The sequence below is a fragment of the Bacillus atrophaeus genome (assembly GCF_001584335.1).
In the GTDB taxonomy this organism is placed as follows: Bacteria; Bacillota; Bacilli; order Bacillales; family Bacillaceae; genus Bacillus; species Bacillus atrophaeus.
On record NZ_LSBB01000023.1, the window covers coordinates 173015 to 225789 of the forward strand.

84 protein-coding genes (3 of these 84 only partly in view) are annotated in these 52775 nt (G+C 41.5%); 10 read left to right on the forward strand and 74 right to left on the reverse strand.

Features of this window, described 5'->3' with window-relative positions; genetic code table 11:
• Position 1, reverse strand: partial view of a hypothetical protein gene (locus AXI57_RS20135; RefSeq protein ID WP_061671102.1) — a 1-nt sliver only. The gene continues 527 nt to the left of window position 1, outside the view; only 1 of the gene's 528 nt is visible here; its start codon straddles the left edge of the window (only 1 of its three bases is visible, at position 1); its stop codon lies beyond the left edge, outside the window.
• Positions 1-414 carry the 5' portion of a DUF6941 family protein gene (locus tag AXI57_RS20140; RefSeq protein WP_061671103.1) on the reverse strand. 3 nt of this gene lie to the left of the window's left edge, so the window shows 414 of its 417 coding nt (coding positions 1-414); the start codon lies at positions 412-414; its stop codon lies off the left edge, out of view. The genes AXI57_RS20135 and AXI57_RS20140 overlap by 4 nt, the downstream gene beginning before the upstream one ends.
• 201 nt (positions 415-615) lie before the next feature.
• The gene (locus AXI57_RS20145; protein ID WP_015382966.1) at positions 616-846 is read right to left on the reverse strand and encodes a helix-turn-helix domain-containing protein; all 231 of its coding nucleotides are present in this window, start codon (positions 844-846) and stop codon (positions 616-618) included.
• The gene (locus AXI57_RS20150; RefSeq protein WP_061671166.1) at positions 824-1033 is read right to left on the reverse strand and encodes a hypothetical protein; all 210 of its coding nucleotides are present in this window, start codon (positions 1031-1033) and stop codon (positions 824-826) included. Before AXI57_RS20150 ends, AXI57_RS20145 begins: the two co-directional genes overlap by 23 nt.
• Positions 1034-1099: 66 nt before the next feature.
• Positions 1100-1243 (reverse strand): hypothetical protein, encoded by a 144-nt coding sequence (locus tag AXI57_RS21830; RefSeq protein ID WP_169800258.1) that lies wholly within the window; start codon positions 1241-1243, stop codon positions 1100-1102.
• Positions 1244-1473: 230 nt separating this feature from the next.
• On the opposite strand from AXI57_RS21830, the gene AXI57_RS20155 reads away from it, so the two are divergent.
• Both AXI57_RS20155 and AXI57_RS20160 read left to right on the forward strand, forming a co-directional pair.
• Positions 1474-2343 carry a hypothetical protein gene (locus AXI57_RS20155; protein WP_061671104.1) on the forward strand — a complete coding sequence of 290 codons (870 nt, stop codon included), beginning with the start codon at positions 1474-1476 and terminating at the stop codon, positions 2341-2343.
• 15 nt (positions 2344-2358) lie between these two features.
• A complete protein-coding gene (locus AXI57_RS20160; protein WP_061671105.1) occupies positions 2359-2739 on the forward strand; it encodes a DUF3139 domain-containing protein in 381 nt (126 codons plus the stop codon).
• A gap of 31 nt (positions 2740-2770) precedes the next feature.
• On the opposite strand, the gene AXI57_RS20165 is transcribed toward AXI57_RS20160, so the two are convergent.
• From AXI57_RS20165 to AXI57_RS20410, 56 genes are all read right to left on the reverse strand, one after another.
• Positions 2771-3739: an N-acetylmuramoyl-L-alanine amidase gene (locus AXI57_RS20165; protein ID WP_061671106.1), complete on the reverse strand. Its 969-nt coding sequence runs from the start codon at positions 3737-3739 to the stop codon at positions 2771-2773.
• Positions 3740-3792: 53 nt separating this feature from the next.
• Positions 3793-4056: a phage holin gene (locus AXI57_RS20170; RefSeq protein ID WP_061671107.1), complete on the reverse strand. Its 264-nt coding sequence runs from the start codon at positions 4054-4056 to the stop codon at positions 3793-3795.
• A gap of 15 nt (positions 4057-4071) precedes the next feature.
• Positions 4072-4323, reverse strand: coding sequence for a hemolysin XhlA family protein (locus AXI57_RS20175; protein ID WP_371845857.1), 252 nt, complete (start codon positions 4321-4323; stop codon positions 4072-4074).
• Positions 4324-4412: 89 nt separating this feature from the next.
• Positions 4413-4634 carry a hypothetical protein gene (locus AXI57_RS20180; RefSeq protein ID WP_061671109.1) on the reverse strand — a complete coding sequence of 74 codons (222 nt, stop codon included), beginning with the start codon at positions 4632-4634 and terminating at the stop codon, positions 4413-4415.
• Positions 4635-4647: 13 nt separating this feature from the next.
• A complete protein-coding gene (locus AXI57_RS21535; protein ID WP_106048444.1) occupies positions 4648-4815 on the reverse strand; it encodes an XkdX family protein in 168 nt (55 codons plus the stop codon).
• A gap of 18 nt (positions 4816-4833) precedes the next feature.
• Positions 4834-4968: a hypothetical protein gene (locus AXI57_RS22340; protein ID WP_255265371.1), complete on the reverse strand. Its 135-nt coding sequence runs from the start codon at positions 4966-4968 to the stop codon at positions 4834-4836.
• The gene (locus AXI57_RS20185; protein WP_061671110.1) at positions 4958-5350 is read right to left on the reverse strand and encodes a hypothetical protein; all 393 of its coding nucleotides are present in this window, start codon (positions 5348-5350) and stop codon (positions 4958-4960) included. Before AXI57_RS20185 ends, AXI57_RS22340 begins: the two co-directional genes overlap by 11 nt.
• Before the next feature lie 16 nt (positions 5351-5366).
• A complete protein-coding gene (locus AXI57_RS20190; protein WP_061671111.1) occupies positions 5367-8669 on the reverse strand; it encodes a phage tail spike protein in 3303 nt (1100 codons plus the stop codon).
• Positions 8670-8681: 12 nt separating this feature from the next.
• Positions 8682-9443, reverse strand: coding sequence for a distal tail protein Dit (locus tag AXI57_RS20195; protein ID WP_061671112.1), 762 nt, complete (start codon positions 9441-9443; stop codon positions 8682-8684).
• Entirely contained in the window at positions 9440-14320 is a 4881-nt protein-coding gene (locus AXI57_RS20200) for a hypothetical protein (RefSeq protein WP_061671113.1), read from the reverse strand. Before AXI57_RS20200 ends, AXI57_RS20195 begins: the two co-directional genes overlap by 4 nt.
• 4 nt (positions 14321-14324) lie before the next feature.
• On the reverse strand, positions 14325-14636 hold the full coding sequence (locus AXI57_RS20205; RefSeq protein ID WP_061671167.1) for a hypothetical protein: 312 nt from the start codon (positions 14634-14636) through the stop codon (positions 14325-14327).
• Positions 14637-14683: 47 nt separating this feature from the next.
• A complete protein-coding gene (locus AXI57_RS20210; protein ID WP_061671114.1) occupies positions 14684-15196 on the reverse strand; it encodes a tail assembly chaperone in 513 nt (170 codons plus the stop codon).
• A 61-nt stretch (positions 15197-15257) separates the two neighbouring features.
• Positions 15258-15545 (reverse strand): fibronectin type III domain-containing protein, encoded by a 288-nt coding sequence (locus tag AXI57_RS21180; protein ID WP_223251927.1) that lies wholly within the window; start codon positions 15543-15545, stop codon positions 15258-15260.
• Complete coding sequence (locus tag AXI57_RS20215) at positions 15514-15846, reverse strand: fibronectin type III domain-containing protein (protein WP_061671115.1); 333 nt, start codon at positions 15844-15846, stop codon at positions 15514-15516. Before AXI57_RS20215 ends, AXI57_RS21180 begins: the two co-directional genes overlap by 32 nt.
• Complete coding sequence (locus AXI57_RS20220) at positions 15770-16285, reverse strand: phage major tail protein, TP901-1 family (RefSeq protein ID WP_061671116.1); 516 nt, start codon at positions 16283-16285, stop codon at positions 15770-15772. The genes AXI57_RS20215 and AXI57_RS20220 overlap by 77 nt, the downstream gene beginning before the upstream one ends.
• A gap of 13 nt (positions 16286-16298) precedes the next feature.
• Entirely contained in the window at positions 16299-16697 is a 399-nt protein-coding gene (locus AXI57_RS20225) for a DUF3168 domain-containing protein (protein WP_061671117.1), read from the reverse strand.
• 18 nt (positions 16698-16715) lie between these two features.
• Complete coding sequence (locus tag AXI57_RS20230; RefSeq protein WP_061671118.1) at positions 16716-17132, reverse strand: HK97-gp10 family putative phage morphogenesis protein; 417 nt, start codon at positions 17130-17132, stop codon at positions 16716-16718.
• A complete protein-coding gene (locus AXI57_RS20235; protein ID WP_061671119.1) occupies positions 17119-17463 on the reverse strand; it encodes a phage head closure protein in 345 nt (114 codons plus the stop codon). The genes AXI57_RS20230 and AXI57_RS20235 overlap by 14 nt, the downstream gene beginning before the upstream one ends.
• Complete coding sequence (locus tag AXI57_RS20240; RefSeq protein WP_061671168.1) at positions 17460-17759, reverse strand: phage head-tail connector protein; 300 nt, start codon at positions 17757-17759, stop codon at positions 17460-17462. Before AXI57_RS20240 ends, AXI57_RS20235 begins: the two co-directional genes overlap by 4 nt.
• Before the next feature lie 9 nt (positions 17760-17768).
• Positions 17769-18035, reverse strand: a complete 267-nt coding sequence (locus tag AXI57_RS20245) for a hypothetical protein (RefSeq protein WP_061671120.1) — start codon at positions 18033-18035, stop codon at positions 17769-17771.
• 1 nt (position 18036) lies between these two features.
• Positions 18037-18372, reverse strand: coding sequence for a hypothetical protein (locus AXI57_RS20250; protein WP_061671121.1), 336 nt, complete (start codon positions 18370-18372; stop codon positions 18037-18039).
• Between the two features lie 4 nt (positions 18373-18376).
• Complete coding sequence (locus AXI57_RS20255) at positions 18377-19297, reverse strand: phage major capsid protein (RefSeq protein WP_061671122.1); 921 nt, start codon at positions 19295-19297, stop codon at positions 18377-18379.
• 14 nt (positions 19298-19311) lie between these two features.
• Positions 19312-19893, reverse strand: coding sequence for a DUF4355 domain-containing protein (locus AXI57_RS20260; protein ID WP_061671123.1), 582 nt, complete (start codon positions 19891-19893; stop codon positions 19312-19314).
• Positions 19894-19986: 93 nt separating this feature from the next.
• Positions 19987-20286 carry a hypothetical protein gene (locus tag AXI57_RS20265; protein WP_061671124.1) on the reverse strand — a complete coding sequence of 100 codons (300 nt, stop codon included), beginning with the start codon at positions 20284-20286 and terminating at the stop codon, positions 19987-19989.
• Between the two features lie 52 nt (positions 20287-20338).
• Positions 20339-21268, reverse strand: a complete 930-nt coding sequence (locus AXI57_RS20270) for a phage minor head protein (RefSeq protein ID WP_061671125.1) — start codon at positions 21266-21268, stop codon at positions 20339-20341.
• Positions 21255-22658 carry a phage portal protein gene (locus AXI57_RS20275; protein ID WP_061671126.1) on the reverse strand — a complete coding sequence of 468 codons (1404 nt, stop codon included), beginning with the start codon at positions 22656-22658 and terminating at the stop codon, positions 21255-21257. Before AXI57_RS20275 ends, AXI57_RS20270 begins: the two co-directional genes overlap by 14 nt.
• A complete protein-coding gene (locus AXI57_RS20280; RefSeq protein ID WP_061671127.1) occupies positions 22655-23929 on the reverse strand; it encodes a PBSX family phage terminase large subunit in 1275 nt (424 codons plus the stop codon). The genes AXI57_RS20275 and AXI57_RS20280 overlap by 4 nt, the downstream gene beginning before the upstream one ends.
• Complete coding sequence (terS, locus tag AXI57_RS20285) at positions 23929-24678, reverse strand: phage terminase small subunit (RefSeq protein WP_061671128.1); 750 nt, start codon at positions 24676-24678, stop codon at positions 23929-23931. Before terS ends, AXI57_RS20280 begins: the two co-directional genes overlap by 1 nt.
• 170 nt (positions 24679-24848) lie before the next feature.
• Positions 24849-25040: a hypothetical protein gene (locus AXI57_RS20290; RefSeq protein ID WP_061671129.1), complete on the reverse strand. Its 192-nt coding sequence runs from the start codon at positions 25038-25040 to the stop codon at positions 24849-24851.
• A 135-nt stretch (positions 25041-25175) separates the two neighbouring features.
• Complete coding sequence (locus AXI57_RS20295) at positions 25176-25388, reverse strand: helix-turn-helix domain-containing protein (RefSeq protein ID WP_061671130.1); 213 nt, start codon at positions 25386-25388, stop codon at positions 25176-25178.
• Between the two features lie 252 nt (positions 25389-25640).
• Complete coding sequence (locus AXI57_RS21835; RefSeq protein ID WP_169800257.1) at positions 25641-25790, reverse strand: hypothetical protein; 150 nt, start codon at positions 25788-25790, stop codon at positions 25641-25643.
• Between the two features lie 138 nt (positions 25791-25928).
• Positions 25929-26141 carry a helix-turn-helix domain-containing protein gene (locus AXI57_RS20300; protein WP_061671131.1) on the reverse strand — a complete coding sequence of 71 codons (213 nt, stop codon included), beginning with the start codon at positions 26139-26141 and terminating at the stop codon, positions 25929-25931.
• A 297-nt stretch (positions 26142-26438) separates the two neighbouring features.
• Positions 26439-26576: a hypothetical protein gene (locus AXI57_RS21840; protein WP_169800256.1), complete on the reverse strand. Its 138-nt coding sequence runs from the start codon at positions 26574-26576 to the stop codon at positions 26439-26441.
• 104 nt (positions 26577-26680) lie between these two features.
• Entirely contained in the window at positions 26681-27196 is a 516-nt protein-coding gene (locus AXI57_RS20310; RefSeq protein ID WP_061671132.1) for a sigma-70 family RNA polymerase sigma factor, read from the reverse strand.
• A 19-nt stretch (positions 27197-27215) separates the two neighbouring features.
• On the reverse strand, positions 27216-27401 hold the full coding sequence (locus AXI57_RS20315; protein WP_061671133.1) for a hypothetical protein: 186 nt from the start codon (positions 27399-27401) through the stop codon (positions 27216-27218).
• A gap of 237 nt (positions 27402-27638) precedes the next feature.
• Complete coding sequence (locus AXI57_RS20320; protein ID WP_238380218.1) at positions 27639-28391, reverse strand: hypothetical protein; 753 nt, start codon at positions 28389-28391, stop codon at positions 27639-27641.
• 124 nt (positions 28392-28515) lie between these two features.
• Positions 28516-28995: a hypothetical protein gene (locus AXI57_RS20325; RefSeq protein WP_061671135.1), complete on the reverse strand. Its 480-nt coding sequence runs from the start codon at positions 28993-28995 to the stop codon at positions 28516-28518.
• A gap of 13 nt (positions 28996-29008) precedes the next feature.
• Entirely contained in the window at positions 29009-29146 is a 138-nt protein-coding gene (locus AXI57_RS21845) for a hypothetical protein (protein ID WP_169800255.1), read from the reverse strand.
• A 109-nt stretch (positions 29147-29255) separates the two neighbouring features.
• The gene (locus tag AXI57_RS20330; RefSeq protein ID WP_061671136.1) at positions 29256-29669 is read right to left on the reverse strand and encodes a hypothetical protein; all 414 of its coding nucleotides are present in this window, start codon (positions 29667-29669) and stop codon (positions 29256-29258) included.
• Between the two features lie 11 nt (positions 29670-29680).
• Positions 29681-29929, reverse strand: coding sequence for a hypothetical protein (locus AXI57_RS20335; protein WP_061671137.1), 249 nt, complete (start codon positions 29927-29929; stop codon positions 29681-29683).
• Positions 29926-30336 carry a YopX family protein gene (locus AXI57_RS20340; RefSeq protein ID WP_061671138.1) on the reverse strand — a complete coding sequence of 137 codons (411 nt, stop codon included), beginning with the start codon at positions 30334-30336 and terminating at the stop codon, positions 29926-29928. The genes AXI57_RS20335 and AXI57_RS20340 overlap by 4 nt, the downstream gene beginning before the upstream one ends.
• Positions 30333-30668, reverse strand: coding sequence for a hypothetical protein (locus tag AXI57_RS20345; protein ID WP_061671139.1), 336 nt, complete (start codon positions 30666-30668; stop codon positions 30333-30335). Before AXI57_RS20345 ends, AXI57_RS20340 begins: the two co-directional genes overlap by 4 nt.
• A 32-nt stretch (positions 30669-30700) precedes the next feature.
• Positions 30701-30904 carry an XtrA/YqaO family protein gene (locus AXI57_RS20350; RefSeq protein WP_061671140.1) on the reverse strand — a complete coding sequence of 68 codons (204 nt, stop codon included), beginning with the start codon at positions 30902-30904 and terminating at the stop codon, positions 30701-30703.
• An 80-nt stretch (positions 30905-30984) separates the two neighbouring features.
• Entirely contained in the window at positions 30985-31149 is a 165-nt protein-coding gene (locus tag AXI57_RS21850; protein ID WP_169800254.1) for a hypothetical protein, read from the reverse strand.
• A 32-nt stretch (positions 31150-31181) separates the two neighbouring features.
• Entirely contained in the window at positions 31182-31610 is a 429-nt protein-coding gene (locus AXI57_RS20355) for a RusA family crossover junction endodeoxyribonuclease (RefSeq protein ID WP_061671141.1), read from the reverse strand.
• A gap of 94 nt (positions 31611-31704) precedes the next feature.
• Entirely contained in the window at positions 31705-31848 is a 144-nt protein-coding gene (locus AXI57_RS21855) for a hypothetical protein (protein WP_169800253.1), read from the reverse strand.
• Positions 31841-32668 carry an ATP-binding protein gene (locus AXI57_RS20360; protein WP_238380219.1) on the reverse strand — a complete coding sequence of 276 codons (828 nt, stop codon included), beginning with the start codon at positions 32666-32668 and terminating at the stop codon, positions 31841-31843. Before AXI57_RS20360 ends, AXI57_RS21855 begins: the two co-directional genes overlap by 8 nt.
• Complete coding sequence (locus AXI57_RS20365; RefSeq protein WP_061671170.1) at positions 32553-33257, reverse strand: DnaD domain protein; 705 nt, start codon at positions 33255-33257, stop codon at positions 32553-32555. Before AXI57_RS20365 ends, AXI57_RS20360 begins: the two co-directional genes overlap by 116 nt.
• A gap of 197 nt (positions 33258-33454) precedes the next feature.
• Positions 33455-34252, reverse strand: a complete 798-nt coding sequence (locus AXI57_RS20375; RefSeq protein WP_303740898.1) for a PD-(D/E)XK nuclease-like domain-containing protein — start codon at positions 34250-34252, stop codon at positions 33455-33457.
• The gene (locus AXI57_RS20380) at positions 34212-35129 is read right to left on the reverse strand and encodes a hypothetical protein (RefSeq protein WP_061671144.1); all 918 of its coding nucleotides are present in this window, start codon (positions 35127-35129) and stop codon (positions 34212-34214) included. The genes AXI57_RS20375 and AXI57_RS20380 overlap by 41 nt, the downstream gene beginning before the upstream one ends.
• On the reverse strand, positions 35126-35314 hold the full coding sequence (locus AXI57_RS20385; protein ID WP_061671145.1) for a hypothetical protein: 189 nt from the start codon (positions 35312-35314) through the stop codon (positions 35126-35128). The genes AXI57_RS20380 and AXI57_RS20385 overlap by 4 nt, the downstream gene beginning before the upstream one ends.
• A gap of 100 nt (positions 35315-35414) precedes the next feature.
• Positions 35415-35612, reverse strand: a complete 198-nt coding sequence (locus tag AXI57_RS20390; protein ID WP_061671146.1) for a YqaI family protein — start codon at positions 35610-35612, stop codon at positions 35415-35417.
• Positions 35609-35866, reverse strand: coding sequence for a YqaH family protein (locus AXI57_RS20395; protein ID WP_061671147.1), 258 nt, complete (start codon positions 35864-35866; stop codon positions 35609-35611). The genes AXI57_RS20390 and AXI57_RS20395 overlap by 4 nt, the downstream gene beginning before the upstream one ends.
• A complete protein-coding gene (locus AXI57_RS20400) occupies positions 35863-36432 on the reverse strand; it encodes a helix-turn-helix domain-containing protein (protein WP_061671148.1) in 570 nt (189 codons plus the stop codon). Before AXI57_RS20400 ends, AXI57_RS20395 begins: the two co-directional genes overlap by 4 nt.
• 56 nt (positions 36433-36488) lie before the next feature.
• A complete protein-coding gene (locus AXI57_RS20405; RefSeq protein WP_061671149.1) occupies positions 36489-37214 on the reverse strand; it encodes a Rha family transcriptional regulator in 726 nt (241 codons plus the stop codon).
• On the reverse strand, positions 37211-37516 hold the full coding sequence (locus tag AXI57_RS20410; RefSeq protein ID WP_061671150.1) for a helix-turn-helix transcriptional regulator: 306 nt from the start codon (positions 37514-37516) through the stop codon (positions 37211-37213). Before AXI57_RS20410 ends, AXI57_RS20405 begins: the two co-directional genes overlap by 4 nt.
• Before the next feature lie 79 nt (positions 37517-37595).
• Between AXI57_RS20410 and AXI57_RS20415 the strand changes: the two genes are divergently transcribed.
• Entirely contained in the window at positions 37596-37982 is a 387-nt protein-coding gene (locus AXI57_RS20415) for a hypothetical protein (RefSeq protein WP_061671151.1), read from the forward strand.
• On the opposite strand, the gene AXI57_RS20420 is transcribed toward AXI57_RS20415, so the two are convergent.
• Positions 37972-38160, reverse strand: a complete 189-nt coding sequence (locus tag AXI57_RS20420) for a hypothetical protein (protein ID WP_061671152.1) — start codon at positions 38158-38160, stop codon at positions 37972-37974. The genes AXI57_RS20415 and AXI57_RS20420 overlap by 11 nt on opposite strands.
• A gap of 10 nt (positions 38161-38170) precedes the next feature.
• Positions 38171-38422, reverse strand: a complete 252-nt coding sequence (locus AXI57_RS20425) for a helix-turn-helix transcriptional regulator (RefSeq protein ID WP_202906620.1) — start codon at positions 38420-38422, stop codon at positions 38171-38173.
• A 172-nt stretch (positions 38423-38594) separates the two neighbouring features.
• Between AXI57_RS20425 and AXI57_RS20430 the strand changes: the two genes are divergently transcribed.
• The 4 genes from AXI57_RS20430 to AXI57_RS20445 all read left to right on the forward strand — a co-directional run bounded on the left by AXI57_RS20430 (position 38595) and on the right by AXI57_RS20445 (position 42013).
• Entirely contained in the window at positions 38595-38975 is a 381-nt protein-coding gene (locus tag AXI57_RS20430) for a helix-turn-helix domain-containing protein (RefSeq protein WP_061671153.1), read from the forward strand.
• 315 nt (positions 38976-39290) lie between these two features.
• Complete coding sequence (locus AXI57_RS20435; protein ID WP_238380220.1) at positions 39291-40211, forward strand: DUF4429 domain-containing protein; 921 nt, start codon at positions 39291-39293, stop codon at positions 40209-40211.
• Positions 40212-40282: 71 nt separating this feature from the next.
• Complete coding sequence (locus AXI57_RS20440; RefSeq protein WP_061671155.1) at positions 40283-40789, forward strand: ImmA/IrrE family metallo-endopeptidase; 507 nt, start codon at positions 40283-40285, stop codon at positions 40787-40789.
• Positions 40790-40816: 27 nt separating this feature from the next.
• Positions 40817-42013, forward strand: a complete 1197-nt coding sequence (locus tag AXI57_RS20445; RefSeq protein ID WP_010787714.1) for a tyrosine-type recombinase/integrase — start codon at positions 40817-40819, stop codon at positions 42011-42013.
• 74 nt (positions 42014-42087) lie between these two features.
• On the opposite strand, the gene groL is transcribed toward AXI57_RS20445, so the two are convergent.
• Complete coding sequence (gene groL, locus AXI57_RS20450) at positions 42088-43722, reverse strand: chaperonin GroEL (RefSeq protein WP_003328525.1); 1635 nt, start codon at positions 43720-43722, stop codon at positions 42088-42090.
• A 47-nt stretch (positions 43723-43769) separates the two neighbouring features.
• Positions 43770-44054, reverse strand: a complete 285-nt coding sequence (groES, locus tag AXI57_RS20455; RefSeq protein ID WP_003155970.1) for a co-chaperone GroES — start codon at positions 44052-44054, stop codon at positions 43770-43772.
• A 238-nt stretch (positions 44055-44292) separates the two neighbouring features.
• Here groES and AXI57_RS20460 point away from each other — a divergent pair, with 238 nt between their 5' ends.
• Both AXI57_RS20460 and AXI57_RS20465 read left to right on the forward strand, forming a co-directional pair.
• Positions 44293-45027 carry a CPBP family intramembrane glutamic endopeptidase gene (locus AXI57_RS20460; protein WP_061671156.1) on the forward strand — a complete coding sequence of 245 codons (735 nt, stop codon included), beginning with the start codon at positions 44293-44295 and terminating at the stop codon, positions 45025-45027.
• Positions 45024-45215, forward strand: coding sequence for a YdiK family protein (locus AXI57_RS20465; protein WP_003328528.1), 192 nt, complete (start codon positions 45024-45026; stop codon positions 45213-45215). The genes AXI57_RS20460 and AXI57_RS20465 overlap by 4 nt, the downstream gene beginning before the upstream one ends.
• 45 nt (positions 45216-45260) lie before the next feature.
• Here the strand turns inward: AXI57_RS20465 and tatC are convergent, their stop codons facing one another.
• The 4 genes from tatC to moaC are packed head-to-tail and all read right to left on the reverse strand — an operon-like array spanning position 45261 to position 47381.
• Positions 45261-46022: a twin-arginine translocase subunit TatC gene (gene tatC, locus AXI57_RS20470; RefSeq protein ID WP_087941821.1), complete on the reverse strand. Its 762-nt coding sequence runs from the start codon at positions 46020-46022 to the stop codon at positions 45261-45263.
• A 6-nt stretch (positions 46023-46028) separates the two neighbouring features.
• On the reverse strand, positions 46029-46202 hold the full coding sequence (gene tatAY, locus AXI57_RS20475) for a sec-independent protein translocase protein TatAY (protein ID WP_003328530.1): 174 nt from the start codon (positions 46200-46202) through the stop codon (positions 46029-46031).
• Between the two features lie 22 nt (positions 46203-46224).
• Positions 46225-46872 (reverse strand): redox-sensing transcriptional repressor Rex, encoded by a 648-nt coding sequence (locus tag AXI57_RS20480; protein WP_003328531.1) that lies wholly within the window; start codon positions 46870-46872, stop codon positions 46225-46227.
• A complete protein-coding gene (gene moaC / locus AXI57_RS20485) occupies positions 46869-47381 on the reverse strand; it encodes a cyclic pyranopterin monophosphate synthase MoaC (protein ID WP_061671157.1) in 513 nt (170 codons plus the stop codon). The genes AXI57_RS20480 and moaC overlap by 4 nt, the downstream gene beginning before the upstream one ends.
• A gap of 140 nt (positions 47382-47521) precedes the next feature.
• Between moaC and AXI57_RS20490 the strand changes: the two genes are divergently transcribed.
• Complete coding sequence (locus tag AXI57_RS20490) at positions 47522-49453, forward strand: ABC-F family ATP-binding cassette domain-containing protein (protein ID WP_061671158.1); 1932 nt, start codon at positions 47522-47524, stop codon at positions 49451-49453.
• A gap of 218 nt (positions 49454-49671) precedes the next feature.
• On the opposite strand, the gene tsaD is transcribed toward AXI57_RS20490, so the two are convergent.
• The 5 genes in view from tsaD to thiL are tightly spaced (at most 15 nt apart) and all read right to left on the reverse strand, a layout consistent with a single transcriptional unit that may run on beyond the window.
• Positions 49672-50712: a tRNA (adenosine(37)-N6)-threonylcarbamoyltransferase complex transferase subunit TsaD gene (gene tsaD, locus AXI57_RS20495; protein WP_061671159.1), complete on the reverse strand. Its 1041-nt coding sequence runs from the start codon at positions 50710-50712 to the stop codon at positions 49672-49674.
• Positions 50705-51160, reverse strand: coding sequence for a ribosomal protein S18-alanine N-acetyltransferase (rimI, locus tag AXI57_RS20500; RefSeq protein ID WP_003328535.1), 456 nt, complete (start codon positions 51158-51160; stop codon positions 50705-50707). The genes tsaD and rimI overlap by 8 nt, the downstream gene beginning before the upstream one ends.
• 9 nt (positions 51161-51169) lie before the next feature.
• Positions 51170-51859 carry a tRNA (adenosine(37)-N6)-threonylcarbamoyltransferase complex dimerization subunit type 1 TsaB gene (tsaB, locus tag AXI57_RS20505; RefSeq protein WP_061671160.1) on the reverse strand — a complete coding sequence of 230 codons (690 nt, stop codon included), beginning with the start codon at positions 51857-51859 and terminating at the stop codon, positions 51170-51172.
• Positions 51840-52316 (reverse strand): tRNA (adenosine(37)-N6)-threonylcarbamoyltransferase complex ATPase subunit type 1 TsaE, encoded by a 477-nt coding sequence (tsaE, locus tag AXI57_RS20510; RefSeq protein WP_010787707.1) that lies wholly within the window; start codon positions 52314-52316, stop codon positions 51840-51842. Before tsaE ends, tsaB begins: the two co-directional genes overlap by 20 nt.
• Before the next feature lie 15 nt (positions 52317-52331).
• A protein-coding gene (gene thiL / locus AXI57_RS20515; protein WP_010787706.1) for a thiamine-phosphate kinase crosses the window boundary here: on the reverse strand, positions 52332-52775 show its end. It continues 531 nt past the right edge of the window; 444 of the gene's 975 nt are visible here — the last part of the coding sequence; its start codon lies off the right edge, out of view; the stop codon is at positions 52332-52334.

Here is a 52775-nt window from a genome sequence, read left to right on the forward strand (position 1 = left end):
TAATGTTTCCTTTCCTTTCACATAAATCGGAAATTCCCCAAGGCTTGTTCCATCTGCAATAATTTCTGTCTTATAATAACCTTCATCTTTGAGTACAATATTTCTTAAGTCCATGTTAAAGACAACACCTTGTTCACTATCAGGCAAGTTTAAGGAATTTTCCCCAAGAAAGTCTTTAGTGATTTTGATCGTCTTTGTATCAACTAAAGGTGCATCTTGCGAATTTGGAGTTTTAAACAAAACCCTTAATTCCATATCCTCTTTTAAACCCTTTAATCCTGCAGCTATTGAGAAAGAAAACATACCTGGTATAAACGCAGGGATTAATGATAATAAAGGTTGTACTACTGTCAGTTTTCCATTTTGATCTGGTTCTGCTTTTTCACAGTATATAAAAGTCGATACTGATGGCATTGAATTCCCCTCCTAGCAAGCATCATATTATATGCTTACATGTACCATTATATTAGCCGGAAAGAAGGTTTTTGTAAACTCCTTTAACCTATAATATGGACACATTTAATGGGAAATAATCAATAAACGGGTCAAAGTATTTTTCACTAATAACTGCCAAACGTATGACAAACAAAAACCCTCCTCATCTCGAGAAGGGCTTCATTCATCATACGGCCGGTATTTCTTCCGGCCGGCTTCTAACTCTTTTTTTAGGGCTTGCACATGTCCCAGCAAAAACAAGGCAACTGTCCCAACCTTTTTAACCGGCTTGAGCTTTCCAGAAGTCACAAGGGTGCTCAAACGCTGCCGGGTGATTCCAAGCAGCTCCCCGGCTTCAGCTGCCGTCAAAACTTCTTCCTGGATAAACTTAATTTTTTCGCTTTCTTTCATGGCTTTTCTCTCTCCATATCATAATGAATCCTTTTAATAACGTGACGATCGCAGCCAAGTATAAAATGATGCCTGTGATCTTACCGAGAGTCCCGGCGTTTTCGAAATCAATAGCAACAATTCCCGCTATTATGATTAACAAAGTGGTCATATCTAATGTACTGTACTGTTTAAAATATTTTTTCATATGCTCGTGGACGTGATATAATGTGGTAAGAGCAAGGGGAGCAATCCCCTTGTCTCTCACTATGTCTCAGCGCTTCTTGCTTACCCGGCGGGAGCGCTTTTTTTTGTTCTTCTCTCGCTTTTCGCTCTCCTTTTGCCATATATCGTAGATATTTTTGACAATGGTCACGACTGCCGCGATGATAAGAACTATGTTTCTTACGTCGTCCACTTCAGCACCTCCTTTCTATACTTTAATTATACAACATCTATTTACAACAGTCAATAGATTAAGGAAATAAGTTCTTCTTCCTTAAAAGTTACTTTTCTTATTAATTTAGTTTGTTAAGGAAAATTTAAGGTAATTACCAGCAAAATTATGGTATTATTGCCTCTGTTGCTTTAGACCTTCTGATATAAGGGTCAAAAGTAATAGAAATAACAAGAATTGAGGTAAGAAGAATGAAAAAGCGCAGTATTATTCTATTTTTAATGCTCGTATCTATTTGCTCTGTTATAATACCAATGCACACTAGAGCAGAAGAACAAATTGATTATAATGCAATTTATAATCAAGCTATTAAAGAAGGAGTTATTAATCAACAGGATTTAAGTTATGATGACTGGTTAAAGGAGAATGTAGGATACAAGAAGATTTATGATGCAGGAATAAATGAAAATGTTTTAGATCCCACGCTTGGATACACAGAGTGGATTAAATTAAATCATTATGGTCAACCACCTGCAGATGACAATACTGAGTTTACAACCTATACATTAGGATCAACAAAAACAAAAGCTACAATGCTATCAACATCCACATCAAACATCAAAGTTACGCAACTATCTAGTTTTCGAATTAAACCGGGAGATATATTGATTACTAACTCTACTTCATCAAACGGTATTGTTGGACATTCAGCAATTGCTAATGGAGCAAATCATATTCTAGATATGCCAGGATACGGAAACAAAAGTGATAATAATAGACAACTTACCGTTTCACAATGGTTGTCTAAATATAACCATGGCTGGATTAAAGTATATAGACTAAAAAATAGTAGTATGGCAGCTAAAGTGGCAAGATATGCAGATAGAAACTATTATTCAAGTAATGGATCTTCTAAAAAAAATATTCATATAGCTTATAAAATAGATCGTCATTTATATCAAAAGTCGCCAAGCTACTGTTCAAAGCTAGTATATGATGCGTATTATTATGGCTCTGGCTCAGCTTCTGTTGTTAGGGCCAAACATGGATATGTTATGCCATATGATTTACCTGGGGTTTTCACTGCTAAGTACCGCCCTGCAATGGTACATCAATATTAAATAGGAGTATATAAAATGGTAAAAAAAATAGTACTTTCTCTTATTGCTTTAGTTATTATTGTTGTTGGAGCTTCTTTACTTGTTCATTTTAACAGCAGAAAAGTAGCTGAAGATAAAATTGATCAATATATTTCAGACTATGGAATTCCCAAAAAGGATATTAAATCTGAAGAATATCCTATGTTTAATTCTTTAAGTGCACCTAAAGGTTTTACTAAAACGGTTTATGTGAAGAATGAAAACAATAAAGACAACTATTACATTTTTCACTATGACCCCTCCAGCAAAAAAGTAAATTTCTCTGGTGTTGTTGAAGGATCTGAAGTATCAATTCATGATAAATTGATCAAGAAATTAAAATACCAACCATCTGATAAGGTTTTGAACCAAGATTAAAAGCCCTCTTTTGAGGGCTTTTTCTTTTTTACTACTTCAATAGTGCTTCCAATTTCGCTTTCGTTTTCGGTCCGTAAATACCGTCTGCAGAAAGCCCATGCATCATCTGGAACCGTTTTACTGCGTTTGCTGTTTTCGGACCATACACACCGTCAATGCCGTTATTCTTCGCCCCTTTGTCAGGATAGAAATAAAGAGCCGCCAACGCTTTCTGAATCTGTTTGACAGCCGCTCCTTTCATCAATGGGCTTTTCACTTTATAGATACCTGAGGGCAGCGTATATGATGACTTTTTACTGCTCGTTGATGAACCCGAAGATCCGCCGTTGCTTTTTAGGTTTAATTTCTGACCAACTTTGATCTTATTCGGGTCCTTTATGCCGTTCCAACTCTGCAGGTTTGCCACGCTTACCCCTTGAGCCTTTGCAATTCCGGAAAGAGTATCTCCTTTTTTGACTGTGTAAGTTGATCCTGACGAACTCCCTGAGGAACTAGAAGTCTTTCCGCCCAGCGCTTTCAATTCTTTTTCAATGGCAGCCTTAACCTCGTCCCATCGTCCTTCTGATAAAATACGGTGAGGGCAGTATTTGCCGTTCCAGTCTTGATGCTTCCGAACACGATCAATGCCCCAGCCTCGTTCTTTTAGTAACTGCGCCACAAACTTGATGGCTCTTTCCTCTGCCGCCTTGTATCGCGCGCCTCCTGACTTGCTGTAGCAGATTTCAACACCGATAGACTCACGGTTCCCGGTGCCGTTTGTGCCGTCTCCTGTGTGCCATGCATTGCGATCTGTGGGGATACCCTGCCTTACTTCTTTGTCATCAACAGCAAAATGAAAACTAGTTGAACTGGTGTTTCCGATCATGTAGCTAACCTCATTAGCAGCACATGCATCATTGTACGTGTTGTGGATGGTAATGTATTCAGCGTCCATATGATTAGGACATTTTAATTTATATTTTTCCTCTGATACAAGATTCTTTTTCACTGAGACTGTCATAGATATTCTCTCCTATTCTATTTTGAAATAAAAAAGGCTGCCCGATGGCAACCTCATTTGGTTAGATCATGATTTTTTAGCACGGCTTTTTGCTTATGTCCTTTTGCTGTCACATAGTTATTTTTGAACCACACTGCAATAGTCGTTCCGATTGTGAAAATAAGAGAGCCAGCAGTGTATAGCGCATCCGCAAGCTGATTGACCTGAACATCGGTAATATCCAAAGGTGATTTACCGAACATCAGCATTGTTTGGTTGATTAAAGCAATTAAAAGAAGCGCAGTCCGAACGACTGTGCCTTTGTCAAAGTTTTTCATATTGTGTTTTCCTCCTTATTTTTGCAAAAGATTATAAAAAATAGCGATTGTCCCACCGATAATCCCGGTGCAGATCGCTGTTATGATAGCGCCTGTAATAGTGCGCTTGATCCATGTTGTATTCTCCTCAATTTTATTGAGCTTGTCATTTAAAGAAGTGATCTGCTGATCTTGCCTATCTGAAGAGCGTTCTAATGAATAAACCCGCAATTCCAGTTTTTCTTGTTTTGATGCTATTTGGTGCAATTCTTTTTCTAATGGATTCATATCCGGTACCTCCGTCAATTGTGACATTAGTACGCCCCCCTTTTACCTATTTCATACGCATCGCCTCCTTTGAGGCAAAATTAAAACACCTATTCGGTTACAGGTGCTGGTTCACTATTATTTGTTTTTGGCGTTGTTGTCGCGTTTAATTGCTTTTCGAGTTCTTCGCGTTTCTTTTGAGCAAATGTGTATAAGGCTTTGTATTCGGCGCACTCATTATTCTTTTGATTCAACTCTTCTTGTAATGAGGCAGACTTATAAAGTTCAATCTGTAGCTGTTCCTGAAGTTGCTCCTTTGTCATTTCTTGCATTCAAAACACTCCTTTATTCTTGGTCAGGATAGGCATCGCCGCGCTCCATCACAGTAATTTGATCATATTCTGATTGAGTTATTCTTTTGTCTTTGACAGCTATTTTCATTTCCGCAGTCAAAACGGTTCCGTTCCTCCAGCAATCCTCATAAAATCCGTAAAGAGCACTTCGTTTTTCCAATGGGCTCCCCTCCGATTCCTACGATTGGTTTGCCATTAAAAGATTGCAGACGCGCTGAAGGTCCATAACCTGTTCTTTTAATTTTTGCTCTTCAGTTATTTCCTGCGCTCTATCTTTCGCTTCCTTGTTTAATTCAATCGGATCAAGCTTCAATTTTTGTTTCCTCCTCAGATTTAACATAGTTCGTAATGTGTCCAGCGCGATTGCCATCCTTATCGACAACGATATCGACAAGGGTTAGAATCAATCTTTTCTCCATGTTATACCCCGGATAATACCCGTCACCATCGACATACGTTTTAGTCAGTACGTAGCTCATTTCATCGGTCTCATTATCCAGGACCGCATACAATTGATAAGCCACTTTCACAGAGTCATCCGGTGTCAGATCAAAAGATACGGATTCCATGGGATATGTGTTCCCGCCTACTCTCTGAACAACCCCCTCTGTCATTTCAATTCCTGCGTTCGTTTGTGTGATTTTTATATTTTCTGTGTAATACACCCTAGCTTTAAATTCTCTTATTTCAACCATTTTCCAATTCCCACCCTTATGGAGACTCGTAAAATATTACTATCTGAACTTCGATTGACTTCCCAGCTACCCCGGAGGTCGTCCCGGTTCCACGTACACCTAAATCATAGGTTTCTGCGCCCCAGTTTTCTATCCCGACAGTAACCGCATTCGAATATGGACCGACTGCCGTTGCTGTTGCTGCAAAAACTTGTTCCGGGGATACGTTGTATTGATCATCGAAAAAATAAAGTCTCGTGTACTTTTGGTATGCTGTTGACCCACCACCTGGCGGAAGACCTATGGACGTTGTGAAACAGAAAGTCATAAGTCCATGCTGTAATCCTCCGTATTTATTTTGTAAAGCTTTAGACACGCCGCCGCCCATTATTTTATGCGCGACGCTTTTTGCGTTCCCTCCGACAACGTAAGAACTCATCGGCAGGGTTACGGGACCACCTTGGATTGTAAGGCCCTTCTTTGCTCTTATGCGCGCTCCACCCGTAACATCGACATCAAAGTTAGTAGTCCTGAATCTCGCTATTGTTGATGAACCTGAAAATATAGCGCTGTTGTGACATGTAGAAAAATACTTCATGTCTTCCACATCTAAACCGTTGTCACTGCTCGCTGTTATTTTCAACGCGTCCCCTGGAACGCTCGACAATCTGTCGATGCTCATGTCTATGATGGATTCAACGTGTATGGCATTACTCCCGTACAGCTCGATCCTAGGCGTGTCTATATCTACGTTGTCAGTTTCCGTCCCTCCTTTTACTGTTATTTTCCCGTCACCGATTTTAACTGTTCGATATATTTCTTCATCATCGCCGATAATATTTCCGCTTTGCTGTTCCAAAGAACCGGAGGTTAACGTCATTCTGTTATAATCTCCACCCGTCACTCGCTTGTATTGATACAGTTTATCGCCTTCGATATACGCTTCAAGGTTTCGGACGTTCTCGGAGATTGCTTCAAACCTACCACCGCGGATAAGAGACCCCACAATGTCAATGGCTTGTATCGTTCCTGACGTGATTTTGTCAGCAGACAAGTCTTTGATTTTCGCTGTGGTGATAGAGCCGTCAATGATGTGAACGTTGTCGATGATCGCCTCTTTAAGATGCGCTTTTGCGATAGCAGCGTTTTGAATTGCCGCGGTCCCTATAGCCGCCTCAGCCACTAAAGCAGATGTAATAGCCCCGTCAATAAGTTGCGTATCGTAAGGGCTGAGAGCAAATTCTTTTCTTACATCCCCCTCTCTTATTTGGATTTTTCTTATTGTGAATTCTGCCGCATCTGTAACGTTAACTGTGCTGTCACCCAGCCACAAACTCCCGTTACTAATCGTTACGTTAGGTGTAAATACAAGATCATAACGGACGAATTGGTCTGGTGGGTCCGTTAAGTTCGTTAGAGTGTTAGGAATCGCAAATACTTCTTTATTGCCTTCTCTTATCCGTGTGTAATTGAAACCCGGAGAGTTAGTTCGTTTTAATTCAAAAGACAAGGTGTACTTTTTCCCCTTCGTCAACTTCAAACCATTTCTTCCGGAAAAGGTAATGCCGTACACTGCATTAGTGTCGCTTCCTTTGACGACTCTGATTTCATTAAAATCTTTTGATGTGTCTAACGTTCTATTAGATGAGTTCAACCGCCATATTTCATCAAGATTTCTGAGAATAGAACCCGGCAGAATATTTTGCCCCGAAAGCGTCATTGATAACTTATCAGCGGTTATCGTCAAATCAGCAAGCCTTTCGGTCGTTACAGCTCCGTACATGATGTCATCTGTCAAAACCCGCTGAGTAGTCGCGGAAAACTGTTTTGTATATTCGCTTGCCGTGCCCTGTGTGTTGATTGAACGCAGGCGATAATACCAAACTTCATTAACTCCCGTAAAATGCTCGTATCCGCTTGTTTTGCCTCTGAAAATTCGATTCTCTATTGATGGAGTAAAGTCGTTCATCTGTGAAGCGTAAACCTCGTAAGCAGCAATATAACTGGATGGGTTGTAATCCCATGTGATCGCTACGTTTTGAAACATGGCTTTGACAACAACATTAGACGGGACCGGTGGCTTTTTATCCAGAAAACTGCCATCTGTAACAATAGGGTTACCGCCGCTGTCCCATGTACCACGGTTTTTATCAATAATAGATTTTATCTGATCCAGCCGAGTATCTTTTTGCAAGGTCGATAAGAATTGCCCGATTTCCACCACGCAAGTATTGTCAGGATCGGTTATATCGTATTCCATCGAAATAACCCGCTGTGACGTTTCTATCGGTATAGCAAAGTTCCGATCGATAGCAATCGTGGTGTCTCCCAACTCCACATGTTCATGCTCATATCCGGGCACGTTTTGAAGCAACTGGACCGACAACTCATAATTAACTTCTGTTTTTGATGCTGTTGTTATCAGATGATCATATGTGGCCTTTAAAAGCTCTTCCGGCTCTGTTATATCCTCGTTGTTGTATTCGCCTTCTCTGTGGATCAGAACGCCGTCTTTAAGCCGCCCTAACTGTTTTAATAAATCCGGATCACCAACCCACTCCTGACCTAGAGGCTTATCAACCGGATCGCCTTTTGATTTTTTCCATTCCACTTCAGAAAAGTCGATAAAACGTGAATAACCGCCCGTTTCCTCTCCGTCCTCATCGGTAGATGGTATGGATGCCCCGTATCCCCAAAGAGCTGTCACTGGGTAGCTAATGACCGTACGCCGGATGTTTTCGGTATCCTTATCTATTTCAAAACGCTTTCCGCCGTCTTTACCTCGCCGGGGAACAATTTTTATAATTCGCTTCGTAATTTTATTGCCATCGAACTCTATTGAATCCCGCAGTTCGCCGCCCCATATGTTTATCACTTCCGCGATGCAATCAAGGGCACTTTTTTTATAGAACGTGGTTGAATTTGTGCCAAGTTCTGCCGTTACCTCTGCCACCCATCTTGAACGGGCAAGGACATTGTCTAAAACAAATTGTGCAGTTTTATCCTTTGGTCGAAAGTCTTTAACGAAAGTTTCCGCCAGTTCCATCATGGCAGCTTCACAGGTTACAAGTGTATTGACCTCTGCGTCTTCGTCAGTATCATCAATTTCCTTTATGACGAAAAGCCTGAGAACGCCGTCCTTATCCTTGAATATCACTTGATTCTCTTCATATAGAAAGCGTGCATCCGGATGGGCCGCATCTGCAATAAAAGAAAAAGAAGAGCCTTTATTCAGCTCTTCTTTGTATTTTGCATCCCAAAAAGTACAGGTATCTTGTCCGTCGCTGGACAGCACTGTCAGCAATTCTTCATCGGGTGAGAGTATATACATGTCAGCCATAAACGGACCTCCTTACAAATAAGCTTCATCAAATTTGATACTGCTTTTGTGACTAAAATTCATTTTGATTGGTGTTCTTGGTGGTACTTTGAACCAATCAGACTGTATCTGTAGGGCTGTCATGATCAAATTATCGTTACAGGTGACTTTCCTTTTCGCTGAATCAATCACGAGAGTGTCGCCAGCAATGAATTTGTACAGAATCTTGATTTTCTTAGATACAGAGTTATCTGCATTTAAAAGAGACACTTCGTATGAAGTGCCTCCCTCGGTAAAAATACATTCGATTTTCGGTTCAATATCGGCATAACCTGGATTCGTGAAAGTATGAATGCCAGAATCAAACTCATATGATGATGCTGCACCATATTTTTTAGGGTCAGGACAAAGGAAAGTGAGTGTGGCAGGCTGAATGCCTCCCTGTTCTTCGCTTTCTGAAATATTTTCAAAGACAGCGTAATATGTTCTATCGGGCTCATCGTGGAAAATGAGTGGTTTTGGCTCATCAGTATGCAAAATAAAGGTCAACTCTTCTTGTTTCTTTTTCAATTCCTCTTCACTACCGAAAGCAAAAAGCACCTCTATGGTTATAACTCTCACGGGTATTCTGGTACCACGGAGGAAACCGCCGGGACGGTTTCCTATAGTAGCTGTATTCACTTCTCTTCCCATTACTCCCCGGCCGCCAGTTGATTTCACATAAAAGAAGGGTGAAATGTCAACTCCGTTGAATGTAATTTTCCATTGGTTAGGCAAAAGCTCCTGATAGTTCAATTGAATCTCACCCTCCTTTTGTTTGACCTTTTCTGTGCATCGGTCACTGGTTTTTCTACACCCTGGCCGACTTTCTTACTGTCCATCTCAATGACAATCATTCTGTCAGGCAATTCAAAGTTTTTTACGTCAGCGCTCAATTCCTTTCTGACAGTGCCAAGATCACCGCTTGAAATGGATGTGTCGTATGCAAAATTCATATCCTCTTGCTGGATGTTCATTGCATCACTTACAGCGTTCATTGCTTTCTGGACCGTACCGATGCCGTTTTGAATTCCTACAGCGATACCAGCAGGAACCATGATACCCACTTGATCCCGCATCAATCTTGATGGGGAATGAATTTTAAGCTTCTTTTTAATGGTTTTTTCAATCGTCGATGCAATTGAATTTGCCTCTTTCGCAAGCTCTCCTGACATGTTTCTCATTCCAGAAATGATTCCGGCCATCGTGTTTGAACCAATGGCTTTCCCGCTTTTCTTCAGAGATCCAAGCTGCTTCACATTGACCGTAAGCTCTCCAATTTTCCGGAGATAATCATTTTTCAAGAGATTCAATTCTTTATTTGCAGCCGAACGCAATTCATTTATTTTCTTGGTTGTTTCATTCTTAAGACCAGATAATTCTTGCGATGCCTGCGCGCTTGCAAGTTGATGTTTTTCTTGCCACAGCTTGACATAATTATCTAACTCAGGCGCAGACATCCGAGAAATTGCGTTAATCTGATCAGCAGAACCAACACCCATCTCTTTCAATTCATCAGTAAATGCCTTTGGCGCCCTGCTTGCAATACTTGCGATATCAGAGTTAAATGATTTGATTTTTTCCAGTTGCTTTTTCAGGTTCGCTGTAAGCTTTGAACCGCTTACCTTCTCACTTGAAACATTGTCAAATAGACCGATTGCGTTGTATATCGCATCTGTTCGGTCTTGTAATTCTTTCTTATAGGCATCGTTGGCCGCCTTGATATCAGACGTCAACTTGTCATTAACACTCTTGAATTTGGATAAATACGTGTTGTTTGCGGACAAAATGCCTTTGTTGAGCTTGTCGGCTGCCTTCTTCTCGGCTTCTTTCTGCTTCTTCACCTTATCAGCCATTGTTTTTTGCGTCTGGAATATTTCACGCTGGACTTTCAATTGCTGATCCGATGTCAATTTGTTCTTTTTGTTGATTTTTTGAAGCGTTTTGACGTACGTATTCCCACTGATTTTACCTGTATCGTACTTGGTTTCCGCACGTTTGATCTGATCAGACACTTTTTTGGTGTATGCAAGCTTGGCTTTTGCTTCCTTGCGTTGCTGCTCTTTCAAAAGTTTCTTTTGTTTATCAGAGGCACTTTTCGATGCTTGATATATTTCTCGTTGGATTTTCCGATTCTGATCACTTGTTAATTTGTTCTGTTTTTGGATCTTCTGCAAAGTCTTGATGTAAGTATCGGCACCCATTTTCTTGGTGTCATATTTCACTTCAGCATTCTTAATTTTATTGTTTACTTTTACTTCGGCCGCTTTTTGTGCTGCTTTTGCTGCCCTGGCCGCCGCCGCTTTAACTTTTGCCTGAGATTTATCAATACCCGCAGCCATACCAGTTCCGACATGATAACCAACCTGATCACGCATAACTCTGGAAGGAGAATGGATTCCAAGCATTTTTTTCATACCATTCGGTACTGCATTAGCCATAGATTTTACCTTGCTAGCTAATGCACCCGCCATGCTACCTATACCATTAATCAAGCCTTGTATAATGTTCCGGCCAATGGAAACCAGGTTTATTCCTTTGAAAAAGCTCATAACGCTATTCCAAATGCTCTTTATTTTGGTCTTAACGTTGTTCATGATGTTTGTGATAGCATTTTTCATAGCATTAAAGATTGTTTTAGCTGTTGAATTTAACGCTTTCCAGATGGAAGTTACTGCTGTTTTAATCCCATTCCACACGGTAGAGAAAATTCTCTTTAATCCATTAAGAAAATTAGTGAAGAATGTTTTTAATCCATTCCAAGTGGCTTTTCCTGATGTAACGATAGCCTTCCAAATGGTTGTCACAGCTGTCTTTATTCCATTCCAGATAGTTGAAAAGATTTTTTTCAATCCGTTAAGGAAATTGTTAAAGAACGTTTTCAGTCCGTTCCATATAGTTTTTCCGGCAGAAACGATGCCTTTCCATACGGCCGTGACAGATGTCTTAATACCGTTCCAAACAGTCGTAAATATCTTTTTTAGACCATTAAGGAAGTTGTTGAAAAATGTCTTTAACCCATTCCAAATGGACTTTCCTGCTGAGACAATTCCTTTCCAAACAGAAGTGGTCGCTGACTTTATAACATTCCATACTGTGGTAAAGACTTTCTTTACTCCATTCCACAAAGTTGTGAAGAACGTTTTTAAACCATTCCAGACTGTTTTACCTGTCTTGACGATTCCGTTCCATACTGTTGAAGCAAAGGTCTTTATCGCGTTCCATACTGTTGTGAAAATAGTTTTATAGAGATTGAACTCCCATTTGAAAAAGGCCAGCAAGCCGCCCCAAATGGTTTTAGCTCCTGATACAATCCCGTTCCAAACGGTAGAGAAGAAATTCGTTATTGCATTCCATGTCGTCGTGGCCGCCGTTTTGATGCCTTCCCATACTGATTTAAGCCACTGTGAAATAACGCCCCACACTTTAAGCGTATATTCCTTCACCTTGTCCCAGTTTGCTATGATCAAGACAACTAATGCGACAACAGCCGCCGTTATCCATCCGACAGGTCCCATCGCAATAACCCAAGCCGCTGCCATTCTCGCCGCCTGTGCAAGTGATTGAGCCGCTAGAATCACAAGCCGTTTACCGAATAGGATCATTTGTTTAATGCCGGCCGCCAAGAATGAAATAAAGCTGCTGATTTTCGCCGCAGTCCATGCCGCTGCCATTCGTGTGGCTTGAGCTACAGATTGAGCCGCCATGACGGCCATTTGCTTAATCCATAGCAACATTTGCTTTATTCCATTTTTAAGAGCTGTCACGAAAGCGCTTATTTTCATTGCAGTCCATGAAGCTGCCATTTTCACGGCGTTAGCTGTAGATGATGCGGCTGTCACAGCCATTTGTTTAGTAAATTGTGCAGCTGCAACGATCCCGGATTTCATCGAAGCAATCATACCCACTAACCTCACGCCAGCCGCTGTATCACGGAATGTTCTGATATATCTTGCTGCTGTCAGAAAGTCTTTAAAACCGTTTGTTACGGCGCTAACAGCAACCATGGCTGGAACGATGGCTCTTAAAGCTCCAATTAACGAAATGGCAACTGCTATGAAATGACCGATTGCGGGGTTTGCCTCCATAGTTGCATTCGTTAGTTTAAGAAAGCTGTTTACAGTTTGTAAGATTGATTGTCCTAGTGGCGCCATACCCACAAGCAAATTGATAATTGTCTTGGCTATCTGGCCTATTGTGCTCCAAACAGTAGGACCATTTGTTTTGATATAGTCGATAAATGATTGGAATTCCTTTGTTTTGGTGACGCTGCCGGCCCACTCATTGAAACGTTTTGTCATATCGACAAGGGATGTCATCATGTCTTGGGACATCGGAGCAAACCCAGTGAATAGCTTTGTCAATCCACCTGACAGATTCCTGATGATCTGCAACAATTTAGGTCCGTTTGTTTTCGTATATTCTATAAATGATTGAAATTTCTCAGATGAACCCAAATTGGCTGACCATTTCACCCATGAGGCTGTTGCTTTTTCCATTCCGGCTGCCATGTTGTTTCCAAGAGGACCAAAGGCGACAAATAAATTCATGACTGTTCGTAGGACGTTTCCGGCGATCTTTCCGAATGTTACGAATGCTTGGCCCGCATTTTTGTTCATGTAACCGATAAACCGTTTCATATCGGCATCTTTGAAGGCTGCATTCATGCTTTTTGCTAATTGAACGCCGCCATTGGCCACGTTCTTGAACATAGGCCGTAAACTATTCAGTACGCCTTTAAAAGTTGTAAGCGAACTCGTGAATGTTTTCAGAATTGGCTTTTGCACCGTTTTCGCGATGTCCTGCCAATTACTTTTGAAGTCTTCCAGTGTGTCCAGCGCTTTTTTCTCTTCTTTTCCGAGAGACTTTTGCAGATTATTGATCTGTTCCATGATTTTAGCGCGTTCTTTTGCGCTCGTTGCATTATCCAGCTTTTCCTGAAGCTTGGCCAGGTCTTCAGAGGCTTTAAATACATCGCCTATAGAAGTCATGGCAAGCGCTCCAAAAGCCATAGCACCTGTGCCAGCCGTCGCAAAAGCACTACCGAGGCCCATAACGCCGCCGGCTGCCACTCCGAGCATCGGTCCCAAGGCACCAATAGCCCCAGTAATGCTGGCAAGCACTGGCGAAGCTGCTGGCAATAAGGCTGTGAAAGCTCCTGCAAGCGAATGACCGATGACAGTTGAAACTGAGTTAGTGATCTTAGCAAGGCGATTCATAGAGTTTTCAAAGCGATCAATTCGGGCCTCAATATGAATCCATACTCGGTTAGGTAAGGAACTAGTTTCTGCTCGTGCAACGGCAACTGATCTTGTTAAATCTGATGTATCACCATTTATATTGGTCGTAACTCGGTTTCGCAACGAGGCTAATGCTGTCCTTGCTGTTGAAACAGCTCGCGTCAAGGGGTCTGAGTCTGCATCTAAATCAACACGGGTTCTTTCGTGCCGGTGAATAAATCTATCAATCTGCTGTTCCGCCTGCCTCACCCTTGATTGAAAACTAGCAATTTCGGCATCAACTTCAACAGTATGGTGATCGGTCATCCGACGCATCATGTCATTGACCCGATCCATATTTCTATTAAATCTGTTTGTTTGAGCTTCAACGATAGCTGTCAATCTTTCGATCATATCTTCACCCCTTTTCCTTGGTTTCTTGCTTACTGAAACGAGCACGTATAGCGTCATTAAACCGTTGAACGCCTTTCGCACGTTTGCCGAGCTCATTGACATCTGACTGGCGCCACTTATCGTTATCACCAGTGATATTACGTTCTAACTGGCGTCTTGCTTTCCGTGCATCAAACATTTTTGTTTCTTTCGGGCGCTTCTCATTCATAGCGTAACGGTGAAACATTGCGTTTTTAGCCATACGCTCCAATTCGTCGATCTCCCGAAGTTTGGCACCTTTGAGTAAAAGTTTGTACTCATTAGGAGTCCATGACATGATCAAATCCACATCGCAAACTCCAAGCCAATGAGCAGAATTTGTAATTACTTGGTCATAGTCAATTCCTTTTTCTCGTTGTACGCATCTTTCATCATCTTCAACATTTCCTTGTTGCTCTCGTCCTCTTCCAATCGCTTGGCTTCCATCTCCGGCGTCTCGTTCGGACTGGCTTTCTTCGGCTCCCCAATTTTCTCGAGCATCTTCCAGTGCTGACGGACCTTTCCTTTGAAAAAACCAGCAGAATCCAATGTGTTAAATGCTTCTTTCACCAAATTATCAACCGCTGTCCCAGTCTCATCGTCATTAATAATTTGAGCGATAGCATCCTCAATTTGTTCTACAGACGGTCTCCCTTTCTTCAAATAAGCAAGCGCACAATCCCAGAACGCTGATAGGTAAACGGCGTCATCGTTTAATAAGCTGATGTAAATTGATAACGTACCTCCTGATTTATCGCCGTTTTTATCTTCTTTCGCATATTTTTCGTTTGCTGTTCTGTCGAATGCAAAATCACAACGTGCAGTATAATCTTTTCCGTCAATAGTTAAGTAAGCCATTTATAAAAACCCCCGAATAATTTTTTGTATGTTAAAAAGAGCCCTAGCATCAGCTGGGCCCCTATGTTTCTTTGCTTGTCCGAATCGTATAGTTCGCCGACCTCTCCGACTCCCCTACAGCATTCACCGCCGACACATTGAAAATATAAGAAGTGTCCGGGGAAAGATTAGGATTTGACGTGTACGAATTCGTTGTGACAGTCGCTACCTTGGCATAAAACCGATAAATATTGTACGATGTCGCCCCTTTCACCGCGTCCCACTTAAAACCCACTTGGTTAGACGTGACGCTTGTCGTGGTTATATTACGGGGTGTATTAGGGCGTAACCGCTTGTGTTTGTGTGACAATCTCAGTCATTGAGGACTCGCCCGCATCGTTCACAGCAGAGACGTTGACCGTCAGTTTCGTGTCGGCCGCAATTCCTGTCAAGGTGTGGGATGTGCCTGAGACAGTTGCGTCCAGTTGCTTGCCCGCTCCCCTGTAGACCTTATAAGAAGTCGCCCCATCTACCGCATCCCATTTCACGGTCACGCTGTCAGTCATAGCCGTGAACGATAGATTTTGGGGCGCATTAGGGCGTAGTGCTTTTAGTGCCGAAATCTTCAAAGGCTTTAGCGCCGGCCGATGATTTGATTGTGGCCAACACATCATCAGGGATCGCTGGCAATTCTCCCTTAAAAGTTTTTCCTAATACCGGTAAAGTGACTGATACTTCAACAAAGCCATCCTGTGGAGAGCTCGACTCTAAACTTTCGATAATCGCATGCCCATAAACAGCAGGATGTTTGTCCTCTGCGTTTTTGTTGATATTCGCCTTCCAGACTTTAATTGCTTTTTCGTCGTCAAATGCTTGTTCAATTGCTTCTTGTCCTGGGTCGGTAACGGCAGCAAAATACGTCAGTTCAAAGCTTTCGTTTTTCGTACCGTATCCAACGATCCGGCCTGACTTTGTGGACTCGTCAAGTGTATCTTGTTCTTTCGTGTGTGATCCTTCCGTCTGAAAGGCAATAAATAGACCTTCTCCATCTTTTGCATCCATTGGCTGCACAAAGAAAATCTCATCTTTACCGTTTAATAAGTCTGCCATTTCTTTCATCCTCTCAATTGTTTATGATGTAACGCATTCTGAGAATGCCGTGTCTTGTGTATCCGTCTATATCGGTGATGACCTGCATTCCCCGCATGACAAAACGGCATAAAGAAAAGCCCTCTATTTCTAGGGGCTTGTTTGTTAATGCTTGAAGCATCAGAGAAAGAACCTGCTGCGCTTCTTTTTTTCCGTTGTAATCGCTCCAACAATGCAGAACGACATTAATTTCTTCACCGTTAGACGTTTTCGTTTCAAATGGGGCAACATCATCGTCCCCCATTGTCACGTATGGTTTTTGTTGATCCTTCGAGACTGCATCAAACACGCCTGTGACGCGTACGTTCAGCTCTTCATCAGTAGATAACCTTTCGAATATAGCAGCCTGCAACGGCCACAGGGCAGATCGCATAATGACAGCTCCTTTCTATCACATTTGACTGGCAAAATAACGCATTCCTTCATCAATTGCCGGATTCCAGAATGGCTGCGCCCTCATTCCTCGTGTCATAACCCACCGGTTAAGCTTGGTGTCGTAATAAACCCAAGGTGTCTGCCGGCCGCCTCCTTCTTCCGCATAGATACCGGTGCCGTATTCGACATAAATTGCATAATCAGCGCCAACAGAAATAACGGCCGTTAAGCCGCCGTTCTGATAGTCGATCTCGATTGAATTTTTCAGATTACCGCCATCTATCGTGGCAGTTGGCGCATTTAAAACCGCATGGCTATAAATCAACTCAGCCGTATCGGTGACAAGCTGTTTTGCACTTTCCATAACTCTGTCTCTGAACTCGTCTGTAGCTCTATTCATTTGCCTGACCCATCTGCCGCTAACTCGTGCCATCGCCGCTCAACATCCCCGTAACCTCGCATTTAAGATTCATAATTTCATGCATGCCGCCTTGGTCGATCGGTGCTGATTTGAGAGTAAGTATCTGATTTTCGTAGATGATTCTCATAGTTTTCTCGATATCAGTCCGATATGGGTAGTACACATTGCAATCAATGGGGTTCTGAAGCTGTTGAGCCTGATAATATTCTCGGGAAGTAACCCCGCCAACAAAAGCCTCTGTCGTGATGTAATCAGTAAATTTTTCAACGTAGCCCCCGCCACCGTCTGGCACCTTTTCCATTCGCTGAAACGTGATGACATGCGGGAATTCATCGTACATCATTTGACTCTCAGCCTTCGATATGGTGTGAGATTCTTTGTAATGTGCCGAGGAAACTCTGTATTGTACGAATAGGATACATCACCCATGCTTCTCCCCGAGAGTCCGGTTGGCGTCATGTTGTATTCTGCTGCCTTTGCAACAAAAAGCTTCACGCCAGCCGGTAGTGCCTGTGGATCAAATTTGTTGCTGCAAAAGTCACTGGCAAACTCAATTAAAATAGGGACTATCTCCGACAAATATGCATCATGCTTATTTGTGGTAATCCCTGACATGCGCTTTACTTGTTGGATGTCCACTCCAATCACCTACTCTTCGCCCAAGACAATTTTGATCAGTTCGTCTTTAGGCGCTTTTGGGTCAAATTCGTATTCGTTCTCTTTCAGGAAAGCAACGATTTCATCTTTGTTTACTTTTTGCAGTTGAGCCTCGGTCATATCAAGAAGGTTGGCCTGTTGCTCTTTCACCTCAGCTTGTTTGGATTCATCCACTCTCTTAAATCCTAAAGCAGAATAAACCACGTCAAACGCCTTTTCAGTAGATTCAATTGTTTTAGAGCCGTTAGATATTTTCATATCACGCGCCGCCTCCTTCCAATGCCTTTAGACGATTTTCAATATCAGTGAGTTTGGCTGTTACATCATCACCAAGCTTGGCTAACGTAACAGCCTTTGCAGCGATATTTGCGTTTTGCACACTGCCGGACCCGATGTTTCGACTTTGAACAGAACCGTCACCGATATTGATGTTCTTTACTTCCCCATCGCCGATCATCTCTGATTTAATGCTTTTATCGGCGGGCGATGAACCGGGCAAGCCGGTCACCTTTGCGCCTGGTTTGATTTCTAATTCGCCGCCAACCACAAATTTATCGCCGTTATTAGTCTTATAGTTTTTAGATGTGTATCCCATAAGCTTACGCCCCTGCCGTCTCTGGTGTTAGGGCTGCAAATGCATCATCAGTCAGAGTCATGAAACCGACTTGCTGAGTCACACGAAGAGCAACCATGTCACGCTCATACAAGTTGATTGGGTTTCCGTCTGCATCAACAATTGTTGTCAATGTTGCATCCTCAGAGATTTTGTATTCCATGCCTTGAGGGATGCCGTAACGTGTGTAATTCCAGTCAGCTGCAAGCAATGTCGCTTTTTCGTAATCCCATGACTTAGAATCAACATAACCGATCGGAAGTCCAAGAGCCTGCTGTGTTGCACCACCTGTTGCATCGTTGAAGATCGGAAGCCCGTTACCGTCCTTAGTACCACGAAGTTTTTGACGGAATCGGCGTGTTGTTGTAAAGCCGTTTACATCCTTATCAGCATCCTCAACTAGCGCCATTACTCCATTAAGCTCGTCATATAAATTGCCAAGTGAGTTTAAAACAACAGAGTTACCAGATGCCTTGATTCTCTCGAATACAGAAACACCCTGACCAAATGGTGAATCGACACCGAATAACGCAGCCTGATCGAATTTAATAGCAAAGGCTTCAGCAATAGCCGGACGCATTTGTGTGAAGAAATCAGTTACAGAGTAGCGCAAGAATTCTTTAGAAACAGGGATGATAACACCCAATTTCTTAGAAACCATTTTTGCAGTTAACCATTGAGCCTTAGACGTTTGGATTCTCTCGCCTTCTCCAACCCAATAAGCGCCTGGTCCAGAAGCTAAATACGTGAATTCTTTCACCGGTTTATTCATTTCTTCATATTTTGCTAGTTGTGTAACCGCCGATTGCGTCATGAACTCCTTTAATACTAATGTCCCTTGTTCAGTTGGAACCTTTCCGTTAACTGAATCTTGCATTAATACATTGTTTGGATCGAATGTTGGCATATTAATAGCCCTCCTTATTTTCTAATGCTTGCTTCAGCAGCAAGTGAACTGATGTCTAAATTTTGATTGGTTGGCGTGCTGCTACCAGAATCAATATCACGGCCATTTTCTTTGAACTTTCCGTCAATCGCTGCTTGAAGTGCAGCAGTGTACTTTTCTTCAAATACGCCCAGGTTCTTCATGGTGGAATCTTCATCTTCACCGATAAAGAACTCAACCACATCGGCAGGCAATTGCTTTTCAGAAGCATAAGAAACAGCTTTGTTTAAAAGCTTTTCACGTTGTGCTGCTGTCTTTTGATCTTCCAGTTCTTTCTCCAGCTTCCTGATGCGCTTTTGTTCCTCTGTTTCCTCCGGATAAAGCTCTTTTACCTTTGCATCAACCAGAGCATCGAGGTTGTTCGCCTTCCACGTATCAAGGCCTTTTGTAAAATGAGAATCCAACCGGGGCTGAATAAGTCGTTTCCCTTCGTCTGTTTCAAGGAACCCTTCCACCTTATCTGCTGATACGGCCGAAAGTTCTCCTACAAATGCTTTCACTTCTTCGTTCTCTTTATTTTCTTCGAGAAATTTTTTCACATCTTCTAATGTTGGCATTACGTTTCTTCCTCCTTTGCCCTCTACAGTGCGCGCCTGTTATGAGTGCATGAAAAATAAGCCTTTTTACGTCGTGCTCAGGACGGAAGTAATTTATTTCGCATAGTTTTCTACATAATTTTCTAAGTACGCTTTGACTTTTTTATAATCCGGAAAGTACTCTGTATCAAAAATGGCATAGACAGCTCCATACGTATTAAAATAAACAGCATAGCTATCTAATGTTCCTTCATAGCCCATTTTTTTAAAGGTTTCTATTAATTCAATACTTGCTTTGTTAAAATAAATGCTTCCTAAATACGTGTTTTCATCCAGGATAATCCTTTTTTTCTTCAATAAATCCAATGCATGTTTAAATGCTTTTTCAGGAATACAGCTGATATCATACTCCATGTCCACACTCTCCAATTAAATTAAATTTAATAAGAGAATAACATAGTATCCTTCAATTGTTATTTGTTTCCTTAGAAATCTTTTCATACCACTCTTCATAGGTTTGGTAAGAGATAATTTCGCCAGCTCCATTGCCACGCTTACGTGCCCTTCTCGTATCCGGCAAAATGCCATTCACTTTGAAAGCGATCGTACAACGGCAGTTAATATCATCTTTAGCGTTGTTCATATGCCCCGGTGCTGGACCGATGCCGCCATATATTGATTTAAAAAGCCCGTTTCGTTCAACAGTCTTGCCATCAAGCTTCCTGTGACCGGATCGAGTTTTAAGATCAAGAGTCGCATTCCACATCTTTTCGAGATTGCTCTTTTTAGAAGCCTTCTCAGCGCTTTGCAACCTCGCTGATACTTGTACCCTATGAGTCTCGGTTCTCGCCACGTCACGGGCTTTTCTGCGGGCAAATTCAGTCGTTCTTTCAATACGCCGGGCAATCTTGGAGTAATCTTCACCCGCCTGAATACCCTGAGCAACGGAAATTTGAATTTGCCGGACATAATCATCCCGGTGTCGCTTGTATAAGGCCGTGAGAGTCAGTTCAGCTATCGGGTTTAAAATAGCCTGCTTGATTACTTCGACTGTCGGTATGCTGAATCCTAAACTAACCGCAGCCTCCATCTCGTACAAGTAGGCAGAACGCATATAATTCTCTAGGAATTGTTTGGCCGCCATTGCTACAACGATTGTGAGGATTGTTTTGAAAGCCTTGCTGGATTCCTCGGTCATACGCTCCATTTCTTTTTTGAAACGGTTGTATTTACTCACATCAGCCATGGATAACTGACCGTCTCTGCTGTATTTCGCGTACATGGCAGCTATTTGTTGATTAATCTCTTTCAAACGTTGAGCAAAGACGACATCAATCTTTTTGCAATCATCTGCGATCATGTCGTCCAGGTACTTATCTATCTCATTCTGGTTCATCTTCATCACCGCCTGAATCTGTACTAATGTCAGTTAACGGTGGCATACTGTTTCTATACTCCTCTTCCTCTTCTTGCATCTTCTGCAACTCATACTGAACATCATCAACAAACGACAGGAGAGAAAGGCGGGTTTCTTCGCTGATGTTTCCTTTAAGCTGCGTTGTTGTTTGTGCCTCTTCCAGTACATTGGCGGGAAGGTTCCGTTTAAAGCCAAACCAGACTTTCAGATACTCGCTTGCGTCTGCTTTTTTTCTCGTTCCCCACGCTGAAAAAATCAGTTTGTACTGATAACGGAGGGCAGCAGTCATTTTCCGTTCCATTGTGATACATTTATTTTCAAGTGCCATCAGTTTATATTTCATTGCAACGCCTGTGACGTTCCCGCCAAATGATTCATCAGAGAAATTGACCGATTTTGCAAAACGGAGAATGTTTTCTTCCAACCGGTCCAAGTGATTCTCAATAATGGCATCGTTTATATCCTTTGTCAGATAGCTAACGTCATCTTTTTCGTCATATAATTCAAGAATCCCAGTTTCTTTAAGCTGCTCAAGCGTATCCTCATCAGCTCCAAGCCCTTTGAGTATTAAATAAGCAAGCCTGTATTGCTCAATCTCATTTGAAGCGTCTGATAATGTACGATCGTAAGCATCAATAAGAGACAATACCTTTTCGGCATCGCCTTTTAATTCTTTATTGTTCGCTAACCCGAATAAAGGGCAGCCGTCGAACATGTGTAGTTTTTTCTCATCAAGCGTAAAAGCTGAACTATCTTTTGTGCTGAAATAGTACACATATTTTTGATCATAAAATTCCGCTTTCTGTTGACCGTTATAAACAGAGAAGTATCTCAATGCATACTCTGGCTCATGAATGTTCCCATCACTGATAAAAACCGCTTCCCACGGATCAATATTTTTAATCCGTTCTACGCCTGTTCGATCAACATAGGCAAGGCGCGCTCCATAACCGCAAATGGTCGCCATTTTTCCCCATTCACTATCTTCATCAGCCGTGTTATTCAAAGTGTTAAAATCATCAATCAATTGTTTAACAGGCGATGTCGTTCCCGTTTCTCTTTTGTCATCAAATTCATATATGATCGGATGCCCGAAGAGATAACCAACTTTTGTATCAACGATTTCTGAATCAAACGAGTTGTTCAGTTTATTATTGACCTTGTGATCAATTCTTTTCACTCGGCCCGTCTCAAAGTCTTCATATTCAATTGCTTTCCTGTTAAGAATCGGAACGCCCTGAACCTCAGCCTTATAACGGTCATAAAGTTGTTTCATTCTTATATGATCCGGTTTATGCTCTTCGATAATTTGGGAGATTAATTCCCCTGATACGCCATTTTGTCTGATCTGACCCAAGAATTTTATCAACCTCTAAACCTCCTTGTTACCCCATGCCCTTTAAGGCTTGATACCTCGTAATCATCTAAGCCGTACCAAATAGCCGAGAATGTATGTGGGTCAATGTTGAATTCGTCTTCGATGATGTTTCCGTCTTTGTCCACTGCGAACGTGAGGTCCTTCAGTTCCCTAACGACATCGGGACATTGATCGGAGCAAATAATTTTTTTGAAACGTTTTGCTTTCTTGGTGTATTGCAAACGCGAGCCTTGAAACTTCTTTGCAGCTTTCATGAGAAAGCCCTGTTGCCTGAAGAATCGAATCGTTTTAGGCTCGGCGCTGTCTGCCTTGATCAAAACTCGCTTAAGTTCTTTCAAGTCCTCTGCCGTTTTGTCGTCGGTCGTATCGTTTTTGTAATACTGCCAGTAGATGTACAGGATCCTCTCCTTATGGTCGATCGCCATACGAACCAAGGCGTTATATGAATCCACGAAACCAAAGTCCATACCATTCTTTAAAACTGGCTTGTCGATTGTCCTGATCAATTTCATGACTTCTTCATGCTCCATCACTTCAAATTGCGGCAGTACAAGCTTTCCGTTAACGCCAAAACGACCTTTCCGGGCAACGCGGTAAAGGTCTGGATCATGAGTTTTCAAGTCTTCTAGCTGTTCAATATAGCTTTCGGGCAAAAATAAATTATCATCAGCAGTCGAGTGATGATAATAGGTTTTGTTTCTTATGATCGTTTTCTCTTTGTATAGTTCTTCGTCATCCAAGACAAAAAACTGATTAGTGTCATCTTTAAAAAAGTGTTTATACGACCAATTCCCCTTACTGACAGGGTTTGTCGAGAGGATCATATGAAGTTGCAAAGTCGGGTGACGTAAACGTCCCAACAGCTCTTTAAAACCGTCGTATTTCACTTCTGAACACTCTTCAATCCATACAATAGATATGTTATTGATTGATTTCAGCTTCGCTGGCTTGTCCATGCCTTTAAAGATGATCTTACTGCCGTTAGGGAATCTTATTTGCATAGGCGAGCTAACGCATCGGATTTTATGATCCAAACCTAAGTCAGTAATGATCTCTTCAAATAATGAAAATGTCGAATCCCTGTGCGTGTCGTAAACTTCCCGGACGACTAAGGCTGTCCGTTTTTCTTGTATCAGTTTTAAAACGAGTTTAAGAGCAACATGATAGCTTTTCGATGATCCATAACCACCGACAAGGAAATAAAACTTTTGCGACCAATCAAAAAGAAAGTTTCTAAAACGGGGATTCACTTCTTTTTCCATCAGCGTCCCCCCTTATCCTTGATGATAATTTCGAATGATGCATCATCTTCATTATTGGTTAGCCGTTCTACTTCCGCCTTTGTCTTGTTGATATTTAAGCGCATCTGCTCCAATTTAAGCCGTCTTTCATCTTCTGAATGGGCTAAATCATCAAATTGCTTGATCAAGCTCCTGAGCTCTCCCATTGCCCGAGATTGAGCATTAAGTAAAGTAGCGTGACGATCCCACGCGAATTGTATTTCAAGTTCTTCTTCTGCAATGGTTTTTTCATATGTTAGATTGCCATCTTCGTCCTCATCTTGATGATAAACGTATTTCGCTTTTTTAAGCTCTTTAGCAAGATCATCTTTATCCTGCACAAACATGATGCGCTGCGCTCGGATAATGGCTGCATATTGAATTTGTATCTGATCCCATATCATATCAGCAGGCGAACGCTCCTGAATCTCTTCCATAATGGACAGCGTTTCTTCTGGCAGATATTTCGAGAAAAAGCCATGTGTTGATGCATTCTGATTTCTTGCCGGGGCAGCGCCGCCTTTGTTTCCTAATGCATTCTTGTTACCTGGCTGCCCGCCTTTTTTTGTGTGCACACTTTTTTCTATGGGTGCACCCTTTTTTCTTTCCCAGCCATGCCGTTGTTTCCATGACTTAATGGTGTTAACAGACACCCCGTACTTTTCGGCAAGCTCCTTGTATTTCATACCTTTGACGTAATCTTTCTGCGCCTGAATATGCTTTTCTGCCATTTACATTCACCGCCGCCCCCTTCTAATTCGTGTTTGTTTTGGAGAAGATATTCACTCTAAACTGACCCCGCACTCAAGCCGTTAGCCGCCAATAGTCTATCCTGAGATTTACCGGAATCAGTTTACAGAGAATATAAAAACGCCACTCCAAAAGAGTGACGACTTCTAAATTAATCTATTAATTCGTAAGATGAAATATGAGATACATTAATTACATTGCCTTCCGAAATGGTCATAAAAGTATATCTTGAGCCGTTTGATACTTTTAAATGTGCTGTTAGCGCCGAGTGAAATGCTTCTGCATCTTCAAATTTATCGGTAACATATTCCTTACCGCTATCCATTACTACTTTAATTTTCATTTTCTCACCTCCCACCATATTATCGGTCAAGGAGTAGGACAAAGGAACTATTTGCAAAATTTGTCGAACGAAAGCGCCCTTCATAAATAGGTGGCAACTGTAAGACGAAAAAACATCATTTTATTATAGATGCAATTAACGTTTCTTTTTATAAGCCGTAATATCTTTTCTTAAGAAGAGACGATCTCTATTCGTTGTTTTGATTGGCTTCAGCGTTCCATGATCAACTAGCTGTTTAAGATTTTGACGACTGCATCCGATGATTTCAATCGCTTCCGAGGTGGTTATGACTTCATTATCAAGGAACTCTCTCAATTCTTCGACATCACTAAATACAAACTTATCCATCCTTTGAATTCCTCCATTTCATAACTACGTTTATAATCGTCAGCGTGAGCCAGATAAATGCCAGTACTATTGATATTATGTCCAGTACAGTCAGGTTGTTATAGTCCATACGAGCGAATTGTAAGCAGAACAAGACGAAAAATAACAGTGTTGTTGAGTCTAATATTTTTTTCATTATCCCCGAGCATGGAATTTTTCAATGGTTTTGTTTAATGTTATAATACAAGAAGGGGAAATGATTCCCCTCATGAGTTAATTGCGACGTTTCTTCTTGCCGGGAGAACGTCGTTTTTTGTTTTTTTCACCCTTTAGGTCTTTGATGTTCTTGATCAGTGTCGTAATCCCAACGAGAATTCCGACTAACCAAGCTGTATCCCTAAGGATGAATTCAACGATTTCCATGCTCGTTAACACCTCCTTTCGATACTTTAATTATAACACTTATATTTACCACCGTCAATATAAGTTTATGGAAAATATTGAATTTTTTCCAATGAATATTGTTCACCACATGAAAAAAGCACCCTATTTTTCGGATGCTCATTTCCGTCTATTCTTTTGAAAATCCAAAATATCCTCTTTCAGAAAAAGCCTGTCACGAGGCATTTCTTTCATTGGCTCCAATTCCCCGTTCTTTACTAACTGGTTCAGATACTGACGAGTAAACCCCAATATTTCTAGCGCTTCGCTTGTATTGAGTATCTCTTCTTTTAAGAACTTCTTTATTGCATCACGCTCTTTAGGCTTGTACACTTTTGAATCATCCTTTTCTCTCACGATATTTCAAGTAAAGGGAAAATGCTTTTTCAATGATTGAAACAATAAACAAAATGATTAGACTGATGTCGAGAGCTGTTTTCAACGGTCCCGCTGCTACATCCTGACGGAAAAACAGCATATAGGCTAGGGCGAGAAGAACAACAATATCGGTAGTGGACTGTACACTTTTCATTTTTTGAAAGTGGCTGGCTTTCAAGTATTTTTCTTTATTCGCTGGATTTGTTATACTTAGAGCAAGGGAGAAGCGCTACCTTCTCCCTCGGCTCAAAATCATCTGCGCTTTCTTGGTCGACGGCGTTTTTTGATTTTGGGCTTTTTTGTTTTGATCTTTTCTCTTATGATGAGGATTTTTTCAACAGCCGTGAGAGCTGTAAGGATAATCCCCAGTACCAATGCGATTTCAGCCACTTTCTTTCCCTCCTTTCTATATTTTAATTATACTTCATAACTTTACTTAAGTCAAGTAATTTAATGGGCTTTTTTCATTATTTTTCTAGTAAAAAAGAGCCTATTCATGCTAAACAGAATAGGCTGTGTTCTGCTCTATTTTTCATTTTCAATCGGGAACGCTCAATGTTTTTCTGCACTGTTCCTTTCTTAATGTTCAGCATCTGGGCGATCTCTTCAAAAGACATGTTTTGCACCGTATGCATGAGGAAAATGTCCTTCTCTCTTTCAGTAAGGACAGCAAGGGCATCTGCAACTCTTTCTTTATCCCAGTCGCTTACCTCTCCTTCTGGCTCCTGATTGATCGCATATTCTTCTGGCATAGCATCAATGATATGAGGATCAGCCAAAATTGTTCTTTGATAGACGTCCCTTCTGTCAGCTCCCCGGCGGGCGCCCGGTTGTCTTCCATTCTGCAGCCATTCGAGAGTGAATTCAATATCACTGATCATACTGCCAATGATCTTCTTCTCGTTCTTTTGTTCAGCTGTCATTTCAATTTCTGACGGTTCCGAGAATGCCCGGTACATCTTTCTCGCTTCTTTTAACGCTCTTTTATATTCAATGATTAAATCCTGCATTGTTTGTCATTCCTTTATTTCAAAGTGAATACGTATCTTTCCAGTTGTTATTTTTTTGTTCAGCAATATATTGGTGCCTAGATACCTCTGAAACTTTTAAGCTGAAGGTTTTAACCAAGAAGTTTTTCAACTCATTAAAGAGCTCTTCTCTCCCGCAAAAGATATTTACAAGCTTTCCGTTTTTATAACCAAAACCGTATTTCATCCTGAAACTCCCCTTCTTACTTTCTGCGTTTATAAGCGCCGCCTTTGCCGCGTCTTAGTGTTTACATGTTAGTGTTCATCAATTGTTTCAAAACCGTTCTGAACGTTCCTGTGCGTCTTTATTAAACTTTTTCTTTCCCCGCTTCATGCCGTCCTTTCAAATAAAAAACGGACACCAACCAAAGCGCAGATTTTCCTCTGTGCAATGATCAGTGTCCGCAGGCTTTCCGTCTTGGACTTAATTATCTTCTATTATTAGTGTGATCGGTTCATTATATATATCTTCTATTTTTTTAAACATAGTTTTTTCACACCTTTTGGGATCGCTGTTATCCCCTAATAAAACGATTTCCTTGTTTATTGGATGTAATATAAACCATTCCTCGTTATTTTTATCTTTTATATATACCGCTTTTTTAGTTGACCCATTAATGAATTTTATAACAGGAATCGAAATGAAAGGGATAGCTGCACAAATTAAAAATAAAATTAATAACGCAAATATTTGCCATCGTGAATTCTCATACTCAGAAAATACTATCAACAAAGCAGAATTGATATAAAAGGTGAATGAAGCGATCAAGTACAGCAAAAAAACTAATAACTTAATAATCTTATTAGACCTTGCTTTAAATAAAACATTTTCTGTGTTTTGAATTTCGTTTGCTATTAATGAGAACATTATTATTAATGCTATAAATATAAGAGAAACATCATTTCTTACTTCATTATAAGTCCAACCAAAACTGTCATTAAAAGATATAGATAAACAAAAGAATAAGATTCCAAAATATAATCCGTAAGCAAAGTATTTACAAACAACTACGAAAAACAACCGTTCCTTTGAAAATAATTTCTGCTCAACAACATTCGAAGAAAAAAGAGTAATGGGGTGTAAAATCTTAATCAGATACAAAGCGAGACCTACTAGCGAAATAACGTAGCTAGGCACTTCAAAATAACTTAACAATTCACTTGAATTTTTTTCCATTTCAATCTTCCCACTTCCATACTTCAATATTTTCCTAATCATCCTATTTTATCAATAAATAATCTCCTCCTCAACGCCCATGTTGCAGCCACAATGCGGACAGCAGGCATCTGGGCGGATTTTTTTAATAAAAATCAACCGCTCCGTTTTCAGATGCCATTTCGAAAGCTTTTTTCCAATCATCATACAAGTAGAGCCACACTTCCCCTGCATCGCCTAATGTTCTGGCGTATTCGCGGGCCGCATCGGCGTGTTCGTTGAAGTCTTTTGCCAGCTTTTTAGAAACGACAGGTCCTATCGTGCCCTCATTATCTGCAAAATTGATTAACTCCTGAAAGGCGGTGTCTCCCTTAAATTCTTCTAATTTGCGACGCCACCAGCCGTATCCGCTGTAGCTACCTGCACGGAATCCAGAGCTTTCTTCCCATGTATAAACTTTGTCCGGATCAACACCCTCACCACGACCCGGAAAGTGCTCTTCCGACCATTTCATACTTTCGCCCGGTGTCCATTCCGTCTCCCAATTTTCAACGTACCCGTCTTCATCTAATTGAGGATTTTCAACAACCTTCAAATTTTTAAACACTCTAATATCTAATCCCATTTGTATCTCTCCCTTATTTCCGCCCACCGACGGTATTTTGTAGAAATTCATGCACATGACACATCAGCAGAATGCCGCCTGTTTCCGGTCCGTGCTTTTCACGGAAGACAGCCAATGCTTGTTCGAAAGCCTGCATGTAATCCAGTTTCACGCTATTTCCTCCTCAACGCCCATGTTGCAGCCACATTTCGGGCAGCAAGCATCTGGGCGGATTTTTATATCTAATTCGTTGTGACCACATTCAGGGCAGCTGTATTCGATCATTTACTATCAGCCCATTCATCAAAACTGTAGGCGTAATCAACGCTTTCAATGAAACCGATCTCCTTCGCCTTCTGACGGATCTTCATACATCCTTCATAGCTGTAAGCCCATATTTCTTTATAATCCCTCAGCTCGCCGCATTTCCCTGTTATGATGAACTTTCGAAAGCTGTTGACCAGTTGCCACATGTTGCCTCCATGCGAAAAACCGTTTGGACTACCGTATCCCATTTCATACGGGTAAACGTCATCCCCCGTGTAATCATCAACGAAGAACAGTTTTTTCTTAAATCTGAAATACGCTATGCGATCCTTTGACTTGCGGTAGAATGTACGATGATCAATGCTTGCGATAAGCTTTATCAGATCATTAATATCGTTCATGCGTTTTATTTGCTCAGTTGTTGCCATGCCTTAACCCCCTATTCCCAGCCGACTGCGATTGCAAAGAATAAAACCAAAACCATCGCCCCAATGAGCCAGCCATTCGTCTTATCACGCTTTGCAATAATTGTTTCCTCACCGATCATTTTCAGATCGTCTGACTTTGCCACGAGCACCGGTATGTAATCTGGATGTACTTTTAGATATTCCGCAGCCTGCTCAACTGTCATCGCTTCATCTTTCGTGGATTTGACTGCCCGCTGCAGCTCTACTTGTAATGGCGTCATTCTGCCGCACCGCCTAACATTTCTGGATTCCGATGTACGTCGCCGACGGTTTCGATAGTTGCGTATTCCACCCATCCGATGGCTGTTAAGTCATAATCAGAGGAAATCCCTGATACATCCACTTGGAAGGCACCGCCTGAAAACTTGACTTCGCAAATATTGTATTCTTCCTCATCATCTTCATTTGTGATGCGTACAACATCCCCCTCATAAATCTCCCTGCCGTTCTTATCTTTTTTGCCCGTCCATAAATCCCGGCTGATCAACTCATAACCGAACTCTTCACAAAAGACAGGAGACAGTTGGCGCGCCGGGCGTTCTTCAAGCTGACTGATAAAGTACGTTTTCACTTCGATATTGCCTGTGTCCTTATGCCGGAAAACGTACCGTATTTTGATGTTATTCATTCCGCATCACCCTCCAATGCAACTAATGCATTTTTAGCAAATAAATAAGCTCCTGTGCTTTTCCCCGCAACATCCCGTATGTCTCGTATTTCCTTAATAGCCTTTTTGAATTTCTTTTCTATTTTCTTTTTCTCCGCCCGTAGCCGCTGAATCTCTTCCTGTGCCTGCCGGAACTGATTCACCGTGACTTCCTCCGACCGTTTATATTCCGTGATTGCGTCCTGCTGCTTAAAAGACAGATCAGTTCGATCAATCAGCCATTTAAAATCATCTGGACTGACAGATCCCTCTTTTTCATACCAGTGTTTAATCTTATCTATTTTGTTACTCATGCCCGTTCCTCCCCCGCAGGGGAAAGCCCCTGCTATTTGAATTTATGGCCTATTTCGTAATCACAACGAGCCAGGCCGCCTTTTATTGTTTGAATGATTGTTTTACCGTGTTCCGGGGCGTCCAGTAAATGGGCTGTTCCTTCAGTGCCATCTAAAACGATGATGCGGACTTTCCCCGGCTCAATGCTCTGCTGAATAGTTGTTTCATAGTTTTTTATTTCTGTTGGCTTGTTCACTCTGGCCGCCCCCTGTGCTATGATAGAAGTACCAGTTCATATCAAAGCTCCGGGGCTACGGCTTCGGTGCTTTTTTGTGCTTAATAGGGTTCGTATTTCCACTTTTCCATTGTAAAAGCTGGCGACGGCTTTAAATCCTCCCGGTAGATGATCGGATGCTTTTCGACATATGCCGCTAATTCTTCCGGCGTCATCTTCCATACTTTTACCGGGCCCGGATTGTAAGGATTAATGTTTTCTTGCATGGTAACGACCTCCTGAATTGATTTTTGGCTCATCAAAGTACAATCTCCGTTATGATGACTTCCACCCGTGGTTCTTCGCTATAAAACTTACTGACTTTCAGATCAACTACCTGACTATCATCCTTGTATATCAGATGGTTTAGTGCGTCTTTGATCCCCTTTACATAGTTGTCAACGTCCGGCTTCGTAATTGGGCGCAGAAGCCCCTTTTCCGCGCTCTCTTTTTTCTTTTGGGAGCTCGAAACTTTTTTCGGCATCGGTCTGAATACTCTGACATCCATTGCGACAGGACCAGTGATAACCTTCTTTGGTCGATGCTGTGACGCAACCAATGCAACATACTGTTTGAAATCCTTTGATTTTGCAGGATCATGCATTCTTACCTTGCCATTACGAACCGATCCCCGCGGCCGCCCTTGTGCAACCGGTTCGCCGTAAACTATAAACTGAATAAGACTCACTCGTCATTACCTCCCGTCAATCTGTTCCCATTGCTGAATCTGCTTCTCCTTGTACGGTGCCGTAAGTATGATGGCTGACAGCAGGATCACCGCTTTAAGCACTGCGCATCAGCTCCATTTGTTTGATCTTTTCCTCCAGTACCCGGATAGCTGGTGTAAGGTCTTGTCCGCCTGTTTGTTCAGCAGGTCCGAACATATACATTCCTTCGGATCCTTTAATGTTCGTTTTTTCATCCATTTCTCAACCCTGCCAATCTATGATTTAATAGCATTCTGTCGCCTTTGATGATCACGCAATAGTCCGCGCACATTTCATAAATCCGGGTGCCAAGTGCCTCATCAATCTCCACAAGTTTCTCGATGTCCAATTCACTCGAGATTAAGACCGGCTTATGATTCAGATACCGATAATTGATGACGGAGTATGTCTGCTCCACCTGCCAATCGGTTGCCCGAGGCTTTCCATTCATAGGCTTGAATAAGTCATCTATAAATAGGACTTCAATCTCTTTCATGCGATTGAGTTTTTCTTCAAGCTTGTCAAAGTCATCTTTCAGATCGTTGAAGCCTTCCACGTAAGGAAAATACTGAACGGCTATGTTTTTCGATTTGATCAGCTTATTAGAAATAGCTGTCAACAAGTGCGTTTTCCCTGATCCCGGCTGCCCCAGTAAGGCAATGCTGTTGCTTCGAGTGCCCCGTATGCTATCAAAACCCTTATAGTATTCAACCGCAGTATCGTAAGCGTCTTTCAAAACAGCTGGCTTTCCTTCTGTTGTGAAATTCTTGAATTGCAACTTCTCAAATTCAGCAGTTATGTCACTAGAATTCATCAGTTTCCGGATGCGCCGACGCTCTATGCATTTGCACCGAACCCAGACCTCATAGCCGTCCCTGTTTTCGATATAGCCAAGCTGATCTTTGCATTTCGTGCATTCATAATCAGCCTTTTCTTCTGATCCGGCCGACCCCGCCGAAAATTGGGCTGACCTTTCCTGAAGCTTCTTCAGTATTGCTGCCATTGCCGCGTCTGTACTTTGCGTTTTGTGTGTTTCCATGTTGCCACTCCTTACTTTTGTTCTTGTTTGACTGGAGAATACGCTGTACGTAGGCAAGATTGCGGGCGTTCCGCGTTACTGCCTCTTTCATTGCATCCAACACCTTGTCTTCGCCGTAATCGTCTATTAAGCTATTAAGCTTCTCAGCCATGAACGATGATAGAAGGCCGAACCCCTCGTCTTCAAAAAATGCAAATACGTTACCTTTCACTTTCTTCTCAACCTCCTGCTGCTCTTCTTGTGCTGGCGTTTCGTCCTGTACCGACTCCGATTTCTTCCCGTAATTCTTGGTATTTTGAAGTTTTACATAATCAACAATGGTGACAATGACCCCTTTGTTCTGCTTCAAGCGCCTCGTTTTGATAAATCCTGATTCTTCTAACTTACTGAGCGAATAACGCACCTTTTTTACGTCAATGGAAGCTTCTCTCGCCAATTCAGCAACGTTGATCATCGCTTCCCCAACCTTTAGCGATCCAAATGGTGCGAAAGCAGCCTCTTCGAGTAAGCACATATAAATCATCTTTTCGCGCCTGTTTGTAAATTGGCGAGAAGGGACAATAACGTAACCCCAACCTTCCATATCCATGCCGCTCACCTACTTCCTTTCACACAGTGCTGTCAGGGCTTTAAAATCAATTTCAATTAATCGTAGCGTCGGCTCATTTCTTTTGAGGTAGTCAGTGACATACCGCGTGTACAAGTCTTTTCGCATATCTCGTCGGACAGTCTTCACAAGCCAGACATAACAATGGGGAATATGGACTTTGATCATTGCCCTTTCCATCAACTAACCAGCTCCGAAAAATGTATGATGCTGTTCAGTTGATTAGTTGCCCGGCAATACTTGCACTTTCCGCACCGTTCAGGCTTCTCCCCACCATATTTAACTTGGATAATGCGTTCCATTCGTTTTTCAATATCCTCAAGCTCTACTTCCATCCTACCTTCATCAATATTGATGACAGCTTTATCAGGTGGATCTTCTTTTGAAACCCCTACGATCAGGGGCTCAAGCCATTCGCTCCGTCCAGTCATTCTTTTTTCAAGCTCTGCATACAGTGCCATTTGTGCAATATAGCCATTCGCCTCAACAAATGAGCAATATCCTATTTCCGGATCCCAAACTTTCTCCCGCAATGACCGTGTTGTTTTCAGATCGGAGAAACGGCCGCCAGCTGGGTTGTATACGTCCAGCTTTCCTTTCCACGGAACACCAAACAATTCAGCAGTTACAATGACTTCCTTTTCTCCTTGAAGAACAAACATACAGAGATCATCATGCTGAATCGCCTCAATCATCAGATCAGCTAACTGATATTGCTTGTACAGCTGTCCTTTCTGAGTAAATAGTGAAGGTGTGTTCTTCTTAAATTCATCAAAAGCCTGTTCACCTTCAAGCCAGGCATGAACGTATTGACCGAAGAGAAGGGCCTCCGACGTGGGGGGCGTCCATTCTCCGTTAATCTTTGCCATAGTTGCTGCCTCACATTGAAGAAAGCTTTTATATTGAGAGTTTGACATGTAGTATCTATCAATCTCGTTAGAATAATAGTTCCCCTTGTTTAGCGCCGGTATCCGCATTAGCAGGATCACCCGCCTTTTCTTTGCTATCAGCAGGCTTGTCAGCTTGTTCTTTTTGCTTTTTGAATGCTTCCTCAGCCTTTGATTTAGTTGCGCCTGTCGCCTTGATATTGAAGTAATCTTCTTTCTTTGCCATACCATCACGAAGCGCTGTATAAATGCGACCTATTTTGAGAAAGTCTTGCTCTGTGAATGCATCTAAATTGCTGCCGATGTATTCCTGAATCATTTCCTTAGTAACACCAAACTCTTTTTTAAAGAGAGACAACGCGCTTCTGAGACGATCTTCCAAAGGTTCTTTATATCCGCTGATCAAAGTTTTTTGACACATATCAACCGCAGCATCGACAATGTCACCAGGTATGACACCGAGAATACAAGCCCGGACACGTCGAGCTCCTTGGTTGGCAACCATTTCGTAAATATCGCGTGGATCATCTAGTTTTGTGATCTTTCCCTTTGCCTTTCTTTCGTGTTTCACAGTAAAAATTTTGGTTTGTCGTGTGTTTGTTTCAAGGTCCCAAGCGTAGGCCATGACAGAGGATTCCCCGGCTTTCTGCTCAAGCTCCATGATTCCGTAATCAATGTTGCCCCAATTCTGCGCCAGCGCTTCGGCCAACCTAATTGATGGCCCTGACACTTTACTTCCGCCGCGTGGGTATTCATAGACAGCATTTTCAGCTAATAATCGTCTTTCACAGGCTTTTCTGATGCGTTCAAACGCCGCATAAACGTCACGAGGAAATTTCTTTGCAATAACCATAGCTGCCTGTACTTCTTGCGCCTGCCGGCTTACCATTGCCTCTGTAGTCACGCTGGATGCCTGCTGAGAAGCCGGCATGTAATCTGAGTAATCTACCTGTGATAATCCATTCATTGTGCTTCTGCCACCTTTCTTTTGTAAGCTTCCGTTCCAAGCCGCTGCCATTCTCGATAATGGTCCATTGAAGGGAATTGGAACAGTGGTTTGCCCTTACCGAACACAATCGAACCTCCCGCCTGTCTTAAACGCTGCTGATCCTCCGCACGCTCGCTGAATGCCACTTTAACTGCTTTAGCCATGTATAAAACCTCCATTGATTTTTATGAGGCGTTTTGGTATAATTAAGTAAATATTCAAGTCAAAACGCCTTACCGAGTCCACTTTGCCGAGTGGGCTTTTTTATTGCTCATTTTTAAATTTGAAACCAAGCTGCTGCTTTAGATATCGATCAAGATTTTCTCTCAAAATCAAAGTGCCGCAGTCAATCACATAATCATCAATTGGCGTTACTTCATCCCCGAAAAAATCCTTTTGTGTTTCTGGCTCAGCCAGTCTGTCGTGCCAGTTGTTCAGAATCATTGGGTTTTCGATGTTCATCCCAGACACCTACTTATCACTGCCAAATTGATACCTCGTTGTTGCATTTTCATAGCTGTTTCATACAAACGACCTTTATTAGCCAGTCGGCTGACATCCTCTGTAAGAACTTTGATACTCCCAGCGAGACTGATTGCCTCTTCATAATCACCATCACGCAATGCCTCTGAAAGCATGATAGAAAGCTCTTCCGCTGATTCAATTTTTCTTTTTGCTGCATCTACATCTGACTTCAAAAACTGATTAGTTTTCATACTAAAACCGCCTTTCTTTCTTCTTGTTTTGCCATAGCAACCCGATCCATTAATGCTTTGCGGGTCCACCTGTCAGCCAGTTCTGGCATATTCAGTCCATGACTCCGCACTAACGAATAAATCAGTGTTTTATTTGCTGGGATCAGATCAAATATCTGTTTGATATCCCCCATCGGTAAATCATCTGACCTTCCGGGCCGATCATTTGCCAGCCAGCGCGCCAAATGCTTTGTAGCTTGTAATGCCTCTTCGAGCTGATGAATCATATTGATAACTGCGCTACTTGCGCTCTCATTTAACGCTGGATCAATAGGCGCCGCTGCTGTTGGATGAAGTTTAAATAAGAAATGTACGAGATCGATATGTTCATAAGCCCCGCAAGCTTCAAACCACTTGATACACAATTCAGGCGTTAAAGGAAAAATACCGTTTTCGACATTCGAGACATACGACTGATCTCTTTTCCCGATAACCTTGCCAATTTGATACTGCGACAATTTCGCCCTTTTGCGTTCCCGCCTGAGAATGCTGGGTAAATTGTCCATATTGTATGGATTGTTCGACATAAGTTCGCCCCCTGATATATTTAGTTTTAAATGGTAAAATTTAATTAATGAAGGAACTAGCTCGCTTGCTGTTTCAGCTTATTGATGATGAAGGCTTGTCCCTTCGGAGTGATGCGCATTGTCAGCCAGGACTTCGGCGTGCCGTTTACATCTCGCACCCCCTGTGCGATTTCAAAGAAGCCTCGCTCGATGTATTCCTGGTATGGCTCATTTCTGTTGGCCATGATCATCTTCCATTCGCGCAGCTTCTGAAAGAGCCGTTTCTCACCGATAACGATGCCGTTTTTACAAGCAAGCTTTGCCAGTTCACGAACAAGCATTGATCTTTCTGATGCCATACAACTCTGTGCAAAGTTGACTAATGGTTCTTGAATCTTCAATGTTTGTTCAAGTTGCTGCCGTTCTTCCTGCTCGCTGATCCATCGCTTTGCCCGGCTGACTGGATCTTCGATCATGTAGGACGGCTGAGTCATTTTTTGCAACTCGGCTTCCATGCGGTTAAACTCCGCAATGTATTTTTCTTTGAATAGCGCTGCTTTTGCGCCCGAGTAACCGAAAACTAAAAATGTGAGTCCATCACGTTTGATTAGATATTTTTTTAACGTTCGACCAGTTGCATCTTGATAATCACTCAACGAAAAATTTCGTTCAGTAAATTCCTTGGAGCAATTGAGTGATTCAATACTTTTTATTACATCGGCGTGTCGTTTTCCGAATACCTTAGCCACTGTCAGGCTGTTTGTTACGGCTTGGTTGCCTTCAATAAAAACGAGCTGATTCACGCTGTAACCTCCTTGATATAAGCTGTGTTCCTTTTAATCCAGTCGAACACTTCGTCACGGGGATATCTTGCTTGAATCTCAGTGAATTTAGGAAAATCCGGTCTCGCAGTGATTTTGGCGATCGTCGGCCTTTTTACTGAGAGAATTTCAGTTAAATGATTAACATTTAGAACAGGTGGATAGGCGTATTTTTTTCGTCCATCTTCAACGCCTTTTTCATAAGCTGCCTGAAAAAGCTTTTCCATTTGGTCCTTAAAAACCATGGCTGTCATTTCATCAAAGGTAATAACTGCTTGGGGCATTCATTAACCTCCTATGCTGTTTTTTTAAATCTTCCACTCTCTCATGTGGTAAAATCTTCATAGAAAGGTGGTGTTGACTATGTCAGATTTCCAAGATGGAAGTACTCTAGTACAAACAATCACTGGCAAATGGTTTAGATTTGCTAAAGAGCGTGATGGGGCAATGTTGATTGATCTACCAAACGAAGTGATTTTGAGTATCCATCCTTCGTCTCAAATGATTAGTATCTACCTTCCAGACGAAAACAAAATCTATTACTATGCTGGTGACCTATCGTTCCAAAATGAAAATGGGCAAACAAAAGTTCATGTAACAAGTACAGCAATCAAAGAAATTCAGTTGCACTCGGGTGGTTCAATCGAAAATACTTTCCAAGACATTACTTCCTTTTTCTTTGAACTTGATCTAGCTAGAACAGAACTTTGGAAGAAGAGACGCAATATCGGTCAATCAACTAGTAGTTAATTTTTATAAATTTGGTATTCGGGAAAAAATTTTTGAGTTGTGAATAAGGAATTAGCCGATTTCCACACACTCCACAGAAATTTAATCTCCCGCTCCATGCTCTACCACAATCAGTACATGCATTATCTGAATCACTAGCCGCCGTTACAGCGGTGGCTTTTTCATTAATTTGTTTCATGTTCTCACTCCTATGCTGTATAAGATTCCTGCAACGAATTGTTGCATTTAATTTCAAAAAAAAGGTCAGGGAATAATTCTTTTTCACTAACTTTAAAATACTTAGACATCTTAACCATTAATTTTACAGTGGGATTTCTACCACCATTTTCAAGTGCACTTAAATATTGCCTTGATATATTAAGGTCGTCTGCGACTATCTGTTGAGAACCTATTGATTTCCTAATGTCTGATAGAAGTTTTCTTTCTCTTACATTTTCCAATTTCCTCACCTCTCTTTGCCACATTTGGTATCAACTTAACTAAATTATAATGCCACAATTTGTGTCTGTCAATATTATTTTGCAACTTTTCGTGGCAAAAGTTTATTTTGCTACATAATGTGTCTTATAATTGTGATTGGATCAATATGTCACAAGAAAGTTGGAGTTAAACATGTTAAGTGACCGTTTAGTAGAATTACGAAAAAGTAAAAAGCTCACACAACAGGGCTTAGCAAATAGATTGAAGATTACACGTTCATCTTTGTCCCAGTATGAAATCGGTAAAAGACAGCCTGACTATGAAACATTAAAAAAAATTGCTGACTTCTTTGAAGTATCAACTGATTATTTACTAGGGTACTCTAATACAAAACCTGTGGTCGAGGAAGAAAAGACTCCTTACAATGTTACAGATGATCCTGACCTGCAAATTGCCTTTAGGGAGGCTGCGGACTTTTCTGAGGAAGCTCGTAGACAAGCTATTGATTTTATCAATTACCTGAGGGAGAAAGAAAAGGCAAAAGGTCGTAAAAGTCCGAATACTGATAATTAATACAAGTGATACAAATAATGATATAACAGCGACATTGGTAATGAATCATCTTTATTGATTTAGTTATTCTTTAGTTATTTAGTTATTAATAGAAGTTTCCCAAAAAAGTCGAATGGTAACTAATGTAATCCCATTCGTGTACAAATGTAAATAATTACAAGCCTTCAAACCCTTATGCAACAACGGCTTGAAGAAACGCCCTTCTCCCAACGGTATACCACTGATTTACTAACCATCTCCCATTGGTGTACCAAGAAAACGGGGATTTCTTTTAATTTTCTAATGACATTTTTTTATAAAAAGGGGAAATTACAGTTGTCACTTCTATTCGAAAATGGTGAGATTTATAATTGTCAGTTTAAAAAAACTATGAAAGCTTCTAAAAATTTTGCAAGGACTTACGAAGTCGCCAAAACTATACTCGATGAAAAGAGCGAGAGTATCAGTGAACTCGTTTGTGGGTGTATGAAAGGTGACTCATCTTGGGGGCTTTTTATTGCAACTGAAAATCTCGTATACTTCATTGTTTTGAAGAAAAAACAACCTGTTGTAACGCAATGGTCATATGAAGAGATTATTAAAATTTCAAACAGTCGGAAGCCTATGATTGGATATAAGATTGATTTCGAAACAGCAGACGAAAACTTAAATATCAATTCTATATCAGAAGGTGATATTGAAGCACTTCTAAAGTTTGTGGAATCAAAAATTGCCGGTAATGAAGAAAAGCATAGACATCAGCAAGAAGAACTCAAGAAGAACATTAAAGATTACTATTTTAAATCTGCCAAAACGACAGTCACTTTGGATGGCAACTTCGTAAGGGTTGCAAGAAAAGGCGCAGTTAACACTATCACTCGTGGGTACAGTGGTGAAAAATCATACAGAATTAGCGAACTAACTGGAGTCCAAATTAAAAAGCCTGGATTAGTCACATCTGGGTATTTTCAATTTCTCACCGCGGCAGCTAATGAAACAAGTGGTTTATGGGATGCTATACAGGATGATAACTCATTCACATTTATAAAAACTGAATTACCAATGGTGTTAGAAATTCAAAAATATATCGAGGAGCGTCAGTCTGCGCCAGCTCAAACGGCAGCAACCGCGGGACCCGCACCAGCTTCAAGTATCTCTGTAGCTGACGAGTTAAAAAAATACAAAGAGTTATTGGACATGGATGCAATCACTCAAGAAGAGTATGAAATCAAGAAGAAACAATTACTTAATTTATAATAGCCCTTTTCCTTGGGCTTTTCTTTCACACCAAAAACAGAACATACATTCTCATCTTGGCGGTGCTTATTATGACTATCCATTTATCACATTTAGAAGAAGAAGTGAAGAAGATTTATATCAAATTAAATATGCTTACTCCTGAAGATATAGACATGGAGCGTATTGCAGCTGCATTTAAGATATGGACACACTACGAAAAAACCCCGAGCAGCATGTTTTGTATAAATGGTCTTTACAGCATGGTGTTGGATTCAAGGTCCTCTCGTCAACAGCAATGGGAGGACTTTGTACACGAGCTTGGGCATGTGATTAAACACTGCGGAAACCAGTTCAATATGAATCGCATGTTTCGCCAGCTACAAGAGTACCAGGCTAATAGCTTTATGTATCATTTTTGTGTCCCTACTTTTATGCTTGAAAAGATTTCGTTGCCATGCATGCAGTCAGAGGCTATAAAGATAATAGGTGACACCTTTAATGTGACATATCCTTTTGCTGCTAAACGACTTGCTATGTACACAAGAAAACAATTTTCCTTCATGTGGTATAGGCAGCTCTACAGTATTAATCAATAAATCTAAAAATACTTGGGTGGTGATCATATGGCGAGATTTGAAAAATACGAAACTAAAAAAGGCGAGCGTCACATGTTTATTATTGAAAACGGTGTTGATCCGCAGACTGGTAAACGCCAGAGAGTTGTTAGAAGAGGATTTAAAAAGCTTTCCGATGCAAAGAAAGCTGCTCTCGATCTCGAATACACATTGGGGAAAGCAAAACTTGATCTAAAAAACAATATTCTATTCAAAGATATGGCCGATGAATGGCTGACTGTCTACAGTAGCACAGATAAAAAAATCAGCACCATACGTGTGAGACGTCACGAAATTGGGCTTCTAAATCAATACTTCGGATTCTGTAAATTAAAGGACATCACTAAAAAGATGTATCAAGACGCTCTGACTGATATGAAAGTTGACAAACAGCTCAGTCAAAACACTATATCCGGAATACACGGCACAGCTCGTATGATATTTAAACGGGCACGGGCTCAGGATTTAATCTTTGTTGATCCAACTGAGTTCGCCTATTTACCAAAAGACAAAAAAACTGTTGAAGAGATTGAAAATGAGAAGATTGAGGATAAATACTTGGAGAAAACCGAACTGAAACATTTTTTGCATACGGCATTAAATTCCAATTATGAATCTTATGCCATGTTGCACACTTTAGCTTGGACGGGACTGCGTGCTGGGGAACTTGCCGCGCTTAAATGGACTGATATAGACTTTGAAGAAAAAACAATCAAAATAACAAAAACATACTATAACGGAAATAACGTTACAAAAGACTATCAATTGCTTCCTCCTAAAACAAAGGGATCAATAAGAATCATTGATGTCGAAGACGAAGTCCTGCGCGTCCTAAAAAAACACAAAGTAAACCAAAACAAAGTCAAGATGCAAATAAAGCATGAATGGTACGATGAGAATTTTGTATTTGGTCGATTGAATGGTCCATATTGGGGTTACCCGCCGTTTATCAAAACTATTGAAAACCGTTTTAGAACTGTTCTAAAAAAATCAAACATAGACAAAAAGCTAACTCCTCATACCCTGCGGCATACTCATACTTCATTGCTCGCTGAAGCCGGCGTCGATTTACAAAGAATTATGGACCGGTTAGGACACACAGAAGATAAGACAACCACACAGGTTTATTTACACATTACAAAAGACAGAAAAAAAGAAGCCTCTCACAAGTTCGGTGAACTCATGAGAAGCCTCGAAAATTTATAAATGGCATCAAAAGGGCATCAAAAATGATGTCCGTCGCCGACAAACCCTTGTAAATCAAGGGTTTTTTGTCGGTTTTACATCATGCCGCCCATACCGCCCATGCCGCCCATGTCAGGCATTCCTGCGCCGCCGGCATTTTCTTCTGGTTTGTCAGCAACAACCGCTTCAGTTGTTAAGAGCATTGCTGCTACAGAAGCTGCGTTTTGTAGTGCAGAACGTGTAACTTTTGTTGGGTCAACGATACCTTTTTCGATCATGTTTACCCATTCGCCAGTTGCAGCGTTGAAGCCTACGCCGATTTTTTCATTTTTCAAGCGCTCAACGATGACAGATCCTTCAAGACCTGCATTGTGTGCGATTTGACGGATTGGTTCTTCAAGCGCGCGAAGCACAATGTTGATACCAGTTTGAGCATCACCTTCAGCTTCAACTGCAGCTACCTTGTTATATACATTCACAAGTGCTGTTCCTCCGCCGGATACGATACCTTCTTCAACTGCTGCGCGAGTTGAGTTAAGGGCATCTTCGATACGAAGTTTACGCTCTTTTAATTCAGTTTCAGTCGCTGCGCCGACTTTGATGACAGCTACGCCGCCAGCAAGTTTCGCAAGACGCTCTTGTAATTTTTCTTTATCGAATTCAGAAGTTGTTTCTTCCACTTGAGCGCGGATTTGGTTTACGCGTGCAGCGATTTTGTCTGTTTCGCCAGAACCTTCAACAATTGTTGTGTTTTCTTTTGTCACAACGACTTTAGAAGCGCGTCCCAATTGTCCGATTTCAGTTGATTTCAGGTCAAGGCCAAGATCCTCTGTGATGACTTCTCCGCCAGTAAGGACAGAAATGTCTTCAAGCATTGCTTTACGACGGTCACCGAAGCCAGGAGCTTTAACGGCAACTGCGTTGAATGTGCCGCGAAGTTTGTTCACAACAAGTGTTGCAAGAGCTTCACCTTCAACATCCTCAGCAATCAGAAGCAATGGTTTGCCTTGCTGAACAACCTGCTCAAGCACAGGAAGGATTTCTTGAATATTTGTAATTTTTTTGTCTGTGATTAAGATGTAAGGATTTTCAAGAACCGCTTCCATCTTATCAGAGTCAGTTACCATGTAAGGAGATGCATATCCGCGGTCGAACTGCATACCTTCAACTACTTCAAGCTCAGTTGTGAAACCTTTAGACTCTTCGATTGTGATAACGCCGTCGTTTCCAACGCGCTCCATCGCTTCAGCAATCAAGCTTCCGACTTCTTCATCAGCAGCAGAAATCGCAGCAACCTGAGCGATAGACTCTTTTCCTTCGATCGGTTTAGAGATTTCTTGAAGGTTTTGAATCGCAACTGTTACAGCTTGTTCCATACCTTTACGAACGCCTACAGGGTTAGCGCCTGCCGTTACGTTTTTAAGGCCTTCACGAATCATAGCCTGAGCAAGTACTGTAGCTGTAGTCGTACCGTCACCCGCTACATCGTTTGTTTTGCTGGCTACTTCAGCTACAAGCTTTGCACCCATGTTTTCAAACGCGTCTTCAAGCTCGATTTCTTTCGCGATTGTTACACCATCATTTGTGATTAACGGAGAACCGAATTTTTTCTCAAGAACCACGTTGCGTCCTTTTGGTCCTAAAGTTACTTTCACCGCATCAGCAAGTGCATCTACTCCGCGCAGCATTGCGCGGCGTGCTTCTTCACTAAATTTAATATCTTTTGCCATGTCACGAAACCTCCTCAAGTTTTTAAAAATTTATTTTAAAATCTGTTTTATCCGATAACAGCTAAAATGTCGCTTTCACGTAAAATTAAGTATTCAGTACCTTCATATTTCACTTCAGTACCTGCGTATTTTGAGAAGATAATGCGGTCGCCTTCTTTTACTTCTAAAGCAACGCGCTCTCCGCTTTCTAACACGCGACCTGAACCGGCAGCCACAATTTTGCCTTCTTGAGGCTTTTCTTTTGCAGAATCCGGTAAAACGATTCCGCTGGCAGTTTTTTCTTCAGATTCTACGAGTTCAATGACAACGCGATCACCTAATGGCTTTAACAATGTAATAACCTCCTCAATAGTATGAATATGTAATTTTAGCACTCAGCTCTAAAGAGTGCTAACACAATTCTTATAATAAAGAATCTCACTTCCAATTTCAAGTGATAAGAATAAAAAATTTTCACGCTTACATTATTCTTTCCGCGTCTCCTGCCGCCTCGCTTTTTTACCGTTAGTCGAGTTGTGTTACAATAGCTATAGATGAGTTGATCTTATTGGATAAAGGAGTACATACCATTTGAAAAAACAGTATTGGTTTATTATTTTGACATATGTCCTCATGCAATTTTCAGTCATCATCGGCGTCCCTTTATTATATAAAGCGGGATTTGGAGGCGGACAAGTAACCGATGAAAACTTGATTCAGGCTCAGGGTTTGTGGTCTGTCATCAGCTTTGTCATCGGCCTGGTCATTGTTCTTCTTATTTTAAGAACAGCTCCGAAATGTACGCTCCGAAATGAAAAAAAGGCTCCTGTCGGCATTTCAATCATGTGGGCGATTATCGGTATTTTCCTCGCCCTTATTTCTCAGATGATTGCTGGATCTATAGAATACTATGTCTTAGGAATCGGCAGAGAATCAGAAAATACCGAAGCCATCCTGAAAATCATTCAGTCAGTTCCGCTGATGATTGCCGTTTCTTCCATCATCGGTCCAATTTTAGAAGAAATCATTTTTAGGAAAATCATTTTCGGCGTACTGTATGAAAAAACAAATTTCTTTATTGCCGGCCTGATCAGTTCGATTATTTTCGGCATTGTGCATGCTGATTTGAAACACATTCTATTATATACAGCGATGGGTTTTACCTTCGCATTTCTATATGCACGCACAAAGCGGATTATCGTACCGATTTTTGCCCATATAATGATGAATACATTCGTGGTTTTGATGCAGCTTGAACCTGTTCAAAAATACCTTGAGCAGCAGAGCGCGCAAATGCAATTGATTATTGGAGGATTATTTTTATGAGGAACCCAGTGACTTGGGGATTGATATATTTTGCCGTCGGCGTCATTTTCACTTACCTCGCCGCAAGCTCACCAGGCAGCATGTGGTCTTTTTATTCCATTTTGCTGATGGTCTTCGCCGCTTACAATATAAGCATTTCTTTTAAAATGTTTGCTTTTTCGCTTAAGTTGAAGAAAGATCAGAAATAATGAAAAGCCAGTCCCTTTAAAAACAGGGCTGGCTTTTTTTATGTCTTATGAAGATACATCCTTATCAGATTCCGCCATGTTTTTCTGCGACTTCCGATAAGCAGTCCTCGATATAAAAATGCTGATTTCATACAGGATCAAGAGCGGAACAGTTACCATCATATGAGACAAAAGCTCCGGCGGCGTAATCAGCGCGGCAATGACAAGCAGCGTGAAATAAGCGTATTTGCGGATTTTCGCCAAAAACATCGGTGTAACAATCCCCAGCCTTGTCAGAAACATCAGAATGACCGGCATTTGAAACAGCAGGCCAAACGGAATCGTCAGCTGCAGGAGAAAATGAAAATATTCATTAATTCCTATCACTTGATTCACATCTAAATCATTAGAAATCCGCTTCATAAAATCAACAACAAAAGGAAACAAAATATAATAGGAAAATGACACGCCTGCTAAAAACAGCATAATGGCGATCGGGATATACCCAAGCGTAACCTTGCGCTCTTTTTCATACAATCCCGGACTTACAAAAGCCCAAAGCTGAAAAAGAATAATTGGCGAGGTCAGGACAAGACCGATGATAAACGCGAACTGCATAAACACGTACAGCGGGTCTGTCAGATTAAACGCATTCAGTGTAAGCTCCTTCGCTTCATCAGTCCCTTGCAGATAAACGATAGCAGGCTTCGCTAAAAAAAAGCCTGCGATAAAGAAGACGACAAAAGAAATCGCCACGATAAGCAACCGTCTTCGAAGTTCAGTGATATGCTCTATAAGCGACATTTGATTAACTTTCATAAGGGTCATCCTATCTTACTGATCTTCTTTTTTCTTCTCCTCTTCATCACTCGCTAAACCTTTAGTAGCATTTTTGAATTCACGAAGTGTGTCTCCGGCTGCTTTTCCCAGTTCAGGCAGTTTCTTAGGGCCAAAGATAATCAACGCTACAATTGCAATAACGGCAAGGCTTCCAGGACCGATCGGCATATTTTGGGCTCCCCCTTTCCTTTTATTCGATTTCTTCTATTACCGAGTAGTGCTTCAAAAAATAAACCAGTGACTGAAGTTCGACAGCTAAATCTATATGATGAATTCGAATGTGTTCCGGCACATTCAAACGAGCCGGCGTAAAGTTAAGGATTCCCTTCACTCCAAGGGCGATCAATCGGTCTGTAATAGATTGGGCGGCGACCGCCGGGACAGTGAGAATCGCAACGGGCACGTCCTTAATATGGACCTCAAGATCATCTAAATTATAAACGGGAACTCCGCCTACCTCAGTTCCTATTTTACTCTGATTTATATCAAAAGCCATTGAAATTTTTGTATTATTATTTTTTGTGAAATTATAGTGGAGAAATGCTGTTCCTAAATTTCCGACACCGATTAAGATGACATTTGTCGTTTCATCCTGATCAAGTGTTTTTCTGAAAAACGACAACAAATAATCCACATTATATCCATATCCTTTTTTGCCCAGCGCCCCAAAATAGGAAAAGTCCCTGCGGATCGTGGCGGAATCTACTTTTACGGCATCACTCAGCTCAGCAGACGAAACGCGCTGCTTTCCTGATGCATGCAGATTCTTTAAAAAGCGATAATAAAGCGGCAGCCGTTTTGCTGTCGCCTGCGGAATTTTTGATTGATCCTTATTCATTTTTGGTCCTCCAAATCGTACTCGGATGTTTCTCTTTTAAAATCACCGTTTTTCCCGCCTGTTTTTTCTAACAAGCAGGTAGGACCGATGACCATGCCCTTATCTAGAGCCTTGCACATGTCATAAACGGTAAGGGCGGACACAGAAGCAGAAGTTAGCGCTTCCATTTCCACACCTGTACTCCCTTTCGTTTTGACACTTGCTTGTATATGAAGAATGGCTTCTGATTCCTTGTTTTCCCACCCATAAGAGATATCAACTCCGCTCAGCGAGAGGGGATGGCACATTGGAATAATAGATGAAGTTTGCTTCGCCGCCATAATTCCGGCAACCTGTGCAACGGCAAGCACGTCTCCTTTGCCGATGTCATGGCTTTTTATTTTTTCGTACACTTCATTTTTCATGTGTACGCTTGAAACTGCAATCGCAGTACGAACAGTTGAAGATTTTTGGCTTATATCAACCATCTGGGCTCTGCCCTGTTCATTAAAATGAGAAAATCCATTCATATTAAACTCTCCTTAAGAAGATCATACACTATTTTCTTCTCTATGTCTTATTCAACAATAATCTTCCAGTTCCGATGTATTGTTTGCTGACTGCTGATTGATAAGCTACACTTAACTTATTATAACAGAGGTGAAATAACATGATGATCTTACAAGTTAATCAGCTATCCAAGTCTTTTGGAGCTGATACTATTTTAACCAATATAAAGCTGGAAGTCAGATCCCGGGATCGAATTGCCATCGTAGGCAGAAACGGAGCCGGAAAATCGACTCTCCTTAAAATTATCGCAGGTCAGCTGTCATATGAAAAGGGCGAAATCGTGAAACCTAAAGATTTATCCATGGGTTATCTTGCGCAGCACACAAGCCTGGATTCTCAGCTTACCATAAAAGAGGAATTGCTGACGGTATTTGATTTCCTAAAAGAGATGGAAACAGAAATGCGTCTCATTGAAGAAAAAATGGCGACCGCTGAAGCAAATGACCTTGAAGCTCTGATGAAAACCTATGACCGGCTTCAGCAGGATTTTAAAGACAAAGGCGGCTATCAATATGAAGCAGATGTGAGATCTGTGCTGCACGGGCTCGGCTTTAGCCATTTTGACGATACCGCACAAGTACAGAGTCTAAGCGGCGGGCAAAAGACAAGACTTGCATTGGGGAAGCTGCTGTTAACACAGCCCGATTTGCTTATCCTGGATGAACCGACCAACCACCTCGATATTGATACGCTGACGTGGCTTGAACACTACTTACAGGGCTATAAAGGCGCCATCCTTATCGTTTCCCATGACCGCTACTTTCTTGATAAAGTGGTCAATCAAGTGTACGAGGTCTCACGCTCAGAAAGCAAAAAATATCATGGCAACTACAGTGCCTATTTAGAACAAAAAGCCGAGCAGTATGAAAAGGATCTGAAAATGTACGAAAAACAGCAAGGTGAAATCGCCAAGCTGCAAGACTTTGTTGACCGAAACCTGGCCAGAGCCTCTACAACAAAACGGGCACAAAGCAGACGGAAGCAGCTTGAACGGATGGACGTCATGTCTAGGCCGTTAGGTGACGAAAAAACAGCCGCTTTCCGTTTCGAAATAACAAAGCAAAGCGGAAATGACGTCTTACGTGCCCAAGATCTCACCATCAGCTATAAGGATCAGCCGGCGCTCCTCACCGGACTGACGTTCAGCATCACAAGAGGAGAAAGCGCCGCACTTGTCGGCCCGAACGGAATCGGAAAATCAACCTTATTAAAAATATTGATCAAAACACTTGAGCCGGATAAAGGAACGATTTCCTACGGGTCAAATATCAGTATCGGTTACTACGATCAGGAACAGGCCAAATTGACATCATCTAAACGCGTACTGGACGAGCTGTGGGACGAATATCCGGAGCTTGCAGAGAAAGAGATTCGAACATGCCTTGGGAATTTCTTATTCTCAGGAGATGATGTCCTGAAACCAGTCCATTCACTAAGCGGCGGTGAAAAAGCCAGAGTCGCATTGGCAAAGCTGATGCTTCAAAAGGCCAATTTTCTTATTCTTGATGAACCGACGAACCATCTTGATTTAGATAGCAAAGAAGTGCTTGAGAATGCACTGATCGACTATCCGGGCACTCTTTTATTTGTCTCTCACGATCGTTATTTTATAAACCGTATCGCAACAAGAGTATTTGAACTGTCCAGAAACAATGTTGAAGAGTTCCTTGGAGACTATGACTACTATACCGAGAAAAAAACACAGCAGCGCGAACTAGAAGAATTAGAGCAGCAGACAGCCGAACAAGTACAGAGCCCGGCCGCCGGAAAATCTGAATCAAAACGATCATATGAAGAAGAAAAAGAGTGGAAAAAGAAAGAACGCCAAAGAATCAGACGCATCGAAGAAATTGAATCAAATGTATCAGAGATAGAAGAAATAATCAGCCACAACGAAGAAATGCTTTGTGACCCTGAAGTATATCAAAATCACGAGAAAGTCCAAGCCATTCATGCAGACAATGAAAATTTGAATCACAACCTGGAAAACCTGCTTGCAGAATGGGAAGAACTGTCCACAGAAGACATATAAAAAAGTCAAGCACCTCTTTTTAGAGGTGTTTTTTTATCCACAAAAAAATGCCTTTCCAATCAAGAAAGAAAGCGTTTTATACACAATATCCACAAAATATTCTGATTTTATCCCCGTTACTAACAGGCTACAATCCCTTTATCCACCTTTAGTTTAATAATTATTCACACCATTGTGGATAATTAAGAATTATCTGTTAATAAAATAAAAGCCTCACATTATCTTGTGAGACTTTCAAAGGATATCAATTCAAGTCCGGGCTGACCGTTCATATAGTAAGTGCCCCGTATTCCTTTTTCATATGCAATCGTACCGGCAGCAGCAATCATTGCCGCATTATCAGTACATAAATAAAGCGGAGGAATTAACAGATCGATATCACTATGCTGATCAAATTCTTCCTGTAATGCAGCCCTCAAGCCTCGGTTGGCAGCCACTCCTCCCGCAAGAAGAACCTGTTTAACGCCGTACTCCTTCGCTGCACGTGCCGTTTTTGTCACAAGCACATCGATTACGCTTTCCTGAAAGCTGGCGGAAAGGTCTTCAGGAGAAATAACCTGCCCTTTCTGAGCTGTATTATGAAGCGTATTAATCACAGCTGATTTCAAACCGCTGAAGCTAAAATGATAGGACCCTTCTTCAAGCCATGCGCGAGGCAGCGGAATATTCGCAGTTCCTTTCTCAGCAAGCTTGTCAATTTGAGGACCTCCCGGATATGAAAGCCCCATTGTTCTGGCCACTTTATCATAAGCTTCGCCTGCAGCATCATCAAGTGTTTCCCCGATGACTTCAAATGAACCATGCTCTTTCATATAAACCAGCTCAGTATGTCCGCCAGAAACAACCAGCGCCAATGCCGGAAAGACAAGCTCCTCAATCAGCCTGTTCGCATAAATATGACCCGCTATATGATGAACTCCGATTAAAGGAATATTGTGGGCAAAGCTCAAAGCCTTGGCCGCATTGACTCCAATCAATAGCGCCCCTACAAGCCCAGGTCCTTCTGTAACAGCAATCGCATCAATATCAGCAAATGTCATGCCTGCTTTATAGAATGTTTCCTCTATAACAAGCGTAATTTGTTCAACATGATGCCTTGAGGCAATTTCAGGCACCACTCCCCCAAAACGTTTATGGCTTTCAATTTGAGAGGCAACAACATTCGATACGATTTCTCTCCCATTTTTAACAATAGAAGCCGCAGTTTCATCACAGCTTGTTTCAATTCCTAATACATATAAATCTTTTTGCTCATTCATTTATTGTCACCCACATAATTAACGCATCTTCCCCGTTATCCGTATAATAGTTTTTTCTGATTCCGCCAGGCTGAAGACCGCACTTTTTATATAAGCCTTGGGCAGGATGATTCGAGACTCTTACTTCTAGTGAAAGCCGTCTCGCTTCCTTCTCTTTACATAGTTCAAGCGCCGAACGAAAAAGAGCCTCTCCTAAAGATTGACCTCTATATTCAGACTTGATGGCGATATTCGTAATTTGTGCGTCATCCATCACAATCCAAATCCCGCAATAACCTGCCAGACAGCCATCTTTTTCAATGACAAGGTAATGGGCATATGAATTTTCCAAGAGTTCATGGTAAAAAGACTCCTTCGTCCAGGGAGACGTAAAGGAAGCCGATTCAATTTCATATACTTCATCAATATCATCGAGCTGCATTTTTCTAATCGCTGATTTTGTTTTCATCACATCACCCTATTTTTGACTTTCGATCCATTTCGCTTCCGCCTCAGCAAGACGCAAATAATCCGGAACAAGCTGATGAACGTCCTCGGCCTCTTTTTCAGCACCTAAATAAGCCAATTCTGAAGGCCGCGGATTGTGAAGGACAGTATCTCCGATAACCGCTTGAGCAGCCAATATATCTTGAATCGTCTGATCATGAATCGCTGTATCATGTCCCAAAAATAATACTTGCTGTCCTTTTTCTTTTAACATCCCGAGCCACTCAGTCAACAGCACATTTCGGTCTGGAAGGACAGGATGCAGAAGGCCGTCTTTATATTCATACAGCCCCGTATACACCTGTCCTCGTCTTGCGTCAAATAAAGGGCTGATCAAACCATTGAAATAACGACCATTCGCAGCTAACGCTTCTAAACTTGATACAGAAGAAATAGGAACATTTAAAGACCATGCCAGTGTTTTAGCAAGTGTAACCCCTATTCTGACCCCGGTATATGAGCCAGGCCCTTTTGCAACAACGACCTTAGAAATATCCTCAGGCTTCAAATCACAATCGTTCAAAAGAGCATGCACAGCAGGCATGGCTCTTACAGAATGATTTTTTTTAAGATATGTAATATACTCCGCAACCACTTTCGTTTCCTGTACCAGGGCTATACCCAGCGTGTAGTTCGACGTATCAATTGCTAATATTGTCATGTTTATTGATCTCCTCACAAAGCGTTTCATACCGTTTTCCAACGGCCGTGAAGGTAATTTCTCTTTCTTCATCTCCGACTCTTTTCAGCACAATTTCCAGACGGTCATGGGGCAGCTGATCATGAATTAAATGAGCCCATTCAACCAGACACACACCTTGCCCTTCAAAATATTCTTCCAGGCCTAAATCCTCACTCTCGTCTTCCATTCTATACACATCCATATGATATAAAGGAAGCGAGCCATCATTATATTCTTTAATAATAGTGAAAGTCGGGCTGTTCACTACACGACTAATTCCCAGGCCTTCAGCAAAACCTTTTGTAAAAGTGGTTTTTCCTGCACCTAAATCGCCTTCTAATGTCAGGACATCTCCCGGTCTTGAAAACGAAGCAGTGAGCTTTGCAATTGCTTTTGTCTCTTCGGGATTTTTTGTTTTCCATGTTAATTGCTTCACTGTAAATCACCCGTCTTATCTAAAATGATTATATCCTTTTTTCTCAAGAGCCATCCTTTGGCTTCCTGTATTCAATATTACACTGCTTCCTGTATTCTCAATTACTACCCCTATTTGTTTTATAGGGATGCAGAGCTTTTTGCACTGCTCCTTTAACAAGTCCCACTCAAGGTTTGAAATGGTTCCGGTAAGTTCAAAATCCTCTCCGCCAAATAATGCCCACTTCTGCCATTGAGGATGAAGTTTGGACAAATCTTGGCGGACTGGAAGCAGACTTTCTTCAATTTCAATTGTAACTGAGCTGGCTTCCGCAATTTCATTTAATTCACTGGCCAATCCATCGCTTATATCATTTAAAGCCACACGCTCAAATGCCGAACATAACCTGCCAGCCATCACTCTTGGTTCCGGCCGTTTATGCCTTTTAATAAAATGAGCCGTTTCAATAGATACAGGAGG

Coding starts and splice junctions, on each gene's coding strand:
- AXI57_RS20145 (WP_015382966.1), bottom strand. CDS start 846: ATGAAAGAAAGCGAAAAAATTAAGTTTATCCAGGAAGAAGTTTTGACG.
- AXI57_RS20150 (WP_061671166.1), bottom strand. CDS start 1,033: ATGAAAAAATATTTTAAACAGTACAGTACATTAGATATGACCACTTTG.
- AXI57_RS20155 (WP_061671104.1), top strand. CDS start 1,474: ATGAAAAAGCGCAGTATTATTCTATTTTTAATGCTCGTATCTATTTGC.
- AXI57_RS20160 (WP_061671105.1), top strand. CDS start 2,359: ATGGTAAAAAAAATAGTACTTTCTCTTATTGCTTTAGTTATTATTGTT.
- AXI57_RS20165 (WP_061671106.1), bottom strand. CDS start 3,739: ATGACAGTCTCAGTGAAAAAGAATCTTGTATCAGAGGAAAAATATAAA.
- AXI57_RS20170 (WP_061671107.1), bottom strand. CDS start 4,056: ATGAAAAACTTTGACAAAGGCACAGTCGTTCGGACTGCGCTTCTTTTA.
- AXI57_RS20175 (WP_371845857.1), bottom strand. CDS start 4,323: ATGAATCCATTAGAAAAAGAATTGCACCAAATAGCATCAAAACAAGAA.
- AXI57_RS20180 (WP_061671109.1), bottom strand. CDS start 4,634: ATGCAAGAAATGACAAAGGAGCAACTTCAGGAACAGCTACAGATTGAA.
- AXI57_RS20185 (WP_061671110.1), bottom strand. CDS start 5,350: ATGGTTGAAATAAGAGAATTTAAAGCTAGGGTGTATTACACAGAAAAT.
- AXI57_RS20190 (WP_061671111.1), bottom strand. CDS start 8,669: ATGGCTGACATGTATATACTCTCACCCGATGAAGAATTGCTGACAGTG.
- AXI57_RS20200 (WP_061671113.1), bottom strand. CDS start 14,320: ATGATCGAAAGATTGACAGCTATCGTTGAAGCTCAAACAAACAGATTT.
- AXI57_RS20205 (WP_061671167.1), bottom strand. CDS start 14,636: ATGTCATGGACTCCTAATGAGTACAAACTTTTACTCAAAGGTGCCAAA.
- AXI57_RS20210 (WP_061671114.1), bottom strand. CDS start 15,196: ATGGCTTACTTAACTATTGACGGAAAAGATTATACTGCACGTTGTGAT.
- AXI57_RS20215 (WP_061671115.1), bottom strand. CDS start 15,846: ATGTGTTGGCCACAATCAAATCATCGGCCGGCGCTAAAGCCTTTGAAG.
- AXI57_RS20220 (WP_061671116.1), bottom strand. CDS start 16,285: ATGGCAGACTTATTAAACGGTAAAGATGAGATTTTCTTTGTGCAGCCA.
- AXI57_RS20225 (WP_061671117.1), bottom strand. CDS start 16,697: ATGCGATCTGCCCTGTGGCCGTTGCAGGCTGCTATATTCGAAAGGTTA.
- AXI57_RS20230 (WP_061671118.1), bottom strand. CDS start 17,132: ATGGCACGAGTTAGCGGCAGATGGGTCAGGCAAATGAATAGAGCTACA.
- AXI57_RS20235 (WP_061671119.1), bottom strand. CDS start 17,463: ATGATGTACGATGAATTCCCGCATGTCATCACGTTTCAGCGAATGGAA.
- AXI57_RS20245 (WP_061671120.1), bottom strand. CDS start 18,035: ATGAAAATATCTAACGGCTCTAAAACAATTGAATCTACTGAAAAGGCG.
- AXI57_RS20250 (WP_061671121.1), bottom strand. CDS start 18,372: ATGGGATACACATCTAAAAACTATAAGACTAATAACGGCGATAAATTT.
- AXI57_RS20255 (WP_061671122.1), bottom strand. CDS start 19,297: ATGCCAACATTCGATCCAAACAATGTATTAATGCAAGATTCAGTTAAC.
- AXI57_RS20260 (WP_061671123.1), bottom strand. CDS start 19,893: ATGCCAACATTAGAAGATGTGAAAAAATTTCTCGAAGAAAATAAAGAG.
- AXI57_RS20265 (WP_061671124.1), bottom strand. CDS start 20,286: ATGGAGTATGATATCAGCTGTATTCCTGAAAAAGCATTTAAACATGCA.
- AXI57_RS20270 (WP_061671125.1), bottom strand. CDS start 21,268: ATGAACCAGAATGAGATAGATAAGTACCTGGACGACATGATCGCAGAT.
- AXI57_RS20280 (WP_061671127.1), bottom strand. CDS start 23,929: ATGGAAAAAGAAGTGAATCCCCGTTTTAGAAACTTTCTTTTTGATTGG.
- terS (WP_061671128.1), bottom strand. CDS start 24,678: ATGGCAGAAAAGCATATTCAGGCGCAGAAAGATTACGTCAAAGGTATG.
- AXI57_RS20290 (WP_061671129.1), bottom strand. CDS start 25,040: ATGAAAATTAAAGTAGTAATGGATAGCGGTAAGGAATATGTTACCGAT.
- AXI57_RS20295 (WP_061671130.1), bottom strand. CDS start 25,388: ATGGATAAGTTTGTATTTAGTGATGTCGAAGAATTGAGAGAGTTCCTT.
- AXI57_RS21835 (WP_169800257.1), bottom strand. CDS start 25,790: ATGGAAATCGTTGAATTCATCCTTAGGGATACAGCTTGGTTAGTCGGA.
- AXI57_RS20310 (WP_061671132.1), bottom strand. CDS start 27,196: ATGCAGGATTTAATCATTGAATATAAAAGAGCGTTAAAAGAAGCGAGA.
- AXI57_RS20315 (WP_061671133.1), bottom strand. CDS start 27,401: ATGAAATACGGTTTTGGTTATAAAAACGGAAAGCTTGTAAATATCTTT.
- AXI57_RS20320 (WP_238380218.1), bottom strand. CDS start 28,391: ATGGAAAAAAATTCAAGTGAATTGTTAAGTTATTTTGAAGTGCCTAGC.
- AXI57_RS20325 (WP_061671135.1), bottom strand. CDS start 28,995: ATGGGATTAGATATTAGAGTGTTTAAAAATTTGAAGGTTGTTGAAAAT.
- AXI57_RS20330 (WP_061671136.1), bottom strand. CDS start 29,669: ATGGCAACAACTGAGCAAATAAAACGCATGAACGATATTAATGATCTG.
- AXI57_RS20335 (WP_061671137.1), bottom strand. CDS start 29,929: ATGACGCCATTACAAGTAGAGCTGCAGCGGGCAGTCAAATCCACGAAA.
- AXI57_RS20340 (WP_061671138.1), bottom strand. CDS start 30,336: ATGAATAACATCAAAATACGGTACGTTTTCCGGCATAAGGACACAGGC.
- AXI57_RS20345 (WP_061671139.1), bottom strand. CDS start 30,668: ATGAGTAACAAAATAGATAAGATTAAACACTGGTATGAAAAAGAGGGA.
- AXI57_RS21850 (WP_169800254.1), bottom strand. CDS start 31,149: ATGCAAGAAAACATTAATCCTTACAATCCGGGCCCGGTAAAAGTATGG.
- AXI57_RS21855 (WP_169800253.1), bottom strand. CDS start 31,848: ATGGATGAAAAAACGAACATTAAAGGATCCGAAGGAATGTATATGTTC.
- AXI57_RS20360 (WP_238380219.1), bottom strand. CDS start 32,668: ATGGAAACACACAAAACGCAAAGTACAGACGCGGCAATGGCAGCAATA.
- AXI57_RS20365 (WP_061671170.1), bottom strand. CDS start 33,257: ATGGATATGGAAGGTTGGGGTTACGTTATTGTCCCTTCTCGCCAATTT.
- AXI57_RS20375 (WP_303740898.1), bottom strand. CDS start 34,252: ATGCGGATACCGGCGCTAAACAAGGGGAACTATTATTCTAACGAGATT.
- AXI57_RS20380 (WP_061671144.1), bottom strand. CDS start 35,129: ATGAATGGATTATCACAGGTAGATTACTCAGATTACATGCCGGCTTCT.
- AXI57_RS20385 (WP_061671145.1), bottom strand. CDS start 35,314: ATGGCTAAAGCAGTTAAAGTGGCATTCAGCGAGCGTGCGGAGGATCAG.
- AXI57_RS20390 (WP_061671146.1), bottom strand. CDS start 35,612: ATGAACATCGAAAACCCAATGATTCTGAACAACTGGCACGACAGACTG.
- AXI57_RS20395 (WP_061671147.1), bottom strand. CDS start 35,866: ATGAAAACTAATCAGTTTTTGAAGTCAGATGTAGATGCAGCAAAAAGA.
- AXI57_RS20400 (WP_061671148.1), bottom strand. CDS start 36,432: ATGTCGAACAATCCATACAATATGGACAATTTACCCAGCATTCTCAGG.
- AXI57_RS20410 (WP_061671150.1), bottom strand. CDS start 37,516: ATGCCCCAAGCAGTTATTACCTTTGATGAAATGACAGCCATGGTTTTT.
- AXI57_RS20415 (WP_061671151.1), top strand. CDS start 37,596: ATGTCAGATTTCCAAGATGGAAGTACTCTAGTACAAACAATCACTGGC.
- AXI57_RS20420 (WP_061671152.1), bottom strand. CDS start 38,160: ATGAAACAAATTAATGAAAAAGCCACCGCTGTAACGGCGGCTAGTGAT.
- AXI57_RS20430 (WP_061671153.1), top strand. CDS start 38,595: ATGTTAAGTGACCGTTTAGTAGAATTACGAAAAAGTAAAAAGCTCACA.
- AXI57_RS20440 (WP_061671155.1), top strand. CDS start 40,283: ATGACTATCCATTTATCACATTTAGAAGAAGAAGTGAAGAAGATTTAT.
- AXI57_RS20445 (WP_010787714.1), top strand. CDS start 40,817: ATGGCGAGATTTGAAAAATACGAAACTAAAAAAGGCGAGCGTCACATG.
- groL (WP_003328525.1), bottom strand. CDS start 43,722: ATGGCAAAAGATATTAAATTTAGTGAAGAAGCACGCCGCGCAATGCTG.
- AXI57_RS20465 (WP_003328528.1), top strand. CDS start 45,024: ATGAGGAACCCAGTGACTTGGGGATTGATATATTTTGCCGTCGGCGTC.
- tatC (WP_087941821.1), bottom strand. CDS start 46,022: ATGACCCTTATGAAAGTTAATCAAATGTCGCTTATAGAGCATATCACT.
- tatAY (WP_003328530.1), bottom strand. CDS start 46,202: ATGCCGATCGGTCCTGGAAGCCTTGCCGTTATTGCAATTGTAGCGTTG.
- AXI57_RS20480 (WP_003328531.1), bottom strand. CDS start 46,872: ATGAATAAGGATCAATCAAAAATTCCGCAGGCGACAGCAAAACGGCTG.
- moaC (WP_061671157.1), bottom strand. CDS start 47,381: ATGAATGGATTTTCTCATTTTAATGAACAGGGCAGAGCCCAGATGGTT.
- AXI57_RS20490 (WP_061671158.1), top strand. CDS start 47,522: ATGATGATCTTACAAGTTAATCAGCTATCCAAGTCTTTTGGAGCTGAT.
- tsaD (WP_061671159.1), bottom strand. CDS start 50,712: ATGAATGAGCAAAAAGATTTATATGTATTAGGAATTGAAACAAGCTGT.
- rimI (WP_003328535.1), bottom strand. CDS start 51,160: ATGAAAACAAAATCAGCGATTAGAAAAATGCAGCTCGATGATATTGAT.
- tsaB (WP_061671160.1), bottom strand. CDS start 51,859: ATGACAATATTAGCAATTGATACGTCGAACTACACGCTGGGTATAGCC.